Here is a 41332-nt window from a genome sequence, read left to right as displayed (position 1 = left end):
TTTTATTGATCCGCGCTCCACCGTGTTCTACACTCCCTCATTTACTCATTTTCCCTACTCCTCTCTCTTCCGTTGCGGCCACCGCCGCTGTGTGTCCGCGCGGCCGCGCGGCGCGCCGTTCCCGCGTATCGATCCCGCAGGCCGCCACGTACCCCACGTACCTCCGCTGGCCGCCGCGTGTCCCCGCGTGTCCCCGCGTATCTCCGTGGGTCCGGCGGGGCTTGGCGGGTCTTCCGCGGGTCTACGGGGCGGGTGTGGTGTTTCTACGGGTTGGCCGGGGCGGTGTTCTTGCGGTGGCGGGTGTAGTGGCGCTGGGTCTTGGCGCGGTTGCCGCAGCCGGCCATGGAGCACCAGCGCCGGCCGCCGTTCTTGGAGACGTCGTAGAAGTGCAGGACGCACTCGGGGTTGGCGCATTTGCGGATGCGGTCGGGGTGTTCTTCCAGCAGCCGCAGGTAGGCCTCGGCGGCGCTCCAGGCCGCGAGCCAGGCGGGGGAGTCGGTGTCGATGACGCTCTCGGGGCCTTCGGGGCCCAGCAGGCGCTGGATCCGACCGTGCCGGAGGGTCTCATTCAGGCCGTTGGCCGCCTGCTCGTGATCGTCGTGCTCGCCGTGCTCGTCGAGGAGCCGGCCGATCGCGGCGCGGGTGACGAGGAGCGCGTCGCGGGTCTCCGGGGTGTCGGGAACCGTGCCGGCGAACCCGGCGGCAGCCAGCCAGATGGATACCCCTCCAGGGTATTGCAGCAGGTCATGGCGTACCCCCTCGTCGATCCAGACGGTGTTGACCAGGTCCAGCGGCAGTGGCTCGGTGGTCAGGGGCCGGGGGTCGGCGCCGGGGGTCGGCTGCGGGTCTGTGCTCATCGGGGAGCCCCTTTCGTGTCGTGGTCCATGCGACCACATGGCCAGATTCAACCAGCAAAGCCAATTTCACCGGTTGACCATCCGTGAGTCAACCACTAACGTTCTTTTCACCGGTTGGGTCGGACGGAAAAGCCCGGCCCCCCACCCCTTTAAGGAAGGCACTTCCATGTCGCAGTCCCTCGCCGACAAGTCCCTGCAGACCGGCCACATCGGCCTGAACGTGACCAACATCGAGAAGTCGCTGCCCTTCTACATCCGGGTCTTCGGCTTCGAGATCCTGGCCGAGGGCAAGGACGACACCCAGCGCTGGGCGTTCCTCGCCCGTGACGGCCGCCTGGTGCTCACCCTGTGGCAGCAGAGCGACGCCGCCTTCTCCGCCGGCGCGGCCGGCCTGCACCACCTGTCCTTCCAGGTCGACACCATCGAGGACGTCAAGATCGCCGAGGGTGTCCTGCGCGAGCTCGGCGCGGACTTCGCCCACGAGGGCGTCGTCTCCCACGGTGAGGGCGCCGGCTCCGGCGGCATCTTCTTCACCGACCCCGACGGCATCCGCCTGGAGATCTACGCCCCGTCGGGCGCCGAGAACGCCCCGGCCCCGACCGGCGCCGCGCCCACCTGCGGCTTCTTCTAAACCGGGCAGGCGGTGGGCTGCCACCCCCGGGCAGCCCGCCCCCGACCCGCACCCCACCCCGCCCCGAAAGCCCGCACCCGCGGCCCCCGCACCCCCTCGGCGTCACCCCGCACCACACGCCCCACCCCGCACCAGCACCACACGCCACACCCCGCGCCACACACCCCGCGCCACACACCCCGCACCAGCACCACGCTCGGCACTCGCACCGCACGCGTACCAACCGGAAGGAGCCGGACATGGGCGTCTACCACTCGGGCGAACGCACCGTGCAGGAGCGCGCCGGCCTGCTCGACCACGCCGACTTCTCCTCCGCCGCCATCAAGAGCGAGATCCCCGACATCGCCCGGGGATTCCTCGCCGAACAGCCCATGCTCGTCATCGGCGCCACCGACGCCCACGGCGACGTCTGGGCCTCCCTGCTCACCGGCGAGCCCGGCTTCGTCACCGCCACCGGCCCCGCCGGCCTGGCCGTCACCACCACCCCCGCGGCCGGCGACCCCCTCCACGACACCCTCGCCGCCCCCGCCCACCTCGGCATGATCGCCATCGAGCCCGCCACCCGGCGCCGGATGCGTATGAACGGCCGCTCCCACCCCACCCCCGACGGCGGCCTGGACATCGCACTCGACCAGATCTACGCCAACTGCCCCAAGTACATTCAAAAACGCCAGCCGTCCCACGTGGCCGACCAGCCCGCCACCCCCCGGCACAGTCACGAACTCGGCGCCGAACAGCTCGAGTTCATCGCCGCGACGGACACCTTCTTCATTGCCACCGCCGACGCCGGCGGCAACGCCGACGCCTCCCACCGCGGCGGCAACCCCGGCTTCCTCCAGGCCCTCGGCCCCACCCGGCTGCGCTGGCCCGACTACGTCGGCAACGCCATGTTCGGCACGCTCGGCAACATCGAACTCAACCCCCGCGCCGGCCTGCTGCTGCCCGACTGGAGCACCGGCACCCTGCTCCAGCTCACCGGCACCGCCACCGTCGACTGGAACCCCGACCACACCGACGGACTGCCCGGAGCCCAGCGCGTCGTCGAGTTCACCATCGACCGCGTCGTGCAGACCGAGCACGCCTCCCCGCTGCGCTGGAGTGCCCCGCAGTACTCCCGCTTCAACCCGCCCGCACCCCAGCTTGTCCAAGGAGCACCAGCATGAGCGTGAAGATCACTGTCGACATGAACCTGTGCGAGAGCCACGGCCAGTGCGTCTTCGCCGCCCCCGAGGTCTTCTCCTTCGACGACGACGACTACCTCGTCTACGACGCCACCCCCGACCCCGCCCTGTACGACAAGGTCGTCAAGGCCGCCGCCGTCTGCCCCGTCCGCGCCATCCTCGTCGAAGGAACCCCGTGACCCCCCACACCCCCCAGGCACAGGGGACCCCCGGCCCGAGCGAGGTACCCGAGGCGTCCGACGCACGGGAGGTGTCGGGGGTGCCGGAGAGGATCGTCGTCGTCGGCGCGTCCCTGGCCGGCCTGCGCGCCGCCCAGGCCCTGCGCGAGGCCGGCCACCACGGCCCGCTCACCCTCATCGGCGCCGAACCCCACACGCCCTACGACCGGCCGCCGCTGTCCAAGGAACTCCTGCAGGGCCGCACCACCCCCGCCGGTCTCGCGCTGGAGGACACCGCCCCCCTCGCCCTGAACGAGTACTACGGGCGCCGCGCCGTCCACCTCGACACCGCCGCCCGCCTCGTCCACCTCGACGACGACACCACCCACCCCTACGACGCCCTGGTCATCGCCACCGGAGCCACCGCCCGCAGCTGGCCCGGCCCGCTGCCGGCCCGCGGCGTCCACACCCTGCGCACCCTCGACGACGCCCGCGCCCTCAAGACCGACCTCGACCCCGCCACCCCCCGGCACCTGCTGATCGCCGGCGGCGGATTCATCGGCTGCGAAATCGCCTCCGTCGCCCGCGAACTCGGCCACACCGTCACCCTCGTCACCCCCGAACCCCTCGTGCTGCACAGCGCGGTCGGCCCCGAAGCCGCCGCCTTCCTCACCCGCCTGCACCAGGACGCCGGCGTCGAGATCCTCACCGGCCACACCGTCACCGCCCTCACCGGCACCGGCCGCCCCACCCACGCCACCCTCACCGGCCCCGACGGCACCCGCACCCTGAGCGCCGACACCGTCCTGCTCGCCCTCGGCGCACTCCCGCACACCGACTGGCTGGCCACCTCCGGCCTGCGCCTCGACGGCGGTCTGGTCACCGACGCCTACACCCGCGTCCTGGACGTCCACGGACGCCCCCAGCCCCGCATCACCGCCGCCGGCGACATCACCCGCTTCCCCCACCCCCACACCCCCGACCTCATCAACCTCGGCCACTGGAGCAACGCCGCCGAACAGGCCCGCGCCGCCGCCCACAACCTGCTCCACCCCCACACCCCCGTCCCCTACCACCCGGTCGCCTCCTTCTGGTCCACCCAGTACGGCGTCCGCCTGCGCGCCGTCGGCCTGCCCCGGTACGCCGACCGCACCGAGGTACGCGAACTCGACCCCGAACGCCGCCGCCTCGACATCGCCTACTACCGCGACGACCGCCTCATCGGCGCCCTCACCGCCAACCGCGCCGCCCGCATCACCGCCTACCAGGCCCAGCTCGCCGACGACATCAGCCGCACCACCCTCACCCCGGCCTGACCCCGTCGCACAAGAGCGGCACCGCAACCGCGACCAACCGGGGGCACCACCGCATCAGCCCGCTCCCGCTCCCGCTCCTGCACCCCGCTCCCGCTCCTGTTCCCGGGGCCGGGCGGGCGAGGCACTGCGGGAGGGCGGCCGCGATGTACCGCAACCGGCCGGTGGCCGTGCGCGAGGCCGTAGCCGAGGCCGCGCGCGAGCGCTTCGTGCCGGGCCGCGACTGCCGCCGGAAGACCTCGTCGACGCCCCACACACGCTGCGCGACGGCACCGCAGGGAAAGATCCTCCCGCAAGCCGCAAGCCGCAAGCCGCAAGCCGCAAGCCGCAAGCCGCAAGCCGCAAGCCGCAAGCCGCAGGTCGGCCGGCCTCCTCAGTACCCCGGCCGCGGCCGGCGGAGAAACCCCGCCCCGCCCCCTTGCCGCCGCGGCCTTCTCCTTCGCCGGCCGGTGCTCCCGCACGCTTCAGAGCAGCGGTTCCCCGGCCCGGACGCCGACGGCCTCGGCGATGTGCCGGGCGGCCTGGCCGGGCGTCAGGTGCGTGGTGTCGACGACCTCGGCCTCGGCGTGCAGCCACGTACGGGCCGCCTGGGCGTACGGCTCCAGGTGCCGCAGCCGGAACGGCGAGTCGGGGCCGGTGACCGTGTCGCCCGCGATCCGCCGGCGCAGCGTGTCCGGGTCGGCGTGCAGGACGAAGTGCCGTACCTCGATGGCGTGTCGGGCGAGCCCCGCGCTGATCTCGCGCCAGTACGGCTCGAACAGGACGGTCATGGGCATCACCAGCGTGCCGCCGGTGTAGTCGAGTACGCGCCGGGCGGTCTCCACGACCAGCGGCCGCCATGGCGGCCAGTGCTGGAAGTTGTCCGTCCCGGGCAGTCCCGGCGTGATGTCCATGAGCGTCTCGCCGACTTTCTCGGCGTCCAGCACCCGCGCATCCAAGATCAGCTGCTGCACGAGCGCACTCGTCGTCGTCTTGCCCACACCGTGGGTGCCGTTGAGCCATACGATCATGCGGACCGACCCTAGCGCGGCCTGCTGCCACCACCCCCGTGCGAGCCGGCAATCGCCCCGGCCCGCCGGCCCCCTCCGTGAGGGCCCGTCCCGGTGATCAGCCGGCCTGCCCGTGAAGGCGGAGTACGGCATTGAGCGCGGCGGCGCCCTCGAGGAGCGCGAGCGAGCGGGCGGTCAGGGCGGTGTCCCTGCCGGCCAGCGCCGCGGCGACCTCCTCCATACGGCGGTGGCCGCGCAGCCGCGGCATCAGCGCGCGCAGGGGAGTGATGCGGTATCCGGCCAGGCGCAGCTGGTGCACGATCCGCGCGTCGCGCACCTGGGACGGCGTGTAGCGGCGGGCGGCGCGCACCGGGTCGCGGTCCGGGACGACAAGACCCTCCGCGTGCCAGTGCCGCAGCGTCGACGGCCGCACCCCGAGGGCGTCGGCGAGTTCGCTCACGCCCATCGAGTCCGACGCGCGGACCTGGCCGACCGGCTCGACGGCGATGGTCCGGGCGGCCTGTTCGGCCTCGTGCAGTGCGGCGCGTTCGGCGGCGAGCCGGGCGTGCGCGCTGTCGAGGAGCGCGAGCGCGTGCGCGGCGGACGGCCGGTGGAAGGCCCGCACGATTCTTTTGGCCTCGACGGGCCCCGTCCCCGCGGCCAGCGCCCGGTAGGCCAGCGCGGACCGCAGATGGATCTCCCCGTAGACCCGGTAGCCCGCGGCCGTACGCGCCGCGGGCGGAAGCACACCGTCACGCTCGAGATTGCGTACCTGCTGCACGCTGTACCCGGCCTGCCGCGCGACATCAGCAGGACGCAAACCACCCGATTTGAGACTAGGCACCCCCACACCCCCGCCCCTTGGTCTCGAAGTCTCCACCAGCACCTCAATGCCACGCTAGAGCACATGACCAAGGACGAGATCATCAGCTTCGTCAGCGGCCTCGACGGCGTCCTGACCCTCACCCCCGCACCCGGCGACGGCACACCGGAGATCAGCTGGGGCGACACCTTCTTCTCCTACGCGCCCGACGGCACCGCCCCGCCGGCCGGGCAGCCGTTCGCGACGATCGTGACCAAGAACCACCCCGGCGACGAGACCTCGCGCCTGGACCGCCCCGGCACCTTCCGCGTGAACATCGCCGCCGGAAAGGAAGCGTTCCGCCGGCACACCGGCCACACACCCCACGAACCCGCCCCCGCCACGTCCGACCCCGGCGCCACCGACACCGTGACGGCCCACCCCGTCTACGCCGCGGCCGCCTGGCTGGCCGTGGTGAACCCGGGCGAGCGCACCGAAGCCGCCACCCGCGACCTGCTGCGCACGGCCCACCGCCTCGCCCGCGCCCGCCACGACCGGCGCACCACACCGGCACCGCGATAACCCCGCCCCGCGCCCGGACCGGGGGAGCGGCACGAAGCACCCAGGCAGCCCCAGGCAGCCCCCAGGCCCGGGCCCGGACCCCCTGGTGGTGTCCCGCGCCCGCCGCCACCCGTCTACGCTGGGCCGACACGGTGTCACGACGAAGGACACGGCCGGACGACGGGGGTGGGCGGTGCACACGACACGCCTGCCCGCCCGCGCCCGGACCCACCACACCCCGCGCCCGTACGGCGGCAGGGCCCTGGCCCGGTTCCTCCCGGCGCTGCTGTACGCGCTGTGCGTCTTCCTCGCGGCACCGGCACCGGCACCGGCATCGGCATCGGCCCACGCGGCCGCATCCCTGCCCGCGCCCCTGCCGGCTTCGGCAGCCGCGGCCGCGGTCGCGGACGGTGTTTCGGCGGCGCCCGCCGACGACCCCCACCCCCACACCACCGGCCCCACCTCGGCGGCTTCGGCCGCCGAGGCCGCCGAACTCCCGGCCGCCGTCGAGCACACCGTACGGTTCCCGGCACCGCCCGCCGCGCCCCCGCTCCTGCGGACGGCCGGCGGCGAACCCGTACGCGGGCGCGTCGAAGCGGACCCGCGCCGCGAGCGCGCCCCGCCCGGCCTCCCGTACGACCCCCAGGCCCCCCGGGGTCCTCCCTCCACCCGGCACAGCTGACGCCTTTTCACCGCGCCGCCGTCCGGTCCCGAGGCATGCCCGCAAGCCGAAGCCCGTACCGCAAGCCCAAGCCGGCGAGCCCGCAGGCAGGAATGCCCGCAGGCAGGAATGCCCGCAGACGGGCATGTCCGTACGCGGGCTTGCTCGTACGCGGGCTTGCCCATGCCATGCCCTCCCGTCCGGCCGCGCGCGTAACCCCAGCTCGCCCGGCACGGCACCCGCCCCGCGCGCGTTCCGTGCCCCGCCCGTGGAGGACCCATGTCTTCGTCCGCCGCGCTCCGGCGTGCGCTGCTCGCGCTCGCCGTCGTCGCGCTCGCCCTGTGGACCGCCCTGACCACCCCGCCCCGCCTCGGACTCGATCTGCGCGGCGGCACCCGTATCGTCCTGGAGACCCAGGACACCCCCCAGCTCCGCGCCGACGCCGCGGCCACCGACCGCGCCCTGGAAGTGCTGCGCAAACGGGTCGACGGCCTCGGCGTCGCCGAACCCTCGCTCGCCCGCTCCGGAGAGAAGCGGATCGTCGTCGAACTCCCCGGCCTGCGCGACCCGCGCGAGGCCGCCGAAGTCATCGGCCGCACCGCCCAGCTGACCTTCCACCCCGTCGTCTCCGCCGCCGACGGTCCGGCCGGCCCGCCCGCCGCCGACGGCAGCCGGGTCCTGGCCGACCCCGACGCCGCCCCCAACCCCAACCCCAACCCCAGTCCCAGTCCCGACAAGGCCCCCGCCGCGGGTTCGGGCGGGTTCCTCGCACTCGCCGCCCCCGCCCTGACCGGCGACGGCGTCAAGAGCGCCGAGGCGGCCTTCGACACCACCGGCGCCCGCGGCTGGACGGTCGACCTCACCTTCCGCGGCGACGCCGCCGACGCCTGGGCCCGCCTCACCGGTCAGGCCGCCTGCGCCCCGGGCACCGACCCCGCCCGCCGGGTCGCGATCGTGCTCGACGACCGGATCGTCTCCGCCCCCGCGATGCAGACCGGCGTGCCCTGCGGCAGCGGCATCACCGGCGGCTCCACCCAGATCACCGGCGGCTTCTCCGCCGCCGAGGCCCGCGACCTGGCCGCGCTCGTCGAGGGCGGCGCGCTGCCCCTGCCCGTCACCACCGTCGAACAGAGCACCGTCGGCCCGACCCTCGGCGCCGACGCCATCCGCGCCAGCGCCCTGGCCGCCGTCATCGGCCTCGCCTGCACCGGCGTCTTCGTCATCGCCGTCTACCGGCTCCTCGGCTTCCTCGCCACGATCGCCCTCGCCCTGTACGGACTGATCTCCTACGCGGCGGTCGTCGCGCTCGGCGCCACCCTCACCCTGCCGGGGCTCGCCGGCTTCGTCCTCGCCGTCGGCATCGCCGTCGACGCCAACGTCCTCGTCTTCGAACGGGCCAGAGAGGAATACGCGGCCCTCGGCGACCCCACCCGCACCACCCGCCGTACCGGCACCACGGGCCGTACCGGCACCGGCGGTACCCGCCGCAAGGGCGCCACCACCCCGCTCACCCGCGCGACGCTCGGCCCCGACGCACTGGCCCGTGACCCGCGCCGCCCCCTGCACACCGCGTTCGGCAAGGCGTGGAGCGCGGTGGCCGACTCCAACATCACCACCCTCCTCGCCGCCGGCCTGCTCTTCGCCTTCGCCACCGGCCCCGTCAAGGGCTTCGGTGTGACCCTGGCCATCGGCGTCCTCGCCTCGATGATCACCGCCATGATCATCACCCGGCTCCTCGCCGACGCGGCCCTGCGTATCGGCGCCGTCCGGCGCAGGCCCGCCCTCACCGGCATGGCCGGCCTCGGCCGGCTGCGCACCCGGCTGAACCGCCGCCCCCCGCGCCTGATGCGCCGCCGGCGCACCTGGTACACCGCCGGCACCGCCCTGCTGCTGCTCGCCCTCGCCGGAATCGGCGTACGGGGCGTGGAGTTCGGCGTGGAGTTCACCGGCGGCCGCGACGTCCGCTACACCGCCACCCGCCCGGTCGACGCCGACACGGCCCGCGCGGCCGTCACCGCCGCGGGCTTCGCGGACGCCGTCGTCCAGACCACCGGCGACGGCGGCCGGGACATCACCGTACGGGTGGGGGACACCGCCGACACGGCCCAGACCCGCATCACCGAGGCCCTCACCAAGGCCGCCGGCCCCTTGACCGTCGAACGCGACGACCTGATCGGCCCCAGCCTCGGCGGCGAACTGCGCACCCACGCCCTCCTCGCCCTCGGGCTCGCCGTCGCCGCCCAGCTCCTCTACCTGTCCATCCGCTTCCGCTGGACCTACGCCGCGGCCGCGGTCGCCGCCATGGCCCAGGACGTCCTGCTGGTCATCGGACTGTTCGCCTGGCTCGGCAAACCGGTGGACAGCGTCTTCCTGGCCGCGCTGCTGACCGTCGTCGGCTACTCGGTCAACGACTCCGTCGTGGTCCTGGACCGGCTGCGCGAACTGCGCCGCAAGGGCGGCCGGATCCCGCTCGCGGACCTCGCCGACCGGGCCGTCGCCCAGACCCTGCCCCGCACGGTCAACACCGGCATGGGCGCGCTGTTCGTCCTCATGGCCCTCGCGGTCCTCGGCGGCGACACCCTCGCGGACTTCTCCGTGGCCCTGCTGGCCGGTGTCGTCCTCGGCATGGCCTCGACCGTCTTCACCGCCCTGCCCCTCGCGGTCACCCTGGAAAGCCGCAGCCCCGCGCCCGTCCGCGCGGTCCGCGAGAAGACCACCGACCCGACAGGCGCGGTCGTCTGACAGGGGAGCGGGCGCGCGGCCACCCAGGCCGCGGGCCCGCCACTCCCCGCTTCCGGCCGGGGCGACCCCCGCCCCCGGAGCCGGCCCGGCCCGCTTCCCCGGCCCGCTTCCCCGACCCGCCTTTCCCGCCCCGCCCCGCCCCTTGCGGCCCCTGCCGCCACCGGCCCGGACCCCTGCCGGACCGCCCCCACCCCCTACCGGCCCCGGACCCGGCCCCAGCCGACCGCGTGGCGTGATCGTCCCGGCCGAAAACCAGCTGTCACGCGTCCGGAAGCGTGCCGTAGGAATGGCCTGCCATGTCCGACCGGCACCCTTTTCGTATCCAAGGAGACCGCTGTGACCCGTCTGCGCACCACCGCCATGGCCCTCGCCGGTACCGCGGCGATGTTCGCGCTCAGTGCCGCTCCCGCCCAGGCCGCGCCCGGAGACGTGACCACGACCTGCGCGAGCAGCGCCACCCCCGCCGGCTACGTCGACGTCAACTGGGGTTACAGCCCGAGCTGCGGCACCCAGAACTTCGCCCCGAACATCAAGCAGATCAAGCAGCTGACCGGCCTGCCCGTGGGCACCGTCGTCGAGGCGTGCGGCTCCACCTACTACCCGGCCGGCTGGGTGGCGACCGCCTCGTACTACAGCAGCGGCTGCGTCGCCTTCCCCAACGGCGGCTTCAACAACAACGCCTGGACCCTCAAGCGCGTCTCCTGACCGCCCGGCCTCCGGCCCACCGCGCCCGGCCTCCGGCCCACCGCGCCCGTCCTGCCACCGCGCCCGTCCGCCCGAAGCACCCAGCGGACGGGCGCGCTGAGCAACCCCCGGCACGCGAACAGCCCGCCCGAACGGACACCCCACGGCGTCACCACCACCCCGCCACCCCTCCCTTGGCCTTCTCGCCACGCCCGCAGGGGTACGGGGCCGCGCTCGCCGCAGTCGCGCGCGGGGGGAACAACCGTCGACGACGCCGGCCGCAGCAGGCCCTCCCGCCGCACCGCCCTCCCCGGGCGCGTACCACCGGCGCGTACCACCGGCGCACCCCCCCAGGCCCCTTTCGCCCGCGCCACCGCCGGCGTACCGGCGCTTTGCCGGCGCCACCAGTGCCCCACACCCGCCGCCCCACCGGCGCCGAACCGGCGGGCAAGGAGCGGGGAAGGGGCGCATCCCCTCACCACCCGGCAACACGACACGGCGCGCTCCTCGGGCGCTTCCCCTGCCTCTTCACACCCCCACCAGCAACGATTACACAGAGTAGTTGCGGGGGTAGGTGTCGGCTTACCCGCTCCAGGCCACAGCGGGCGGCCACCACCACAGGAGACGCCATGTCCCACATCACCGGAACGGTGCAGACGCTGTCGCCCCCGGTCACCGTCGGCCCCGCGTCAGGAGCCCCACCGACCTCACCGGGCACGTGGTCCTACGACTTTCCCTGGGTCCCCGCACCCTCCGGCACCAAACTCGTCATCCTGCACTTCACCGGGGTCAGCCTGCCCGCCGCCAACCGCCTCGAGGTCGACCTCGGCTACGGCACGGACGTGTTCACCTCCGCAGACGGCCCCGACTTCTGGACCCGCCCCGTCAACGTGTACGCCTTCCCGGCCGGCCGCGTCCCGATCCGCTACATCACCAACGGCTCGACCACCGGCGGCGCCACCCTCGACCGCTACGCGCGCGGGGAACGCCACGCCGGCCAGCAGGACCCGACCGCCTTCTCCAACAGCGACCCGTTCCTGGGCGACGCGCTCTACACGGAACCGAAGTACGACCCGTTCTGGTTCTGCAACACCCCGCCGAACTGGGAGAACGCCGCCTGCGCCACCCCCGCGACGGACGTGCGCGCCCGCGTGGCGAAAAGCGTCGGAATGATCGTCATGGTCAGCCAGGGCATCCTGTCGACCTGCTCGGTGACCCTGATCGAACCCAACGTGGTCCTGACCGCCGGCCACTGCCTGGAAGACGTCGCCGCGGAAGCCGCCTCCGCCTCGGTCACCTTCGACTACGCCACCGACTGCGCCGGTAACCGCCCGCCCGGATACGCGGCCCGCTTCCACAAAGTCGTCAAGGTCCTCGGCCACCAGTGGGACCCGAACAGCGGCGTCGACTACACCCTGCTCCAGCTGAAAGTACCGGCGGCGGGCCTCGGTCTGACCCCCGTTCCCGTCCGCCCCGACCTGCCGGGCGCGGGTGAGCAGGTCTTCGGCATCCACCACCCCAACGGGGCGGTGAAGAAACTGTCGCCCCCGCACACCGCGTTCGCCGCCACCCTGGCGAGCTCGGCCCGCGCCCTCGACGTCAACGTCGACGTGTCGGGCGGCAGCTCGGGCTCCGGACTGTTCGACTCCGCCGGCCGGATCGTCGGCATCCTGTCCAACGGCGGCAAATGCCTGCTGCACTACTACCCGACCGCGAGCATGCTCGGCCAGCTCGCCAACCCGCCCGGACCGCAGACCAGCCGCGACGTGATGGTCGTCCTCGACCGCTCCGGCAGCATGCAGGACACTGCCGGAACCGGCCGCGACCGCACCAAGATCGAGGAAGCCCGCGACGCCGCCTCCCTGTTCGTCCGCCTGGTCCGCGCCGGCAGCGGCAACCGCCTCGGCCTGGTGTCGTTCTCCACCACCGCGACCTCACCCGTCGACTTCGCCCTCGCCCCGGTCTCCGACACCACCAAGAACACCCTCACCGGCCCCCCGCCCTACACCGGCGGCATCATCGGCGCCCTCGACCCCGGCGGCGCGACCACCATCGGCGGCGCGCTCGCGGCCGCCCGCGACCAACTGCCCCCCGCCACCAACCCGCGCTCGGTCCTGCTGCTCACCGACGGCCTGCAGAACACACCCCCCATGGTCGCCGACATCGAGAACACCCTCGGCGGCATCGATGTCGACGCCGTCGGCTTCGGCACCGAGACCAGCCTCGACGGCGCCCTGCTCACCCGCCTCACCCAGGACCACGACGGCCTGTACACGCGGGCCGGCAACGGACTGGCGCTGAAGAAGTTCTTCGGCCTCGCCTTCGGCAACATCTTCGAAGCCGGCGCGCTGATGGACCCCGAGTACGACATGCCCGCCGCGATCCGCCGCGGCGACCCCATCCCCTTCCAGGTCTGCGGGGAAGAGGCGCTGACCGTGATCATCGGCTGGGACAACCCCGACGGCGACCTCCTGATCGCCCTGCGCACCCCGGCCGGCGACTACGTCTCCACCGCCTCCACCTCCGGCGCGACCTGGTCCTTCGTCCGCGTCCCGCTGCCCTACGCCCAGCAGCGCGACGGCCAGTGGACCGTCCAGGTCTACCGGCCCGGCGGCGGCGAGTTCCCCCCGCCGGGCGTAGACCTGCGCTACTTCGTCCAGGTCGTCGCCTCCGGCGGACCCCGCCTCGACCCGGTGACCGCACCCCGCCGCCACTACACCGGCGACACCGTCAACCCGATGGTCTTCCTCCACTACGGCCAGGGCGGCAGCCCGCCCGCCGCCCGCGCCGACCTCACCGTCACCCGGCCCGCCGCCGGCGCCGGCAACATCCTGTCCCAAGCCGGCCTCGGCGCCCCCGTGACCGTCGGCGGCGACACCCTCCCACCGCGCCAGTCGACCCTGCGCACCCTGGAAAAGGCCGCGGGCCACCCCCTGTTCACCTACACCACCGACACCTTCCCCCTCTTCGACGACCCCGCCCACACCGACGGCACCTTCGAGCCGGCCGGCCTGTTCGGCAACCCGCTGCCCGAACTGCTTACTGTCGAAGGCGACTACACCTTCCACGCCCGCGCGGTCTACGGCGAAGGCTGCGCGTCCAGCCGCGAGACCCAGTGGACCGTCCACGTCGACGTCTCCGTCGACCCCGCCCACACCACCACCACCGTCACCGGCGGCCCCACCGGCGGCACCCTCACCCTGGTCCCGCGCGACCGCTACGGCAACCGGCTCGGCCCCGGCCGCACCGACGGCCTCCCCCTCACCGCCGCCCCGGGCACCACCCTGACCGGCCCGGTCACCGACAACGGCGACGGCAGCTACACCGTGCCCGTCACCTGGACCGCGGGCACCCCCGGCGCCCCGGCGGTCATCGTCTCCCAGCCCGGCCGCCCGCCCGTCCTCGTCAACGGCACCCCCCTGCCCCCGGGCGGCACCCCCTGCGAGCCGTGCTGCGGCGGCGCCCTCACCACCCTCCTGCGCACCCTGTGCCACTGCCTCACCCAGCCGCCCCGCCCGCCCCACGACCCCTGCGACCCCCACGACCCCTGCGGCCACGGCCACGACGGCCACCACCCCAAGCCGCCCGGGACCCACCACGACACCGACACCGGCACCGGCACCGGCACCGGCAAGGGCTGCTGCGGCGGCTGACCCGTACCCCTCACCCCCTGACCGGGACGGCCCGGGACCGCGTACACGCGGCCCCGGGCCGCCCCGCTTCCGGGGCGCGGCCGGCACGGGGACGACGGGGTCACGGACGTGTGGCGACCGGGCCGTCCGGGCCTCCCCGCCCGCGCCCGGAAAGGAGTCACGAGGTCCTTACCGAAGGCGACGTCAATTCTCGTATGATGACCAAGACTTGCCCAAGAATGATCAAGTCCGCTTGCTTCGTTCTCCGCTGATGCCCTGAGCCGTCCCGATAGGCCCGTTTTCATCCGGTAGGCGTCGTCCGGCCGGCTCCGTCCCCTGCCGCAACGCCCCCTGCACCACCCTCGCACCACCCCCGTACCCGTTCCGCCCTCCCGCAGTTCCACCGTTCCACCGTTCCACCGTTCCACCGTTCCGTCATTCCGTCGTTCCGGCGTTCCGCCTGTCCCGTCCGCCCCCAAGGACCGCACTTGAGCCCCTCATCCCGGCCGGCCGTACTGGCCCTGCTGACCTCACTGGCCGTCACCGGCTCCCTGTGCCTGTGGGCGGTCCTGGCCGCCCCCGGCTCGGTACAGGCCCCGCTGGCCTGGGGCGCGAGCACCGGCGCTGTACTGCTGTCCGCCGCCGTGGCAGCCGCCGTCCACGCCCGCGCCACCGCGACCCGGCTGCGCGCCCGGCTCGCCGCGGAGACCCAGCGCTCCGCCGCGGAGATCGGCAAGCTGGTGACCGCCTCCGCCGCCGAAGACCGCCGCCACGCCGCCGAGTCCGCCCGTATCCAGGCCGCGGCCGCCGCCGAATCGGCCCGCCTCCAGGCCGCCTCCGACAGCGAGACCACCCGGCTCGCCGCCCAGGCCGCCGCCGACACCGCCCAGCACCACACCGAGATCACCCGGCTGACCGCCCGTATGGCCCGCAGCGAGAGCGAGCGGTCCGCCGCCCTCGCCGCCTGCGCCAACGCCGCCGGCCGGATGCAGGCCCTGGCCACCAGCATGCTCGCCGACCTGCGCGAGATGGAACACCGTCACGCGGCCGAGGACGTCCTGGCCGACCTGCTCCACCTGGACCACCGCACCGCCCAGGCCGGCCGCCTCGCCGACTCCGTCGCCGTCCTGACCGGCGCCCGCTCCGGCCGGCGCTGGGCCAAGCCGATCGTGATGGAGTCGATCCTGCGCGGCGCCATGGGCCGCATCAGCGGCTACCAGCGCGTCCGCCTGCACTCCACCAGCGACGTCGCCATCGCCGGCCACGCCGCCGAAGGCGTGATGCACGCGCTCGCCGAACTCCTCGACAACGCCGCCAACTTCTCGCCGCCCACGGCCGAAGTCCACGTGTACGTCGAAGAGGTCCCGGCCGGCGTCGTCATCACCGTCGAGGACAGCGGCCTGGTCATGAGCGACGTCCAGCTGCGCCGCGCCGAACGCGCCGTCGCCGCCACCGACCAGAGCCTCACCGGCCTGTCCGGCACCCGCCTCGGCCTCGCCGTCGTCGGCCGGCTGGCCCGCAAGCACGGCCTGACCGTGTCCTTCCGCCCCTCCGCCCGCGGCGGCACCGGCGCGCTGATGATGCTCCCGCAGGAGATCCTCACCCGCGTCACCACACCCGCCCCCGCCCCGGTCCCGGCCGCCCGCACCTCCATCCCGGCCCAGGCCAAGGCCCCGGCACCCGCCGCCCGGCCCGCCGCCGCCCCGGTCCCCGAACCGGAACCCGCGCACGGCACCGCCCCCCAGGCCCAGGCCCCGGCCCGTGACCCGCGCCCCGCCCCCGAGCCCACCACGGCCCCCGGCGTACCCGCGCACCCCGCGCCCTCCACGCACCCCGCCGTACCGGACCCCACCCCGGCCCGCGACCAGCCCGCGTCCGAATCGACCGCCGGCCTGCCGCTGTTCGGCGAGAGCGGACTGCCCCGCCGCCCCCGCGGCCGTACCCTCGCCGCCGCCGAAGCCCGCCGCAGGGCCGAGAAGACCGACTCCACCACCTCCCCGGCCGGCGAGAGCCGGCCCCGCCCGGCCGACGCCAAGGAACAGGCAGCCCGCTTCAACAGCTTCCGACAGGCTGTCCGGCCCCAGACCCCACACCCGGAAGAAGGCAACACCCGATGACCGCGACCACCGACGAGAAGCTCAACTGGCTCCTGGAAGGACTCCTGGAGCGCACCCCCGGCGCCCGCCACGCCCTGGTCCTGTCCCGCGACGGCCTCAAGCTGTGCCGTACTCCCGAGCTCACCGTCGACCAGGCCGACCAGCTGGCCGCGATCTCGGCCGGCATCCAGAGCCTGTCGCAGGGCGCGTCCGCCGAGTTCGGCGACGGCACCGGCGGCGTACGCTCCGCCATGACCGAGTTCTACGGCGGCGTGCTGTTCATCGTCGAGGCCGGAGCGGGCGCCCACCTCGCGGTCATCGCCTCCGACCAGGCCGACGTCGGCCTCGTCGGCCACAACATGAGCGAACTGGTCGAACAGCTCGGCGAACACCTCAGCGCCCCGCCGCGCACACCCGCCGCCGACCCGGCCGAGAACGGATGAACCGCCCCCGCCCCCGCCCCGGCCGGGACGACGCCCCGGACCGGCTGTACACCCTCACCCAGGGGCGCAGCCGGTCCGACTCGGACGCCTTCGACCTGGTGACCCTGGTGGTGTCCGAGTGCGAGCCGACCCTCGGCATGCAGTCCGAACACGCCACGATCCTGCGGATGTGCACCCTGCCCACCGCCGTCGTGGAGATCGCCGCCTGCCTCGGACTGCCCGTCGGCATCGTCCGCATCCTGCTGTCCGATCTGCTGGCCACCGGCCGGATCAGCGCCCGCCACCCGCGCGTCGCCCGGGTCGCGGACCGGCTGCCCGCCCCCGACATCCTGGAACAGGTGCTCGTTGGACTCCGCAACCTCTGACCGTCCCGCCCTCAAGGCGACGGCCGACAACGGACTGAAGATCGCCATCGTCGGCGGCTTCGGGGTCGGCAAGACCACCATGGTCCGCTCCGTCAGCGAGATCCGCCCGCTGAACACCGAAGAGACCATGACCAGCGCGGGCGAGGCCGTCGACCACCTCGACGGCGTCCAGTCGAAGACCGCCACCACCGTCGCCTTCGACTTCGGCCGCATCAGCCTCGACGAACGCAACGTGCTGTACCTCTTCGGCGCCCCCGGGCAGGAACGTTTCTGGTTCCTGTGGGACCGCCTGTTCTACGGCACCCTCGGCGCCGTCGTCCTCGTCGACACCCGCCGCCTGTCCGACTCCTGGTACGCCATCGACCGCCTGGAACACCACAAGGCGCCGTTCATCGTGGCCTGCAACGACTTCGGCGGCCCGCCCCACACCGAGACACAGATCCGCGAGGCGCTCGCCCTGGCCGACCACGTCCCCCTGGTCATGTGCGACGCCCGCGACCGGGCGTCCAGCAAGCACGTGCTGATCACCCTCGTCGAGCACCTGTACGCCATGTCCCGGCGCCGGCAGGCCGCCGGCCCCGACGCCCAGAGCGTCTTTGCCCTCACCGCGGACAAGACCCCGGAGCCCCTGTCGTGACCCAGCCCCCGGCCCCCACTGCCGGCTGCCCCGCGTCCCAGGACCGGATGCCGCTGTCCGGCCCCCGTTTCCAGACCGAACCCACCCGCCTGTACCGGGAAATGCGCCGCGACCACGGCGCCGTCGCCCCCGTCGTCCTGGACGGCGACATCCCCGCCTGGCTCGTCCTGGGCTACCGCGAACTCCACCAGGTCACCGCCGACCCCGTACTCTTCAGCCGCGACTCCGACCTGTGGAACCAGTGGGACCACATCCCCGCCGACTGGCCCCTGCTGCCCATGATCGGCCGCAAACAGCCCTCCATCCTCTACACCGTCGGCCCCCGCCACACCCAGCGCGCCGCGATGATCGCGGGCGCCCTCGAAGGCGTCGACCCCTTCGCGCTCAAGCGCCACGCCGAGGAGTTCGCCGACGCGCTCGTCGACCGCTTCTGCACCGTCGGCACCGCCGACGTCATCGCCCAGTACGCGATGCTGCTGCCCGCGCTCGTCCTGGCCAAGATCTACGGCTTCGCCGACACCCTCGGCGAAGCACTCGTCGGCTCCCTCAACGACATGATCGACGGCCGCGAACGCGCCCTCGCCGGACAGCAGCACCTGGCCACCTCCATGTTCCAGCTGCTCGCCGACAAAAGGGCCGAGCCCGGCGACGACGTCGTCACCCGCATGATCGCCGACCCGGGCGGCTTCACCGACGAGGAGATCGCCCAGGACCTCATGGTCATGATGGCCGCCGGCCACCAGCCGACCGCCGACTGGATCGGCAACTCCCTGCGCCTCATGCTCACCGACGACCGCTTCGCCGCCTCCCTGGCCGGCGGCCGGCACAGCGTCGCCGAAGCCATGAACGAAGTCCTGTGGGAAGACACCCCCACCCAGAACGTCGCCGGCCGCTGGGCCTCACGCGACACCCACCTGGGCGGCCGTCACATCAAGGCCGGCGACCTGCTCCTCCTGGGCATCGCCGCCGCCAACTACGACCCCCAGGTACGCACCGACGGCTCCACCCTGACCGGCGGCAACAACGCCTTCCTCTCCTTCGGCCACGGCGAACACCGCTGCCCCTTCCCCGCCCAGGAGACCGCCGAGGTCATCGCCCGCACCGGCATCGAGGTCCTGCTCGACCGACTCCCCGACATCGACCTCGCCGTCCGAGCCGAGCGGCTCACCCGCCGCCCCTCGCCCTGGCTGCGCGGCCTGACGGACATGCCCGTCTCCTTCACCCCCACCCCCGCCCTGGGGCCCGGCCCGGGCCCCGACACCGGATCGGCCCCCGGAGGCCCGAGATGACCCCGATCGTGCTCGACCCCTTCGTCACCGACCTCGACGGCGAGTCCGCGGCCCTGCGCGCGGCCGGACCGCTTGTCGACGTCGAACTGCCCGGCGGCGTCGCCTGCCACGCCGTCACCCACCACGCCGAGGCCCGCCGGCTGCTCACCGACCCCCGCCTGGTGAAGGACATCAACGTCTGGGGCGCCTGGCAGCGCGGCGAGATCCCCCTGGACTGGCCGCTGATCGGCCTGGCCAACCCCGGCCGCTCCATGCTCACCGTCGACGGCGCCGACCACCGCCGGCTGCGCAACCTGGTCGCCCAGGCCCTGACCGTCAAGCGGGTCGAACACCTCCGCGAGGGCATACGGGCCCTCACCGACGCGAGCCTGGACCGGCTGGCCACCGTCCCCGAGGGCGAAACGGTCGACCTGAAGGCCGAGTTCGCCTACCCGCTGCCGATGAACGTGATCAGCGAACTGATGGGCGTGGACCGCGCCGACCACCCGCGGCTGAAGGAACTGTTCGAGAAGTTCTTCTCGACCCAGACCCCGCCCGAGAAGGTCCCGCAGATGATGGCGGACCTCGGCGAACTGTTCACGAAGATCGTCGACGCCAAGCGCGACCACCCGGGCGACGACCTCACCAGCGCCCTGATCGCCGCCTCCGAGGACGGCGACCGCCTCACCGGCGAGGAGATCGTCAACACCCTCCAGCTGATCATCGCCGCCGGCCACGAGACCACCATCAGCCTCATCGTCAACGCGGTCGTCGCCCTGGAAACCCACCCCGAGCAGCGCGCGCGGGTCCTGAGTGGGGAAGTGTCCTGGGAGAGCGTGATCGAGGAGACCCTGCGCTGGTCGACCCCCACCTCCCACGTCCTGTTCCGCTTCGCCACCGAGGACGTCGAAGTCGGGGACAGGATTCTGCCGAAGGGCGCGGCGCTGATCGTCTCCTACGGCGCGCTGGGCCGCGACGAGACCCAGTACGGTCCTACCGCCGGCGAGTTCGACGTCACCCGCAGCCCCAACCGCCACATCGCCTTCGGCCACGGCCCGCACGTCTGCCCCGGCGCCGCGCTCTCCCGTCTGGAGGCCGGCATCGCCCTGCCCGCCCTGTACGCGCGCTTCCCGGACCTTCGCCTGGCCGTCCCGGCGTCCGAGCTGCGCAACAAGCCGATCGTCACCCAGAACGACCTGCACGAACTGCCGGTCCGGCTGAGCTGACCCTCCGCCCTGCCGGGGACGGCTGTGGTGGGGTGCCCGGCCGGGCACCCCACCACAACCATCCCCGGCAGGGCGGGTTGTGACGATACCGGGACATTCCCGGACACGGTGTGCGGGCACGGATCGCAGCGACCCTCGCGCAAGGCAAGGAGTGCCCATGCACCTCGACCGCACCACCGCCGTCACCCTCGCCGCCGTCCCGCTGACCGCCACCGCCACCGCCTCCGCCACGGCGCTGGCCCCCCCGGCCCCCGGCCGCGACCCCGCACCCTCCGCGTGCCGCCCGGCCGACCACACCGCCCGGATCACCGACGCGCCCGCCAGCGCGGGACACCACCACTACCGCGTCACCCTGACCACCCCGCGCGGCTACGCCCCCTGCGACCTGGCCGGCTCACCGTCCGGCGTACGCTTCACCGACCGCGGCACCCCGGTACCGGGGAACCGGTGGCGACCGGCACCCCGGTACCGGTCGCCACCGGTTCGTACGGCGACCAGCACACCACCGCGACCCTCGCCCCCGGCCACCCGGTCCACTTCGACATCCAGGTCCCCGGCGAGGCCCGGCAACTCCCCGCCGACGAAGCCTCCTTCACCCTCCAGGCCCCCGGCGGCCAGGTCCCCGGCACGTCCTTCGCCGACGGCCGCCTGCGCGTTGCCGCCGGAACCCTCATCGGCCCCGTCCGGCAAGGCTGACCCCCGCCCACAGGCACCGTCCGCCTCCCCGGTAAACGGTCCCGCCGGGAACCGGGGCGTCAGCGGTCCCTCGCCGGGGCCCGCGCCCGGGCGAGGGCGGCTGCTTCCTCCTCGGTCTGTACGGAGGGCGGGGAGCCCTCCAGCGGGAGGCGGGCGGTCTCCTTCATCAGGGACACCGCCACCACACCGGCACCGGCCGCGGCCATCGTGTAGTAGGCGGGCATCATGCCGGAGCCCGTCGCGCCGATCAGCGCGGTGATCACCAGCGGGGTGGTGCCGCCGAACAGGGACGCCGAGACGTTGTAGCCGACCGACAGGGCCCCGTAGCGGACCCTGGTCGGGAACATCGCCGGCAGCGCCGCCGACATCGTGCCCAGCAGACACACCAGGGACATCCCCAGCATCAGCATGCCGCCCGAGACCGCGAGCAGGCCGCCGCGGCGTACCAGCACGAAGGCCGGTGCGGGCAGGACGAGGAAGCCGAGCATGCCCGCCGTCAGCAGGGGCTTGCGGCCGAAGCGGTCGGACAGCCGGCCCGCCTGATTGACGACCAGCATGAGCAGCACCATCGTGGCCACCAGGATCAGCAGACCGTGCGTCACGCTGTAGCCCAGCTCGTCCGACAGATACGCCGGCATGTACGACAGCAGCATGTAGTCGGTGATGTTGTACGCGCCCACCAGGACGACACACAGCACCAGCGGCCGCCAGTGGGCACGCAAGACCGTACCCAGAGCGCCCCGTGTGGTGCTCTCCGCGGTGTCTTGCGCCTTTGCTTCCTTTGCGGTACGGCCGGTGGTGTTCTCCAGCCTGAGGTACGCGGGCGTGTCGTCCAGCCGCAGCCGCAGGTAGATGCCGATCATGCCGAGCGGGGCCGCCGCGAGGAACGGCACCCGCCAGCCCCAGGCGTCCATGCCGGACTCGCCCAGCCAGGCGGTCAGGCCGGTGACCAGCAAGGCCGCGGCGGCGTAACCGGCCAGGGTGCCCAGTTCCAGGAAGCTGCCGAAGTATCCGCGGCGTTTGTCGGGCGCGTACTCGGCGATGAAGGTGGCGGCCCCGCCGTACTCGCCGCCGGTGGAGAAGCCCTGGAGCAGGCGGAAGACGACGAGCAGGACGGGGGACCAGAAGCCGATGGCGGCGTACCCGGGGACGAGACCGATGGCGCAGGTGCCGGTCGCCATGAGGATCATGGTCAGCGCCAGCACCTTCTTGCGGCCGATCCGGTCGCCCATCGGCCCGAAGACCATCCCTCCCATCGGCCGCACCAGGAAGGCGACGGCGAAGGCGGCGAACGAGGACAGCAGCCGGGCGGTGTCGCTGCCGGACGGGAAGAACACCCGGCCGAGGGTGCCGGCCAGATAGGCGTAGATGCCGAAGTCGAACCACTCCATGGCATTGCCCAGCGCGGCCGCCTTCACGGCGCGCCGGACCGCGGCCCCGTCCGTCACCGTGATGTCGCACCGGCGCGGCCCGGGACTTCGCCGCCATCCGGTGGCCGGGGAATCAGGGGCCTGGGCGTTCTCGGGGGAGGACGTGACGACATCCTTTCCAAAAGGGGCGTACGCGCTCGGGCGCGGAACCCGGGCGCGTACGGACGGCTCTCGGCCCCTACTGTTCCCCGGATCGGCCGGCGTACCGGTCTTCACCCTCCCCGCCACGGGTGACGGCGGCGGGCGGGTGACGGCACTTCACCCGGATGGCGGCGTGCCCGGAGGCCCGTCGAGCACGTCAACTCCCGCATTCCGTATGCGAAATCGGCATACAGAATGCTACGGTGGCATCATGATGGGTTCCGAGGACACGCTGAGGCTCACCGTCGCGGCGCTCATGGCGTCGACCGGACAACGGCAGGGAGACCTCGCGGCCGGCCTCGGACAGGGCCAGGCCCAGGTGTCCCGCAAGCAGGCGGGCCGGGCGCACTGGACGCTCGCCGACGCCGACGCCCTCGCCGCGCACTACCGCCTGCACGTACTCGACCTGCTGGCAGGCCCGGCCCACGCGCTCGGCGTACTTCTCGGCGCCGTACCCAGCCTCCAGCAGACCGCCGTCCTGTCACCGGCCCACGCTTCCCTCCCCGGCATCCCGCCCGCGGCCACCACCCCCTCCCCGGCCACCGCGCCGACGGCCGGCGCCCGGCCCGCCGCCGCCCAGGCGCAACCGCCTGCGCCCCCCGAGACGCCGGCCCCGGCCCCGGCGTCCGCCGAAGCCCCCGTGCCGCAGCCGCTGCCGCCGGTGCCGGCCGGTCCGTGCGTGCTGTGCGGGCAGCCCGCCATGGACGAACTCGACGGCTTCCCCCAGCACTTGAGCGCCGAGGAATGCGCCGCGGCCGTCGCCGCCGCGAGCCCGCCGCCCCAGCCCCCCGCGGCGCCCCCGGCCGACCCCGCCCCTGCGCCCCCGGCAACCCCGGCCGCTCCGACCGCCGTTCCGCCGACACCCCCACCCACCTCACCCGCCCCAGTCGCCGCAGCCCTCGCGGTCCAGGCGCCCACCACCACCGCCACTGTCACGTCCGCGCCCCGCCGCAGCGCACCCGGATACGCCTCCAGCACGCTCACGGACCGGATCACCGACCGCGTACGCGAGGTGCTGGCCGACTGCGAGGGCGACACCGAGACCGCCCAGGCCGAACTCGTCAAGGCGGCGATCCCGGACGTCATGGCGCTGCTCAAGCTGTCCCGGGTCGGCGGCCGTTACGAGCACTCGGAATTCCCGCCGTCGGCCGACATCCTCCAGAAGAAGTCACAAAAGGGCGCCGACCAGATCTGGGAAGGCCGCCCGAAATGGCGCAACCCGGAGATCCACGCAGCGGCGAAAAAGGGAACACGATTCGAGGTGACCACGCTCGACATGAACGCGGCCTACCTGTCCGCACTGAAATGCTGGCTGCCGATCGGACGGCTCCGCGAGGAAACCGGCAGCGCGCACGATCCGAAGAAGTCGGGCGTCCATCTGATCACCCCGCCCGCCTGGGACCACCCCGGCCTGCCCAACCCCCTGGGCAACCGGCAGGAACCGGGGGAGCTGTGGGTCCCCGACTCCCTGCTGCGCCAGCTCCTCGACTGCGCCCGCCAAGGCCTGAGTGACGCCCCTGTCATCCACCGCTCCCTGGTCTCGGGCGCCACCGAAGGCCTGTTGGAGAAGATGCGCCGTGCGCTGGCGGAAGTCCGCAAGAACGCGCTCGCCGAAGGCGACGAACTGACCGTGGACTACGTCAAGTCCATGTATTCTAAGTTCGTCTCCACTATCGGAGAGTCCAGCTCGAACCGGGAAATCCGCCGACCCGACTGGATGCACAACATCCGCTCGAAGGCATTCACGAACCTGTGGCTGAAAGCGCACAAGGCACAAAAGTCCGGACTTCAGGTGGTGCAGATCTCCGGCACCGACGAACTCCACGTGGTGGGGGACTGGCGGACGGTCTTCGAAGAGGGCCGGGAGCTGAACCAGGTCAAGGCGAAGGACACGTACATCCTCGGGGGCAGGCGGTAATGGACGGATCGCCGGACCTGTGGTCCCGGTGGGGCGAGCTCGGAAAGTTCGAAGCGCGCGGAATGAAGGGCGGCGAAGCCCTCGTCCTGGAGATCAACCGGATCTTCCGCTCGTCCGGCATCTCCTCGCCCGTCGCCTCCCGGCGCGGGCTCACCGCCCGCCTGCGCTACCTCGACAGCAAAGCCGGCCGCGCGGCCCTCGCCGCGCAGGGCGCCGCCCCGCGCACCATCCGTACCTGGATGAGGAACAAGGGCGCGATCTCCCCGACACCGGCCAACCGCCGCAGGATCGACGCCGCGTACTGGGAGCGGCGCCGGGAGAACCTGATCCGCTCCGGCTGGCTCACCCGTCACCTCGACAACGACGGCCGAGGCCGCCGGATGGAGATCCACCCCGTCGACCAGGCCCACGTTCCCGAGGCCCGCAGGCGCCCCAACCTCTCCCCGCGCTCCATCACCGTCCGCTACATCTGGGCCGACCTTCTCGACGCCTGGGCCCGCAAGGACACCGGCCTCGTCGACGAGGTCTGGGACGACGTCATCTCCGACCTCGACTCCGATTACAGCGCCTACGCCTACGTCTCCTCCGTCGGCATCGGAGCCTGACACCGTCGAACGGCCCCCGGCCGACACGTCACACCCCGCCGCCCGGTCACCGGTCACCGGTCCCCGTGTCCATGTCTGTTCCCGGGCCCGCGGTGTCAGTCCGTCCTGTCCGGGTTCTCGGACTCGCGGCCGCCCGCGGGAGCGGGCCATCGGTGCTCGCCCTCGTCGTGCCACAGCGGCCGCTGGTCGACCCGTAGCCCCAGGATCTCCGGGCGGGCGTAGTGGCCGCGCGAGTCGACCCAGACCTTGACGGCGTCGAGGTCGGCGAGGTCGATCGTGGCGGTGACGAGCCGCTCCTCCGGGCCGGTGTGCGGGCCCGCGAGGTACTGGGTGAAGGGGTGGATCACCGCCGACCAGCCGCCGCCCGCGGTGATGTGCTTCTGCGGGCCGAGGGCGGATTCCATCCAGTCCAGACAGGTCTGGTCGACCGGGTTGCCCGCGGAGACGACGAACGCCTGGGCGGTGAGGGCGTGAGTCTTCATCATCGCGTCGATCTGTGTGTCGGCGACGGTCTCGAAGCCGGCCATGGTCGACAGCCCGGGCCAGGCCGCCGCGTGGATCTCCTGCCCCTGGACGATCAGGGCCTGCCGGGCCAGGTTCATGGTGTGCTCCCAGCAGACCAGCCCGCCGACCCGGCCGAGCACGCTGTCGAACACGCCGAGCGTGGCGCCGCCGCCCTGAGCCCACACCATCCGCTCCGCGTACGTGGGCTGGAGCTTGCGGTGCACCCCGAGCAAGGCCCCGTCGGGGTCGACGAAGACCTGACTGTTGAAGCAGGTACGGGTGCCCGCGAGGCGTTCGCTGACACCGAGGACGATTCCGACGCCGGCCCGCCGGCAGGCCGACCGGACCCGGTCGATCCCAGGCCCCGGCACCTCGACGGACGCCCCGGCGTAAACGGCGTCGACGGCCTGCTGGTCCAGCGGCGCGTACGCCTCGATCCAGTACGGGTAGCCGGGCACGAAGGTCTCCGGGAACACCAGCAGGTCGATGCCTTCCCGGCCGGCCTGCTCGATGAAGCCGACGGCCTTGTCGACCGTCGCCTCCGTGTCCATGAACACCGGCGCGGCATGGACCGCCGCGACCGTTCGCCTCCTGGCGGCGGACGAGGGCATGGAATCCTCCTTGAGAGCGGCACGGCCGGCAGACCCGACAGCGAGCTCCGTCGGCACCCGGGCCCGGCACGCCGGCCGCACCGCACCCACTGTTCGCGGACGCGGCCCGGACGAGCCTGGACGCGCGCAGTGTGCCACGCCCACCACCCCTCGTACGGCACTTCCCCTCGAATCCCCTCCCGCCGCGCGCCCCGCCCCTGCGCCGCGGCCCGCGTTCGTCCTCCTGCGCCCGGTGCTTACCGGGCGCAGGAGGCAGGAGGGCGTCAGACGCCGGGAATCCGGTCCAGGAAGCCGTGCACCGAGATGATCCGGCCCGTCTCGGACAGGGTGATGACATCGAATCCGGCGGCGGGGGAGGACCCGTCGGTGCTGGAGACGAGATCCCAGGTGAAGCGGGCCACGTCGTGATGGCCGTCCACCGTGCCGGTCAGCTTGAACTCGTAGCCGGGGAACTGCCGCTGCGCCGCGGCGATGCCGGCGACGAGCTGCTCGTGACCGCGGACGTCCATCAGCGGGTCGGTGTAAGTGCCGTCTTCCATCCAGGCGTCGGCGACGGCTTTGGCGAGGGTGACCGCGTCAGGGGCGTTCCAGGCCGCGAGGTAGCGGCCGACCGCAGTTTCGAAAGCGCTCACTGGAAGGATTCTCCTCAAGGGTCGGTTGCCCGCCGCGGTTGCGAAGCGGCTCGCCGACCATCCTGCGCGGACTTCCCTGACTGGTCGATTACCGGTGAGGTCATGCACCGGTCGGTGGGGCTGTTCGCCTTGCCGCACTCGGCGCCAGGGGAGTCGTCGCCGCTCACCCCGTAGAAGGGCTCGGAGCCGTGGCGCCCTGTTCAGTCCTCGGCTGTCACCAGCGGGAAGGTCAACTGGACCCGGGCCGGGGTGCGTAGCGCGTCATGGCCGTCTGCCGACACTTCGACGAGGACGGTGCCCGGGCTGGGCACACCGGGCAGGCCGGCCGTGTCGGGCGGCATGGGCAGGTCGAAGATCCAGGCAGGCCCGCGGATGCCTTCCCCGCACAGTCCTTCGGGCAGGTCGGAGTCGTCGGGGCCCAGGCCGTAGGCCGAACCGTGTTCCCGGTCGAGGACTGGCGGAGCCGTGTCGGGTATCAGGTGCGCGCGCACGAGGTAGCCGGGCACCTGATCGCTGACGAAGGAAACGACGGCTTGTCCTTCGTAGGTGTAGTACCGGACCTGGGTGGCGTCGGAAGGCAGCCGCGCACCACCGGCGACGATGACATCCGGCAGCGCGGTGTCGCTTCCGGCACAGGCGCGAGGGTCGCCCAAGGGGTACATCAGGTCGTCCCAGAACAGCCAGGTCAGTTCGGAGGCGACCAGAACGCATGCCGCCGTGCCGAGAGCCAGGAAGGGCCGCCACTTACGGCTTTGGGGCTCGGCCGTGGTGTCCCCGCGGTGACCTTCCAAGTCGTCCTGATCTTCGGCCGGTTCGTCCGTGCTGTCCGTATCGGCTTCCAGTCGGTCCACCCCGGAGCCTCCCTGCCGCCGATCCTGACGGGCCATCATTTCACCTCTTGCCGGCGTGCCTTCCTGCCGCAGAGTGTTCTCGTGAGCCCCCGCCGCGTGAGGGAGGAACACGGCCGACAGGACCCGAATCCGGCACCGCACCCCGACCCATCCGGGAAGACAGGCCGGCTCTCAGCCGCCGGCCCCGCCCGCCTCCCAGCCCCACACGGCGACCGCGTCGCGCAGCAGCCGGGCGGGGGCGGGCAAGCGTCCGCCCTGCGCCCAGCGCAGCGTCAGGACGCGGCGGCAGTCGGGGCTGTCGACACCGGCCCAGGCCGGCGGGACGCGGCTGATGGTACGGCGGGCGATGACGGGCACCAGGCCGACGCCCAGGCGCGCGCTGATCAGTCCGGCGATCGCGCCGGCCTCGTCGCCCTCGCAGACGATCCTGGTCGTCAGGCCGCGTCCGGCGAACAGCTGGTCCGGCAGCCGGCGCTGCCAGTGCCCGGGACGGGGCGCGATGAGGGGCAGGCCGACGAGTTCCTCGACGCCGACCGAGGCACGGCCCGCCGGCGGATGACCCACCGGCAGGGCCAACGCGACCTCCTCGTCGAGGAGCCGGACCGAGTCCGGTCCCTCGGTGGTGATCGGCTGCGAGGCGACGGCCAAGTCGACGTCCCGGGCCCGCAGCCGCCGGGCCATCTCGGCGACCGGCAGCTGGTGCAGCTCGATCTCCACTGCGGGGCAGCACTGTTCGAACGCGGCCGGCGGACCGCCGAAGGCCATGAAGGTCCCCGCCCCATCCCCGACGGCCTCGGCCACCGCCCGCCGTCCCGCCTCCAGTTCGCCGAGAGCGCGTTCGACGTAGCCGCACAGCAGGTGCCCGGCGTCGTTCAGCCGCAGCCGCCCGCCCCGCTCGAACAGCGGCGTGCTCGCCCGCCGCCCCGCCGCCACCGGAGCCGAACTGCGCAGCGACCTGCCCCTGCCACCCGCCCTGGAGCCGCCAAGACGCCGTCCGCGTACGGGACGCCCCGCCTCAGCTCTACGCGAGACGACCCAAGGGCCCCTCAGGACCGGGATGCCGAGCGACGGCGGGCACGAAGCAGACGAACACCCTTCACCGCGTAGACGGCAGCAAGGAGCACGATGCCGGCGAGAGTGAGCCCGAACCACGCACCCGCCACCAGCAGGCTCAGCGACAGGCCGCCGAGAAGCAGCAGCCCGCCGACAGCCTCCAGCAGGTCGAAACGCGCCTGGGAACGAACCACAGGGTCCGTCCCTCTCATCCGCCGGAAGAGCAGGACAATGCCGAGAGCCTGAAAGACGGCCAGGCCAAGCGCGATCCAGACATACCAGCCAGATATCTCCACGACGCGCACTGTATCGACCCGACAGGCCGCCATCCTCCTTCCCACCCCCGCATCCGGGAGAACGCACGTGCCCACCGCTACGCGGATCCCGCCCGCGCCCGGGCCAACCGGGGAAACGAGGACCCGACGGACGCACTCACCAAACGCCTGGCCCGCGACGCACTCCGGGACGGCGAAGTCCGCGAGCAGGCCCCCCTCCACGGCCTCGACCCCCTCGCGATCGACGGAACCGTCTCCGCACCCGCCCCAGCCGACCGCCTCGCCGCCCGCTTCGAACTCGGACCGGTTCAGCGAACCTCTCTCAACTGAAGCCCTACGGCGCAAGGTTCGACTGCGGCAGACATCCCCGCGAGGAATTCGAGTAGCTGCGCGTCCTGGCGGTCCTTGGCGGAAACGCCGGGAATCAGCAGAAAACCCGCCCCCGGGATTCCTGGGGCGGGTTTTCGGTCGAGCGCTGGGCCGGCCTTGCACCTGCATCTCCCCACAGGAAGTGGGGCGTCTTTCCTTGGACCACCAACGCACCGCTTGCGAGGCTGCGTTCGCCCGCTTGCGTGTAATGATCATATCCCATCCGCCGGTCACCTCGGACCCGCCGCCTCCCCGTGACGCGAGTGTGCGCACGGCCGGGACAAGCCGAGGTGCCGGACGGTGCGACCGCGGACAGGCACCGGCCGGACGAACCCTCACTCCGGCCACCCCTGCCGGAACGCACACCCACAGCCGCGCCTGCCAGGCAGACCTGGCGGTCCGGGAGAGTGAAGGACGGGTATGTACGGTCCATGGCATCGAAGTTCCGCACGAAGGACGGCGGCGAAGTCCGCGTCGGAGACAAGGTGTAGGCCAAGGTCTGGCTGGAGAGCGACAACAATCCCTGGCTCGTCACCCGGCACCCGCACGACAAGATCCACCTCCTCCTCAAGGAGATCGGCGGCACCGAGGAACGCGTCCACCACCCCGACGACCTCGCCCTCTACTACTACGCCAACCGGCAGCCCTCCAGCGGCGGATGAGGCGTGCCCCCTGGGAGGGGTGCCGCAGGCCTCATGTCCGTAACGGACCGGAACCAGGCGCGGGGGCATCGGGCCACCGGACGAGCACGATCCCCGCCCCGCGCGGCGCCGGGCCGTGGCGCCAGGGAGGAACTCGTCTCCGCGGACGAACAAGCACGCCCGGGACCGGCCTCAGCGACCCCGGCTCGAGCTCCAGACCGTGCCGCGCGCCTCGTACTCCAGCATCTGCTCCAGGTTCACCGCCGGGTCCGCGCCGAGTTCGCGGCGGACCAGCCAGAGCGCGAGCTCGAGACCGGAGGTGATGCCGGCGGCGGTGACGAGATCGCCATCGTCGACCACACGGGCGTTCTTCACCAGGCCACCCCGCTGTTCCAGGTCCGCCTTGACCTTGTGATGGGTCGTACAGGGGCGGCCCTTCGTGAGCCCGGCGGCCGAAAGGAGTATCACGCCGGAGCACAGAGCCGCGACGGTCAGGCCCGGCCGCGGCGCTGCCGCCAGGGCACGGGGCAGGATGCCGCGATCGATCTCGGCCCACACCCCCGGGCCGTCGCGACGGGTGTAGCCACCGCCCGGGACGACGAGCAGGTCCGCTTCTTCAGGAGCCCAGGGACGGATGCCGCGGACGGCCATGCCGTACGCGCCGGTGATGCCGCGCGCTCCGGTGGCGGAGACGTACCGGACCTCCACCGGGCTCGGGGTGAAGAACCCGGCAGCCGAGAACACCTCGTACGGGGCCGTGAAGTCGAGCTCCTCGACACCGTCGAACATCGCGATGTGGACTCGGAAGGGACGGCCCGCCTCCCGGCCGGACCCGGACTCGGCGGACTCGGACCCGGATGCGAACGCCGGAGAGGCCGCGGTGGCGGCCAGGGCTCCCGTGGCACCGAGGACGGTGCCGGCACGGAGTATCTGCCTGCGGTTCATGGGGGCTCCTGTTCCTGGAACGTCAGGTGACGACAGGACAGGAGTCGGACGGCGACGGCCCCGAGTTCCCGCCGACACGCGGAAACCTGACGCCCCGTACGTCTCCACGACCCGCCAGACCGAGAGAACGGCCGCGACTGCCGCACCCGCCCTCACGCCTCCGCGCACCGGTGCGAGGATGAGCGCGCCATGGCACCAGGCCGATGTACGCGAGGAGCCCGGGCCGCGATGTTCGCGGCCGTCTGCGTGCTGCTCGCGGCCACCGGACACGTGCTGATGTCGGGCCGGGACCTGCCCGCGCCGACGCTCGCCCTGGCATACGCGGGGACGTTCGCCGCCGCCTGGGCACTGGCCGGCCGCGAGCGCGGCCTCCTCGGTGTGACGGCGGCGACCGTGGCGGTCCAGAGCGTGCTGCACGAGGTCTTCTCACGGGCTCAGCAGCACGAGGCCATGCCACCGTCCCAGCCCGCGACCGACCCGATGGCGACACCCCACACAGGCACAGGCCACACAGGCACAGCCCACATGGCCATCGGGCACATGGGCATGTCCCACGAGGCCATGGGGCACCCACTCCCGCCCCCCGAGGCCGCCGCCCACGACATGACCGCCATGTCCTCGTCCCTCGGAATGCTCTCCGCGCACCTCCTCGCCGCCCTCTTGAGCGGCCTGTGGATGGCGCACGGCGAACGCGCCGCCTTCCGCCTCGTACGATCCCTGCCCCTGCGGCGCTTCCGCTCACCGCTGCGGCCGCTATGGCACCTGCTCGCCGCCATCGTCCCCGTACCCCCGCCGCGCCCTCAGGCCCGGCCCGCTCACGCCGGTGACGAACGCGCCCCCCGGCAGCTCCTCCTCGCCCACTCCGTCATCTCCCGGGGCCCTCCACCGGCCTTCGCTGTCTCCTGACAGCCGGCTCCCCGAGCGCGAACAGCACACGAACCCCGCCGCTGCCGCTCGGGCATCGGCCATGCCGCCGCCACGGCAGGCCGCGACCCCTTTCACCGGCGCACCCGCGCACCCGCGCGCGCCGCCGGATTCCCTGCCTCACAAGGACTTGTGGCGATGACACCTGCCCGTGACACCCCCAAACGGCGCCTGACGAACCCCCCGACGTACATGCCGGACACCGACACCGACACCGAAGCGGCGACCACCCGGCTCGCCCTGGCCGCACGGGACGGAGACCCGGACAAGGCCGACCTGTTCGTCCGGGCCCTGCACCGCGACGTACGGCGCTACGTCACCTACCTGAGCGCCGACCACCAGGCAGCCGACGACCTCACCCAGGAAGTCTTCCTCCGCGCGATCGGCGCGCTGCCCCGCTTCCAAGCACGGTCCTCCGCCCGCACCTGGCTGCTGTCCATCGCCCGCCGGACCGTGGCCGACAGCCTGCGCCACGCGGCCACCCGCCCCAGACTCTCCGACCGCGACGACTGGCAGACACAGGCGGAACACACCCAGCCCCTGGGCCTGCCCGGAATCGACGACGGCGTGGCCCTCGCCGCACTGATCGCCTCGATCCCGGCCGAACGACGCGACGCCTTCGTCCTGACCCAACTCCTGGGCCTGCCCTACGCCGAGGCGGCCAAAGCCATCGGCTGCCCGGTCGGCACAGTCCGCTCACGCGTCGCCCGCGCCCGCACGTCCCTGGTCCGCCTGCTGCGGAGCGACGAAGAACCCGACCCGGCGGCGATCCGGCCGCCGACGGGAACGGCACACACGCCGAGACGGTTCACCAGGACCCTCGCCCTCGCCTGACCTCCCCGCCCAACCCCCTGAGGGGTGGAATCCCGGACCCCCCCGGGATTCCACCCCTCCACCGGAACCGCACCGCCCCCGGCCCGGGCACACGAGAGGATCACACCCCTGCACCCCCTCAACCCCGGCCAGGTGGTCGACCACCCTGCAAAACCCACGGCTCCGCTGCCGCAAGGACAGCCCGGCGGCGACCGGTCAGACCGTCGCGGTACCGACCACCTTGGTCGGGCTGATACGGACGACGACACGAACAGCCTCCGCCGGGAGGTCCAGGTACTCCTGGCCGGCGCCGGGACCCTCGTACTGCTCGGCGAGACCCACCGCCAAAGACCGGCCGACGTCCTCCCTGATGGTCGCGAGGCCGCGTATCTCGACGTACCGCAGCGGGTCGGCCGGATCGTAGACGGTCAGGCTGGCACGCGGCTCGCGGCGCAGGTTGCGCTCCTTACGGCGGCCGGCAGCGGTGGAGACGAGCAGGTCGTCTCCGTCACGGCCGACCCAGACCACGGACGACTGCGGGCTTCCGTCGGGATTGACGGTGGCGAGGACGGCGGGAACCGGCCTGTCCAGCAGGGCCCGGACGGATTCGCTCAGCATGGGTGTCATTCGGGCGAAGCTATCGGCAGCCCCGACCGCCTCGCACCCGGATATCGCCCGAACCCCCACCGGCGAGCCCTGGGAGGGGAGGAGGCCGCTGGGACCGCGGCGCTCGAACCGCTCACGCGTCGCGGTGAACACCGGCAGCCCGTACTCAGCGACGGTACGCGGCCGTCGCGAGCCCGACGAAGGACCGGACCAACGGATTGGTGTCACCCTCGTTCCACACCGCCACCACCCGGCTCGGCGGCATGCCCGTCAGCGGCACCACTGCCGGCTCCGCGGGCACGTCGTGTCCGAGCGGGGCCAGGGCCGACCGTGCCGTTCCACAACACGGCCTGCAGGCACTCCTGAACGCCGCGCACCACGGGGCCCTCGCGCGGTCTGCCACCGTTCCAGTACGACTGCCAGAGAGGGTCGGTGCCCTGCGGGAACCGGAACCAGCGCCGATCGCCCAGCTCGGCCGGCCGCACCCGGCCACGACGGGCCAGCGGATCGTCGGCCCGCACGACCACACCGACCGGATCGCTCCGCAGCGTACGCACCGTCAGGACGGACTCGTCCAACGGCGCACGGGTCAGAGCGACATCGACCAGTCCGGCGCGCAGCCCACACGCGGGGCCGGTCAGATCCGTGCCGCGGACACGGATGTCGACGCCGGGATGGCGCCGGCGGTAGGCGGCGGCCAGCCGGGACACCCTCAGGTCCGTGCCGTCCCCCAGAATGCCGGCGATGAGGATCGCGACACCGGCCGCCGCGCTCACCCGTACCCGGACACGGTCGGCATGCTCCAGCAGGGCCCGCGCCTCGTCGAGCAGCACCCTGCCCACCGGCGTCAGCGCGCCCCCCCGCGGGCGAGCGGGCGAACAACAGGGCCCCGACCTCGGCCTCCCTCCGTGGTGGGACCCGGCGACGGCGAGACGATCGTCCTGGGCACCACCCGCATGCGGATCCTGGAGGACGGCAGCCACACCGGGCACCGCCTCGCGATCGCCGAGTCCGTCCTCGCCCCGCACACCCAGGGACCGCCGCAGCACCGCCACGCCCGACACGACGAGGGCTTCTACGTCCTGTCCGGCACCGTGCGCTTCACCGTCGGGGGCGAGGAGTACGACGCCACCCCGGGCACGCTCGTGATGGTCCCGCCCGGCACCCCGCACACCTTCGCCAACCCGACCGACCAACCCGCCGTCATCCTCAGCACCTTCACCCCCGACCTGTACGTGCAGTACTTCCGAGACCTCCAGGAATCACTCACCGCCGACCACCCACTGACGCCACAGGCCACCATCGACACGATGAACCGCTACGCAACCGAGCCCGCCTCACGGCGTCCCTGACAAGACAGCGGAACCAGGCCCCACCGACAGAGTCAGAAGCCCCCGCAGCCCAGCCCGACCCCCTGACCCGGCACCGCCTCGACCGCGCCCTGCGACCGGACGGCGAGGGCCAGGAGTTGTGGATCACCGCCCAGACCCGGTCATCGCCGGGGAGCGACGCCTCGGCGATCTAGGCCATCGGCATGCCACGCGCGGACAACAGTGCCATCTGGGCCCGCCGCCAGGTCACCACCGGCCCGGTGCCCCCGCGGACGATCCGCAGCAGACGCCGCCCTTCGCCGTCATCGATCGCACGGACCTGCACTCGTATCGACACCCAGACAAGGTGACCGTTGCAGTCGCTGTGGTCGGGTAGCCGGAGACCATTACTGATCCCCGGCCCCCTCAGAACCGGACGTGCGAGCTTTCCCCGCATCCGGCTCAAGCAAGCCCCATGGGCTTCGCAGGCCAGCAGGTTTATGTGGCCCGTTTGCCGTCGCCAGCGTGGTGTTGTCGATGGCATTCAGAATGCACGAGGCGAAGGTTGTTCCGCTCGTCCGTGCCGCCGTCTCGCCGGTAGGTGAAGTGATGCTTGTGGAGCATCTTCTTCGAGGCCGCGAACCAGTTGATCCACTCGCGTGGACTGTCCGGTTCATACTCGGCTCCGACGATCAGCGCCTGCTTGCAGAGGGGACAGAGCCCCTGCTGCCGGACCGCCAGGAGAAGACTCGTCTTGTCCATCGGCGGCGGCGCTTTCCTGCGACGGCGGTCCCGCCAGTACTCGATCAGATCGGGGTCGTCCGGGGACGCCCCGCCTTTGACGAGCTGGTGGCGGACGATGCCGGTCCAGGCGAACTTGATGAGGAAGGCGCCGCTGCCGCGGTCGCCGAACACCCACCGGTCTCGCCGGGACGGGTGGAACTGGCCGAAGTACCGCTCCACGACCCAGTGCCTCGACTTGTTGCGGTGGCTTCGTCTGGCCCATTTGAAGGTCAGTCGCCACATGTAGTGATCCAACGACGCGAACGTCGTCGTGGATGCCACCGCCCGGTAGTAGGCAGCCCAACCGCGAACGATCGGGATCAACCTGCGCAACACGGCCTCGGCATTGGACCCGTGCAGGGCCTTCACCTCGGTCCGCAGTCGCGCCCGGAGCCTCGCGCAAGCCGCTGTGCTCGGCTTGATGATCAACTTTCCGCCCGTCCGGCGGACGGTGAAACCGAGGAAGTCGAACCCCTTATCGAGGTGGACGACCCGGGTCTTCTCCTCGTTGAAGCGAAGACCCCTCGGCTCCAGCCAGTCCTCCAGCCGGGCCCTGACCTGGTGCACCTGTTCCTCGTCGTGACAGAGCACTACGAAGTCATCGGCATACCTCACCAGCACCGGGGTGCCCGGCTTCGAGCCGGGCTCACGCCCGGCCCGCACCGTGTATTGGCACCCTGCGGCCTGTTCCAGTCCGTGCAGAGCAACGTTCAGCAACAGCGGGCTGATCACACCGCCCTGGGGAGTTCCCTCCTCGGTCGGTGCGAACCGGCCGCGGTCGATCACGCCCGCCTTCAGCCACCCTCGGATCAGATCCCTGGCAGGGAACTGGCCGAGCGTGGTCATCAGGTGGTTGTGGTCAATGCGATCGAACGCCGCCGACAGGTCCGCGTCCAGGACCCACAGACGTTTCGGGTTCTTGCCCTTCACCGTCCAGAAGATCGCGGATATCGCGTCCTGGCAGCTGCGGCCGGGCCGGAAGCCATAGGACCTCGGCTCGAACCGCGCTTCCCACTCGGGTTCCAGCGCGTTCTTCACGCGGGCCTGGAGAACTCGGTCACGGATGACCGGGATGCCGAGTGGTCGCTGTTTCCCGTTGCTCTTCGGAATGAACACTCGCTTGACCGGCCTGGCCCTCCAAGGCGTCGACGACCGATGGATCTCGGCCGCCAGCGTCCCTCTCGCCTTCGGCGTGAGGGCCCGTTCCCCATCGATACCAGCGGTCATGCGACCACTGCTCTGCTGAGTCACCCGCTTCACGCTGACCAGCGTGTTGCTGCGACTTCTCAGCATGAGCTTCTGCAAGTTGCGGACCTTCTTCAGGTCCCCGCCCTGCGTCGCCTTGAAGATCCTCTGCCTCAGCCGCCGTACGTTCTCCTCGCACCCGGCCCAGTCGATGCCGTGCCAGTCGAGTAAGTCGACCTCGGGTCCGTTCACCGCAGGCGAGGACTTCACGACAGATGCCGTGGTCTCCATATTCGCCTCCGGTGTCTAACTTGTCCCTCGGTTCCGGCTTCCTTGCAGTGGTGACTTCAAAGGCTCACCTGATCCACGTGGGCGCCCTTTCGGGCCGGGCCACCAGGACCCGTATCCGGCGAGTTATGCGAGAGCGGGTGAAGGTCCCAACTCCCGGTTTCCTCTGGCCTTTCGGCCCGCCGGCCTTCGCTTCTTGGATCTTCCTTCTCCCGCCAGGGAGTTCAGCCTTCCTTGCGGTCGGCCTACCAAGCCGGGTGGCTTGGACCCCGTCGGGGTTTCCACGTTCCGCACCAGTAAGACGCGACTGGGGTGGGCGCCCCCTCTACCCCGAGACCAGCGGTGTCCTCCCTCCGGGCTCAGTTACCCGAAGGTCGCTTGGTGCCTTGCAGCACCGGGTCCTGTTACCGCCGCCAGCACGCCATCGGCGCGGTCTCAAAATCACGGGGCATCATCGAGGGTTCACTTTCGTTCGCCCGTCCAGCCTTCCCCTCACCTGTCGCTCCCCGATGGCCGGGGTGCTCTTGGGCTTGAACGCTCGGCTTCACACCCCGCCGTTACCAGCGACGCATGCGAGCGCGGGGACGGGCCCTGGACACTGGCCCGAAGTTCAGCCGATCGATACCTCCTTCACGTGGCTGCCCTTACTTACATGGAGCGACTTCGTGTCGCACACTGAGCGTTTGATTTGGTGGGATCAAGGCTCGATCAGACGAGTCGGTCCAGGTATGACGCTCAGGTATTCGCTGGAACAGGAAGCGCCTCGGCCCTGCATGACGAGGGCCGAGGCGCTGGTACACACTGCTGTCAACGACCTCTGTGAATCGAAAGAAGGCGTTGACGGAAACCGACTACGACCAGTTGAACCGGACGGCTTCCATGGGGCGCGCTTCACCGGTGGTGCCGAGGCGTGCGTAGTAATTCCAGCCGGTGTGGTAGGTGGAGGTCCGGTAGTGCGGAACGTCGCCCTTGTCCCGGAGATGGGCGGTCGAGAACACATAGCCGCCCGAGCCGCCGGGTCGCTCGACGTACTCGATCGCCTCGATCGGAACGTTCATGCCCTCGGTGCCGATCTGTACCGTCTTCCCCGGCTTGGCGCACTGCTCTGTAGAGTCCCAGCCGTAGCGTGACCGGTGTGCGCGCAGGCAGATCTCCCCGTAGTTCGTCGTGACGCGCAGGGCTTCCAGGTTCTTGCCCTCGCCTCGCGTGCCTGCCCAGGCTCCATTGCACACCCAAGGCAGCCAACCCCGGTCCTGGACATGGGCCTGGTAGCAGATCTCTTGGCCGGTGCCGGCCTCGGCCGGACCACCAAGGGTGAGTGTGGCGGCGGTGGCCAGCACAACAGTGGTGCCCACCCGCATTGCTCGCTTCAGCATCGGTTCGTTCCCCCCGAAGATACCTTGATCACGGAACGAGAGATGCTAGCTCGTCTCCGCCAACTCGACCAATCCGTAACGCCGTCAGCGAGTGGAGAGACCCCGGCAGAGCGCCGGGACTGGGGGGAGCGACTAGAGATGGGCGCTGAGGCAGGGCGTGGCGGGATCCGGGCGTTGTGTGGGTGGCCGGGGCCGGCGAGATCATGGCGCGCAACGGGGTCTTGGAGGATTCCTCGGAGAGAATTCGGCGAGTGGATATTCGAGACGGCAGGACAAGCCTGCTGGTCAACCAGATTGACCCGGCCTGACCTTGACCTGCCAGCGAACGAACTTGCCTCGTCACCGAAGGATAACGAGCAAAGGGAATGACGCTCTTTCGTGTTTTGCCGAGTGAACAGCTCGCCCGCCGGTGGAGCTAGATCAGCCACAGCTGACTGCTGCTCGAAGGCCGGGCCGCCGGGGTGGCCGAGAGGATCGGCCGAGTGGCCGGGGCGCGCCGGTCGTCCACGCCCCGCGCCGCAGCGCTCGGGGCCGGTCTCACCACTCGCGCTGGGCCGTCGCCGCGCGGCTCCGGCACCGGCGACGACGGAGACGTCGGCCGGAGGGGGCCTGAAGCAGAACGTGCTGAAGTGGTGTCAAGACACTCTTTAGTCATCTTTTTGAATCGAATACAGACAAGTGTGAGTATTCTGCGACCCTCCTGGTGAGAAAACGCGAGGATTCCGGTGACTCCGCGGAGGAACGGCTCTGCTGCTGCCTGGTCGGAGACAGCCGCCACCGCCGCAGTGGTGAGCGAGGTGTGCGCCGTGCCCGCAGGGGGCTGAGCCCGTGGTGGCGCGGTGCGCGATGTGCGGAGCACTGCCAGAGCTCCGCCGCCCCCTGCCTACCGGCCTTCGACGGTGGAGTCACGCGACCGTACGGCCGCCGGTTCCCGTGGGCGGATGGCCCTCTACGATCCGGTGCATGCTGGATCCCGAGTTGCTGGAACGGATCACCGCGCGGCGCGCGGAGCTGGACGAACTCGAAGAACAGCTGGCCATGCAGCTGGCGGAAGTGCGGGCTGAGCGGGACGAGCTCGCTGTCGCCGAAGGTGTCCTTGAACGGATAACCGGGCAGCTCGCCAAGGAACGCGCCTCCACCGGACCGGTGCCCGGGCAGGTGGCCGGACGGGCGGTGATGCTGATCCCGCACCGCGAACCGGGCATGGAAGAGGGCGCGCTCCCGTGGGACTACCAGCGCATCATCGCCGCCGTGCGGCAGCCGCCGGACCGGTCATGGCCCGCGAGGTGGTGGGGGTGGACGTCAGCGTGAAGGCCAAGCTGGAACCCCTGCGCAGCAAGCTGGTCAGACTCGTCGATCGCGGCTGGCTGCGGAAACTGCCCGACGGCCGGTTCACCACCCGCCTGTGACCAGGAGCACCGCAACTCGGAGCAGCCCGGCAGGGGCGTAACCGCAGTGCCCCCGGCGGCCGTTGGAATTGTGTGACGAATACCAAGAAGCGCGCCGAGGACACCCGCCCGCTTGTCTACCAGTGTCGCCTGCCGCTGTCCACGCGGACCGTCAACCACCTCGCCGACCTGCTCAGGCGCCATCTCAAGACGATCCGGTCCAGGTGGCGGATCCTGCCGCCTGGGAAGATCGCGGGTATTGTCCTGGCCGTGCTGCGCCACGACCAGCGCCTGGCCGACATGGCTGGCGGCAACGACGTGTCCGAGTCCGCCGTTCGTTGCTGGCGCGACGAGCTGATCGGACTGCTCGCCGCGCAGGCGCCGCGACTGGACCGTGCTCTGAAGAAGATCGCGAAGCTGGGCGGGGAGGTGGTCCTGATTGACGGCACCCTCATCCGTACCCAGCGCCGCACCGGCAAGGCCGACCGGCGCAACTACTCCGGCAAACACCGCAGCCACGGTCTGCACTTCCTCGCCCTGACCGACGAGAACGGGCGCATGATCTGGATATCCGCCGCCCGGCCCGGCCGCACCCATGACAACACCGCTGCCCGCCACGACCACATCCTGGCCCACCTGCGTGCCGCCGGCATCGGAGCGCTGACCGACCTCGGCTTCCGCGGCCTGGACAACAATCTGCTCGACCCCGTGATCGTTACCGGCTACATCGCCACCCGCACCCACAAGCTCACTCGAGGCGAGAAGGAGGCCAACCGCGTCCTCGCCGTGGGACGTGCACCGGTCGAGCACGGCTTCGCCCACCTCAAGAACTGGCGGATCCTCACCAAGCTCCGCCCCCCGCCACCCGCCTCCTGCGCGCCCTGCTCGTCCTGACGGACCTCGAGATCAACCGCTGACGGACGATCTACTGCTCAGACAGTCGCCCGTGACCAGCACGAGTACCCCAGAACCGGTCACACCAGCCCTTTGACCTGCTACTTCAAGTTGGCGGAGGCTCACTGCAGTGCATCCCCGGCCGCAGGAAGCCTCCGTGCCTTCCCTGCCGACCCATCGCCTCAAGGCAGACGTTTCCCGGGCAGGACCTTTCCGCGATGTCCGGAGAGGGGCGCACAGAGGTTTGCGTTATCCGCATCAAAATTTCTGACATCAGATCATTTGCGATTTCCGCATATGGATTTGTCGCTCTGCCAGATGCCTTTCAACTCAGTCTTTTTGCGGTATCGTCATGCGATTTTGGTGATGGGGCATTTGAATAGATCCGCACCCGCATTCCCGGGCCCAAGAACCCGAGCCTGCCCTTTGCTGCGTCTTTTTGGTGTAGACCACTTGCCTGCTGGATGAGGTCTCAAGTGGAACTCTGTGTGACCACTTTCCAGGGTCCCCATCAGGTGGGATACACCCTCTCCCACCCTTCACACTGGTCGCTACCAGCGAACAAACCTCATGAAACAGACAGCCTGGCCAGGCCCCGCAGGGGACAGGCCAGCACCCGCCACGCACACCGTCAGGTCCCGTATAAACAGCCAGAAATGAGCCCCGCAGGGGATCATGAATCACCCACCAGCCCCCACCCCACCGGGCCGCACACCCGGTCCAACCTGTTCACCCCGCAGTCACCGAAGGTGACTGCCCTCCGGCCCACTTCGCCCGGCGCCGCGCGTCTCAGGTCCCCCTGGAGGGGTGGAGTGGCACATGGTGGTGCCATGTGGTGCCACGTGATG

Annotated in this window: 36 protein-coding genes and 2 pseudogenes; 23 read left to right on the top strand and 15 right to left on the bottom strand. The window is 71.8% G+C overall.

Translation table 11 applies throughout. The features are described from left to right. Positions 1 to 263: 263 nt before the first annotated feature. Positions 264 to 857 carry a CGNR zinc finger domain-containing protein gene (locus ABZ693_RS30365; RefSeq protein WP_359883859.1) on the bottom strand — a complete coding sequence of 198 codons (594 nt, stop codon included), beginning with the start codon at positions 855 to 857 and terminating at the stop codon, positions 264 to 266. A gap of 166 nt (positions 858 to 1023) precedes the next feature. Between ABZ693_RS30365 and ABZ693_RS30360 the strand changes: the two genes are divergently transcribed. From ABZ693_RS30360 to ABZ693_RS30345, 4 genes are all read left to right on the top strand, one after another. Continuing rightward, complete coding sequence (locus tag ABZ693_RS30360; protein WP_359883857.1) at positions 1024 to 1488, top strand: VOC family protein; 465 nt, start codon at positions 1024 to 1026, stop codon at positions 1486 to 1488. A gap of 239 nt (positions 1489 to 1727) precedes the next feature. Next, the gene (locus ABZ693_RS30355; RefSeq protein ID WP_359883854.1) at positions 1728 to 2651 is read left to right on the top strand and encodes a pyridoxamine 5'-phosphate oxidase family protein; all 924 of its coding nucleotides are present in this window, start codon (positions 1728 to 1730) and stop codon (positions 2649 to 2651) included. 2 nt (positions 2652 to 2653) lie between these two features. Beyond that, entirely contained in the window at positions 2654 to 2848 is a 195-nt protein-coding gene (locus ABZ693_RS30350; RefSeq protein ID WP_359883867.1) for a ferredoxin, read from the top strand. Then, positions 2845 to 4143 carry an NAD(P)/FAD-dependent oxidoreductase gene (locus tag ABZ693_RS30345; protein WP_359883851.1) on the top strand — a complete coding sequence of 433 codons (1299 nt, stop codon included), beginning with the start codon at positions 2845 to 2847 and terminating at the stop codon, positions 4141 to 4143. Before ABZ693_RS30350 ends, ABZ693_RS30345 begins: the two co-directional genes overlap by 4 nt. 461 nt (positions 4144 to 4604) lie before the next feature. Here ABZ693_RS30345 and ABZ693_RS30340 read toward each other — a convergent pair whose 3' ends face one another. Further along, positions 4605 to 5150: an AAA family ATPase gene (locus ABZ693_RS30340; RefSeq protein ID WP_359883848.1), complete on the bottom strand. Its 546-nt coding sequence runs from the start codon at positions 5148 to 5150 to the stop codon at positions 4605 to 4607. Between the two features lie 97 nt (positions 5151 to 5247). Continuing rightward, positions 5248 to 5973, bottom strand: a complete 726-nt coding sequence (locus tag ABZ693_RS30335; protein ID WP_359883846.1) for a MerR family transcriptional regulator — start codon at positions 5971 to 5973, stop codon at positions 5248 to 5250. Between the two features lie 63 nt (positions 5974 to 6036). Here ABZ693_RS30335 and ABZ693_RS30330 point away from each other — a divergent pair, with 63 nt between their 5' ends. The 12 genes from ABZ693_RS30330 (at position 6037) to ABZ693_RS30275 (ending at position 20942) form a co-directional block, all read left to right on the top strand. Further along, positions 6037 to 6513, top strand: coding sequence for a DUF6194 family protein (locus ABZ693_RS30330; RefSeq protein ID WP_359883843.1), 477 nt, complete (start codon positions 6037 to 6039; stop codon positions 6511 to 6513). Positions 6514 to 6685: 172 nt separating this feature from the next. After that, positions 6686 to 7174: a hypothetical protein gene (locus tag ABZ693_RS30325; protein WP_359883840.1), complete on the top strand. Its 489-nt coding sequence runs from the start codon at positions 6686 to 6688 to the stop codon at positions 7172 to 7174. 258 nt (positions 7175 to 7432) lie between these two features. Continuing rightward, entirely contained in the window at positions 7433 to 9895 is a 2463-nt protein-coding gene (gene secD, locus ABZ693_RS30320) for a protein translocase subunit SecD (protein WP_359883838.1), read from the top strand. A gap of 336 nt (positions 9896 to 10231) precedes the next feature. Further along, a complete protein-coding gene (locus ABZ693_RS30315; RefSeq protein WP_359883836.1) occupies positions 10232 to 10600 on the top strand; it encodes a hypothetical protein in 369 nt (122 codons plus the stop codon). A gap of 608 nt (positions 10601 to 11208) precedes the next feature. After that, complete coding sequence (locus tag ABZ693_RS30310; protein WP_359883833.1) at positions 11209 to 14232, top strand: trypsin-like peptidase domain-containing protein; 3024 nt, start codon at positions 11209 to 11211, stop codon at positions 14230 to 14232. Positions 14233 to 14699: 467 nt separating this feature from the next. Beyond that, complete coding sequence (locus ABZ693_RS30305; protein WP_359883830.1) at positions 14700 to 16328, top strand: sensor histidine kinase; 1629 nt, start codon at positions 14700 to 14702, stop codon at positions 16326 to 16328. Further along, positions 16325 to 16750, top strand: a complete 426-nt coding sequence (locus ABZ693_RS30300; RefSeq protein ID WP_359883829.1) for a roadblock/LC7 domain-containing protein — start codon at positions 16325 to 16327, stop codon at positions 16748 to 16750. The genes ABZ693_RS30305 and ABZ693_RS30300 overlap by 4 nt, the downstream gene beginning before the upstream one ends. Beyond that, entirely contained in the window at positions 16747 to 17115 is a 369-nt protein-coding gene (locus tag ABZ693_RS30295) for a DUF742 domain-containing protein (RefSeq protein WP_359883827.1), read from the top strand. Before ABZ693_RS30300 ends, ABZ693_RS30295 begins: the two co-directional genes overlap by 4 nt. Next, the gene (locus tag ABZ693_RS30290; protein WP_359883824.1) at positions 17096 to 17752 is read left to right on the top strand and encodes a GTP-binding protein; all 657 of its coding nucleotides are present in this window, start codon (positions 17096 to 17098) and stop codon (positions 17750 to 17752) included. The genes ABZ693_RS30295 and ABZ693_RS30290 overlap by 20 nt, the downstream gene beginning before the upstream one ends. A 47-nt stretch (positions 17753 to 17799) precedes the next feature. Beyond that, positions 17800 to 19041, top strand: coding sequence for a cytochrome P450 (locus ABZ693_RS30285; protein WP_359883865.1), 1242 nt, complete (start codon positions 17800 to 17802; stop codon positions 19039 to 19041). Beyond that, positions 19038 to 20246 (top strand): cytochrome P450 family protein, encoded by a 1209-nt coding sequence (locus ABZ693_RS30280; protein ID WP_359883822.1) that lies wholly within the window; start codon positions 19038 to 19040, stop codon positions 20244 to 20246. Before ABZ693_RS30285 ends, ABZ693_RS30280 begins: the two co-directional genes overlap by 4 nt. A 447-nt stretch (positions 20247 to 20693) precedes the next feature. Continuing rightward, positions 20694 to 20942: a hypothetical protein gene (locus tag ABZ693_RS30275; protein WP_359883819.1), complete on the top strand. Its 249-nt coding sequence runs from the start codon at positions 20694 to 20696 to the stop codon at positions 20940 to 20942. Positions 20943 to 21001: 59 nt separating this feature from the next. Here the strand turns inward: ABZ693_RS30275 and ABZ693_RS30270 are convergent, their stop codons facing one another. After that, positions 21002 to 22588 (bottom strand): MFS transporter, encoded by a 1587-nt coding sequence (locus tag ABZ693_RS30270; protein WP_435842588.1) that lies wholly within the window; start codon positions 22586 to 22588, stop codon positions 21002 to 21004. 136 nt (positions 22589 to 22724) lie between these two features. On the opposite strand from ABZ693_RS30270, the gene ABZ693_RS30265 reads away from it, so the two are divergent. Continuing rightward, complete coding sequence (locus ABZ693_RS30265; RefSeq protein ID WP_359883814.1) at positions 22725 to 24431, top strand: acyltransferase; 1707 nt, start codon at positions 22725 to 22727, stop codon at positions 24429 to 24431. Between the two features lie 62 nt (positions 24432 to 24493). Continuing rightward, complete coding sequence (locus ABZ693_RS30260) at positions 24494 to 25036, top strand: hypothetical protein (RefSeq protein WP_359883811.1); 543 nt, start codon at positions 24494 to 24496, stop codon at positions 25034 to 25036. 95 nt (positions 25037 to 25131) lie between these two features. Here ABZ693_RS30260 and ABZ693_RS30255 read toward each other — a convergent pair whose 3' ends face one another. The 6 genes from ABZ693_RS30255 to ABZ693_RS30230 form a co-directional block, all read right to left on the bottom strand. Beyond that, positions 25132 to 26151 (bottom strand): carbon-nitrogen hydrolase family protein, encoded by a 1020-nt coding sequence (locus ABZ693_RS30255; protein ID WP_359883809.1) that lies wholly within the window; start codon positions 26149 to 26151, stop codon positions 25132 to 25134. Positions 26152 to 26414: 263 nt separating this feature from the next. Continuing rightward, on the bottom strand, positions 26415 to 26783 hold the full coding sequence (locus ABZ693_RS30250; RefSeq protein WP_359883806.1) for a nuclear transport factor 2 family protein: 369 nt from the start codon (positions 26781 to 26783) through the stop codon (positions 26415 to 26417). Between the two features lie 200 nt (positions 26784 to 26983). Then, positions 26984 to 27634 carry a hypothetical protein gene (locus ABZ693_RS30245; RefSeq protein ID WP_359883803.1) on the bottom strand — a complete coding sequence of 217 codons (651 nt, stop codon included), beginning with the start codon at positions 27632 to 27634 and terminating at the stop codon, positions 26984 to 26986. Positions 27635 to 27805: 171 nt separating this feature from the next. Further along, the gene (locus tag ABZ693_RS30240) at positions 27806 to 28567 is read right to left on the bottom strand and encodes a LysR family transcriptional regulator substrate-binding protein (protein ID WP_359883800.1); all 762 of its coding nucleotides are present in this window, start codon (positions 28565 to 28567) and stop codon (positions 27806 to 27808) included. 113 nt (positions 28568 to 28680) lie between these two features. Continuing rightward, positions 28681 to 28983: a hypothetical protein gene (locus tag ABZ693_RS30235; RefSeq protein ID WP_359883797.1), complete on the bottom strand. Its 303-nt coding sequence runs from the start codon at positions 28981 to 28983 to the stop codon at positions 28681 to 28683. A 1181-nt stretch (positions 28984 to 30164) separates the two neighbouring features. After that, positions 30165 to 30917, bottom strand: coding sequence for a DJ-1/PfpI family protein (locus ABZ693_RS30230; protein WP_359883796.1), 753 nt, complete (start codon positions 30915 to 30917; stop codon positions 30165 to 30167). 228 nt (positions 30918 to 31145) lie between these two features. Here ABZ693_RS30230 and ABZ693_RS30225 point away from each other — a divergent pair, with 228 nt between their 5' ends. Together ABZ693_RS30225 and ABZ693_RS30220 are read left to right on the top strand one after the other, a co-directional pair. Continuing rightward, complete coding sequence (locus ABZ693_RS30225) at positions 31146 to 31823, top strand: hypothetical protein (RefSeq protein WP_359883794.1); 678 nt, start codon at positions 31146 to 31148, stop codon at positions 31821 to 31823. 210 nt (positions 31824 to 32033) lie between these two features. Then, complete coding sequence (locus ABZ693_RS30220) at positions 32034 to 32675, top strand: sigma-70 family RNA polymerase sigma factor (protein ID WP_359883863.1); 642 nt, start codon at positions 32034 to 32036, stop codon at positions 32673 to 32675. A gap of 195 nt (positions 32676 to 32870) precedes the next feature. Here the strand turns inward: ABZ693_RS30220 and ABZ693_RS30215 are convergent, their stop codons facing one another. Together ABZ693_RS30215 and ABZ693_RS30210 are read right to left on the bottom strand one after the other, a co-directional pair. Continuing rightward, a complete protein-coding gene (locus tag ABZ693_RS30215) occupies positions 32871 to 33272 on the bottom strand; it encodes a PPOX class F420-dependent oxidoreductase (RefSeq protein ID WP_435842587.1) in 402 nt (133 codons plus the stop codon). A 154-nt stretch (positions 33273 to 33426) separates the two neighbouring features. Then, a pseudogene (locus ABZ693_RS30210) lies at positions 33427 to 34145 on the bottom strand (LysR substrate-binding domain-containing protein). Positions 34146 to 34168: 23 nt separating this feature from the next. Here ABZ693_RS30210 and ABZ693_RS30205 point away from each other — a divergent pair. After that, positions 34169 to 34612 carry a cupin domain-containing protein gene (locus ABZ693_RS30205; RefSeq protein WP_435842586.1) on the top strand — a complete coding sequence of 148 codons (444 nt, stop codon included), beginning with the start codon at positions 34169 to 34171 and terminating at the stop codon, positions 34610 to 34612. Positions 34613 to 34784: 172 nt separating this feature from the next. On the opposite strand, the pseudogene ABZ693_RS30200 reads toward ABZ693_RS30205, so the two are convergent. The 3 genes and pseudogenes from ABZ693_RS30200 to ABZ693_RS30190 all read right to left on the bottom strand — a co-directional run. Beyond that, positions 34785 to 34928, bottom strand: a pseudogene (locus ABZ693_RS30200) (IS630 family transposase); the annotation flags it as partial. 140 nt (positions 34929 to 35068) lie between these two features. Then, positions 35069 to 36829, bottom strand: a complete 1761-nt coding sequence (gene ltrA / locus ABZ693_RS30195) for a group II intron reverse transcriptase/maturase (protein WP_359883789.1) — start codon at positions 36827 to 36829, stop codon at positions 35069 to 35071. An 848-nt stretch (positions 36830 to 37677) separates the two neighbouring features. After that, the gene (locus tag ABZ693_RS30190) at positions 37678 to 38202 is read right to left on the bottom strand and encodes a hypothetical protein (RefSeq protein ID WP_359883786.1); all 525 of its coding nucleotides are present in this window, start codon (positions 38200 to 38202) and stop codon (positions 37678 to 37680) included. Positions 38203 to 39165: 963 nt separating this feature from the next. Between ABZ693_RS30190 and ABZ693_RS30185 the strand changes: the two genes are divergently transcribed. Together ABZ693_RS30185 and ABZ693_RS30180 are read left to right on the top strand one after the other, a co-directional pair. Then, positions 39166 to 39513, top strand: coding sequence for a hypothetical protein (locus ABZ693_RS30185; protein WP_359883784.1), 348 nt, complete (start codon positions 39166 to 39168; stop codon positions 39511 to 39513). Between the two features lie 170 nt (positions 39514 to 39683). Further along, entirely contained in the window at positions 39684 to 40484 is an 801-nt protein-coding gene (locus ABZ693_RS30180; protein WP_359883782.1) for a transposase family protein, read from the top strand. Positions 40485 to 41332: the final 848 nt, after the last annotated feature.

Origin of the sequence: Streptomyces laurentii (assembly GCF_040635425.1) — a bacterium.
GTDB lineage: Bacteria > Actinomycetota > Actinomycetes > Streptomycetales > Streptomycetaceae > Streptomyces > Streptomyces laurentii.
The sequence above is the reverse complement of the archived record's forward strand: the minus strand, read 5'-3'. Positions and strand labels throughout refer to the sequence as shown.

Excerpts from the sequence above, each read along its gene's own strand:
- ABZ693_RS30280 (WP_359883822.1), top strand. The coding sequence starts at position 19,038 with ATGACCCCGATCGTGCTCGACCCCTTCGTCACCGACCTCGACGGCGAG.
- ABZ693_RS30285 (WP_359883865.1), top strand. The coding sequence starts at position 17,800 with ATGCCGCTGTCCGGCCCCCGTTTCCAGACCGAACCCACCCGCCTGTAC.
- ABZ693_RS30265 (WP_359883814.1), top strand. The coding sequence starts at position 22,725 with ATGATGGGTTCCGAGGACACGCTGAGGCTCACCGTCGCGGCGCTCATG.
- secD (WP_359883838.1), top strand. The coding sequence starts at position 7,433 with ATGTCTTCGTCCGCCGCGCTCCGGCGTGCGCTGCTCGCGCTCGCCGTC.
- ABZ693_RS30215 (WP_435842587.1), bottom strand. The coding sequence starts at position 33,272 with ATGCTGAGCGAATCCGTCCGGGCCCTGCTGGACAGGCCGGTTCCCGCC.
- ABZ693_RS30295 (WP_359883827.1), top strand. The coding sequence starts at position 16,747 with ATGAACCGCCCCCGCCCCCGCCCCGGCCGGGACGACGCCCCGGACCGG.
- ABZ693_RS30340 (WP_359883848.1), bottom strand. The coding sequence starts at position 5,150 with ATGATCGTATGGCTCAACGGCACCCACGGTGTGGGCAAGACGACGACG.
- ABZ693_RS30260 (WP_359883811.1), top strand. The coding sequence starts at position 24,494 with ATGAAGGGCGGCGAAGCCCTCGTCCTGGAGATCAACCGGATCTTCCGC.
- ABZ693_RS30300 (WP_359883829.1), top strand. The coding sequence starts at position 16,325 with ATGACCGCGACCACCGACGAGAAGCTCAACTGGCTCCTGGAAGGACTC.
- ABZ693_RS30190 (WP_359883786.1), bottom strand. The coding sequence starts at position 38,202 with ATGCTGAAGCGAGCAATGCGGGTGGGCACCACTGTTGTGCTGGCCACC.
- ABZ693_RS30310 (WP_359883833.1), top strand. The coding sequence starts at position 11,209 with ATGTCCCACATCACCGGAACGGTGCAGACGCTGTCGCCCCCGGTCACC.
- ltrA (WP_359883789.1), bottom strand. The coding sequence starts at position 36,829 with ATGGAGACCACGGCATCTGTCGTGAAGTCCTCGCCTGCGGTGAACGGA.
- ABZ693_RS30365 (WP_359883859.1), bottom strand. The coding sequence starts at position 857 with ATGAGCACAGACCCGCAGCCGACCCCCGGCGCCGACCCCCGGCCCCTG.
- ABZ693_RS30360 (WP_359883857.1), top strand. The coding sequence starts at position 1,024 with ATGTCGCAGTCCCTCGCCGACAAGTCCCTGCAGACCGGCCACATCGGC.
- ABZ693_RS30255 (WP_359883809.1), bottom strand. The coding sequence starts at position 26,151 with ATGCCCTCGTCCGCCGCCAGGAGGCGAACGGTCGCGGCGGTCCATGCC.
- ABZ693_RS30330 (WP_359883843.1), top strand. The coding sequence starts at position 6,037 with ATGACCAAGGACGAGATCATCAGCTTCGTCAGCGGCCTCGACGGCGTC.
- ABZ693_RS30225 (WP_359883794.1), top strand. The coding sequence starts at position 31,146 with ATGTTCGCGGCCGTCTGCGTGCTGCTCGCGGCCACCGGACACGTGCTG.
- ABZ693_RS30355 (WP_359883854.1), top strand. The coding sequence starts at position 1,728 with ATGGGCGTCTACCACTCGGGCGAACGCACCGTGCAGGAGCGCGCCGGC.
- ABZ693_RS30185 (WP_359883784.1), top strand. The coding sequence starts at position 39,166 with ATGCTGGATCCCGAGTTGCTGGAACGGATCACCGCGCGGCGCGCGGAG.
- ABZ693_RS30220 (WP_359883863.1), top strand. The coding sequence starts at position 32,034 with ATGCCGGACACCGACACCGACACCGAAGCGGCGACCACCCGGCTCGCC.
- ABZ693_RS30230 (WP_359883796.1), bottom strand. The coding sequence starts at position 30,917 with ATGAACCGCAGGCAGATACTCCGTGCCGGCACCGTCCTCGGTGCCACG.